The organism is Desulfuromonas sp. TF, assembly GCF_000472285.1.
Lineage (GTDB): Bacteria > Desulfobacterota > Desulfuromonadia > Desulfuromonadales > ATBO01 > ATBO01.
In genome coordinates, this window is sequence record NZ_KI421425.1 from 1145 (window position 1) to 50403 (window position 49259).

Below are 49259 nucleotides of genomic sequence, written 5' to 3' on the forward strand. Positions count from 1 at the left end.
CCTGCCCCGTAGAGCACCTTTCAGCGACGAGCGGTGTTTATACCCGATCACCACCCGACTGTCAAGAACCTTTTTCCTATCTTTCATCTTATTGCCGGGGGGGGATTTTGTCAAATCCGGCCCGTCGCAGCAAGATGCGGACTATAGCCAAAGGAGACCGTCCTGTCAACTCAAATCACAATTAATATTCAACTAAAAATCACGCGGACGAATCGCCTCTTTCCTGCCTGCATCACTACCTCCCCATGGGGACCGATTTCCCTGTCGGGATCGGCCACCTTTTCACCATTCAATTTCACCCCCCCCTGTTTGATGAGACGCCGGGCTTCACCATTGGAGGATACCAAGCCGGTGTCCGTCAACAGACGGCATATCCAGACCGGCTCGGAAGCCTGCATCTTAACCTCGGGAATATCTTCGGGAATCTCTTTCTGCTTGAACTGCTGCACGAAATCTTCTTCGGCCTGCCGGGCTAGGAAATCATCGTAAAACCGGGTCACGAGTTCCCGGGCAAGGGCTTTCTTGCTCTCCATGGGATGGGCACCGTCGGGCTTGCCGAGCACCCCGTCCTTGACGCTCTGCAACATCTCCAGATCGACGTCGGAGAGGAGTTCGTAATACCGGACCATCAGTTCATCGGAAATGCTCATCACCTTGCCGTAGATTTCCTTCGGCTGTTCGGTGATCCCAATATAATTATTCAGCGATTTGCTCATTTTGTTGAACCCGTCCAGCCCCTCGAGCAGGGGCATGGTAAGGACGGTCTGGGGCCGCTGTCCCTCTTGCTTCTGCAGCTCCCGACCAACCAGCAGATTGAACTTCTGGTCGGTCCCGCCGAGTTCCACGTCGGCCCTGAGAGCCACCGAATCATAGCCCTGAACGAGGGGATAGAGGAATTCGTGAATGGCAATGGGCTGCTGTGAAGTGAAGCGCTTGTGAAAATCGTCCCGCTCCAGCATACGGGCCACCGTATGGCGGGCGGCAAGGGCGATGAGATCGGCGGCGGCCATCGGACCCATCCAGGAACTGTTGAAGACAACCTTGGTCCTCTCCGGATCAAGGATCTTGAAAACCTGCTCCTTATAGGTCTGGGCATTCTGCAGAACCTGATCGCGGGTGAGGGGTTTGCGGGTCTCGTTTTTGCCCGTCGGATCCCCGATCATGCCGGTGAAATCGCCGATAAGGAAATAGATCTCATGCCCCAGGTCCTGAAACTGCTTGAGCTTCTGAATCAGGACCGTGTGTCCGACGTGAAGGTCCGGAGCGGTCGGGTCGAAGCCCGCCTTGATTTTCAACGGCACTCCGGTCCGCACCGATTCCCTGAGTTTCTCTTCCAGTTCCGACTCGACCAGAATTTCAACGGCGCCGCGCCGGATGACCTCCATCTGTTCCTGAACCGACCTCATTTCACCTACCCTCTTCCTCTTAGTCACTGTCGCTGATTTCTTCCAGGATCCGGCGCACCGCCTGCGCCCGCCCCGTATTCTCGTCTATGTCAAAGAGAACGCCGCAAAGCACGGCGTCTCTCTTCGCCACCTCGAAGCGAACCGGCAGCTGTGTCAGAAATCTTTCAACCGCCAATTCCTTGCGGATACCGATAACCGAGTCGCGGCTGCCGGTCATCCCGGCATCGGTGATGTATGCCGTCCCCCCCGGGAGAATGCGTTCATCTGCTGTCTGCACATGGGTGTGGGTCCCCACTACCGCCGAAACCCGCCCGTCCAGATAACACCCCATCGCCACCTTTTCACTGGTGGCCTCTGCGTGAAAATCGACCAGGATGACCGGAGTCTTCCGGCGCAGCTCTTCGACCAGTTCATCGGCGGCGCGAAAGGGGCATTCCAGGTTGTTCATGAATACTCGCCCCTCGAGGTTCAGCACTCCTACCTGGATACCGGCCGCGGTGGCGAATATACCGCTGCCCCGGCCGGGAGTGCCGGGTGGATAATTGGCGGGACGCAGCAGGGCCGGGAAACTGTCGAGACAAGGGATGATTTCCCGCTTGTCCCAGATATGGTTGCCGGTGGTGATGACATCCGCCCCAAGATCGAAGAGTTCCTTGGCGATATCCACGGTCAACCCGAAACCGGCGGCAGCGTTTTCCCCATTGACCACGACGAGGTCGACCGCATGCACATCCACGAGGCGGTCAAGCCGCCGGGAAAGGGCAAGTCGGCCGGGGCGGCCAACGACATCACCGACGAAAAGGATTTTCAAAGATTCGACTCCGTCACAAGAGGAGAAAGGAAAAAGGTGAAAGGGCCAAGGAAAAGCGGCAGGGCTTTTCCTTTACCCTTTATTCCTTTCCCTTTTGTTTATTTTGCATATTCGACCGCCCGGGTTTCCCGGATAACATTGACCTTGATCTGTCCGGGATAAGTCATCTCCCCCTCGATCTTTCGGGCGATTTCTCTGGCCAGCACATGAGAATGGGCGTCGGAAACGTCCTCGCTGGAGACCATGACCCGGATCTCCCGGCCAGCCTGAATGGCGAAGCAACTGGTCACTCCACTGAAGGAGGTGCCTATGCGCTCCAGATCCTGCAGACGCTTGACATAGGTTTCGAGCATCTCACGGCGGGCGCCGGGGCGGGCGCCGGAAAGTGCATCGGCGGCCTGCACCAGCACCGCCAGCATCGTCTCGGGCTTTTCGTCCTCGTGGTGGGCTGCCAGGGCATGGACGATTTTGGGTGACTCTCCGTACTTGCGCGCCAGATCGGCGCCGATTACGGCATGGGAGCCCTCGATCTCATGGTCCACCGCCTTGCCGATATCATGCAGAAGACCCGCGCGCTTAGCCTGCTTGATGTTCAGCCCTAGTTCGGCGGCCATGATTCCGCAGAGGAAGGCGACTTCCAGAGAATGCTGGAGAACGTTCTGCCCATAGGAAGTCCGATATTTCAGGCGGCCGATCAGTTTGATGATTTCGGGGTTGATGCCATGCACCCCGACATCGAAGGTCGCCTGCTCGCCGGCCTCGCGGATGGACTCATCCACCTCCTGAGCAGCCTTGTTGACCACCTCTTCGATGCGGGCGGGGTGAATGCGCCCGTCGGCGATGAGCCGTTCCAGCGCCAGACGGGCAACTTCCCTGCGGACGGGATTAAAGCCGGAGATGATCACCGCCTCCGGCGTATCGTCGATGATCAGGTCGATGCCGGTCGCTGCCTCGATAGCGCGGATATTGCGTCCTTCCCGACCAATGATCCTCCCTTTCATTTCGTCCGTGGGAAGCGGCACCACACTAACAGTCTTTTCGGCAACATAGTCACCGGCATATCGCTGAATGGCCAGCGCGAGAATTTCCTTGGCCTTTTTGTCGGCCGTCTCCCTGGCTTCATCCTCGATCTGCTTGATGCGCTTGGCGGCATCATGGCGAGCTTCGCTCTCCATGGTCTGGATGAGTTGCTCCTTGGCCTCTTCCGAGCTCATCCCCGAGAGACGCTCGAGCCGCTCTTTCTGTTCAAGAATGAGGGCTTCGACATCCTGTTCCCGGCTGCGCAGACGCTCTTCCTCCTGGGCCAGATACTTCTCCCCTTTGCCGATTTCCTCCTCACGACTTTCCAGCTGCGAGACCTTGCGGTCCAAGTGCTCCTCTTTCTGAAGCAGCCGTTTTTCCTGGCTCTGGATTTCCCGACGCAGTTCCCGGGATTCTTTCTCCCAGTCGGTCTTGGCCTCGAGGACCGTGTCCTTGGCCTGAATGACCGCTTCCTTGCGGATGGTATCCGCTTCTTTTTTTGCGTCCTCAATGATCTGGGCCGAAGCCCTTTCAGCATTGGCGATTTGCGATTCGGCCAGCTTCCGGCGCAGGAAAATGCCTAAAAAGATCCCGGCGGCCAATGCTGCACCGATCCAGACGAGAGCGATTTCTATTTGCACAATTCGGGTCCTCCTCCACGTGTATTTATGAGCTTGGGTTTAGCGACGGCAGGTCGCCAAATCCGAGAGTATGTTCCTCGGTAATAATCATATCCATACGGACATCGTGAGTTTCCACCGGCAAAGAACTGATCAGCTGCTGTTCGAAACAGAGACCGACCAGCAGGGCGTGAGCTGCGCGCCGATGCAGAATGCGATCGTAAAATCCTTTTCCGTAGCCGAGTCGGTGCCCGGCCATATCAAAGGCAACCCCGGGCACGAGCAGAAGATCGAGCGAGTCCAGGGACATGATCCGGGAACCCTTCGGCTCCGGAATTCCATAGATACCCGGGCAGAGTTCACTCCGGTCCGACACTTCGACAAACTCCAAAGTCGTTCCGCACACACGGGGATAGGCCACCCTCTTGCCGAGACGACGGGATACCGAAAAGATCTCCTCCGTAAAAACCTCGTTCAGGACAGGGCTATAGAGGGCCAGACGATCGGCGGCAGCGAATTCTGGCGAAGCCAGCAGTCGCTCCTGTATCCTGAGGCTCAGTCCCAGACAGGTGGTCGCAGCGAGACCCTTGCGGCGGAGCAACATTTCGTCCCGGATGGATTTTTTCGGCATGGGCAGAGATCCCCGAGTCGGGAAAATCTCTGTAAGGAGGGATCAGATGTGGACAGGATAGTGAACAACGGATCCGAGTTATTCAGCAGACCGACACGCCAGATTAAAGCTCCCTGCGGTGCCCTGGTAAAGAAGCAGGCGCCGAAAAGGGGTTCTCCGTAGTTTCAAGAGCGTCTTCCCAAGTGTGAGATCGGGATAGGGACAGAGCGTCATTACGGAAAAGCTGAAGCATGCCAGAACTCATCTTTTTATGCAAAACGAGGCTTTTGTAACCGGACCACAAAGCGCCGCGAAACCCTTGACGCGATAACCATCTGTCAAACAATCTATCTTTAAATCTCCGAACAGAGATCAGTTTTTCTCAAGCCGGACGGAAGATCATGCCCGATATCCTCTTGAGAATTTTTTTTAGTCCCATCAGCCGCTGGCTCGGGGCACGCCTGTTCAAGGCGAACCAGCAGGTGGCGAATGCGTTCCTCAATTTGCTGATCCGTCGGACTTTGTTCGCTTAATCGAAGGTAGGATCCCGACACGTTCAACAAGGCAAGAACCGCAGCATTCAAGCTATCGACTGTTTTGCTTGCCTTCGCCACTTCCTCGAGCCGGTCATTGACGAAATCTGCAACTTTCCGGATCTCTTCGGGAGGGGCGGCACTCTTAACCATGTACTGTTGACCAAGTATGGTAACCTGGACGGCTTGTTTCAAGGGCTCTCCTGCTCCAGACGATCCAGCTTGGCAAGAATCCTGTCCAGCTCCCTGCGAAAGCGCGCCCGCTCCTCCAGAAGGGCCGATTTTTCCGCGTGAAGGCGCCGACACTCCTCCTCCAGCTCGTCCTTTCTGTTCAGAAGCTGATCGAACTTTTTTTCCAGCCGCAGAACCAGCTCAAAATCCACATGTATATCCTTCCCCAGCTAAGAGGAAATTCTAGGTAAGCAGGCAACGAAAGTCAAGGATTTTCAATCCCTTTGGAAAAGAGCCGCAACGAACAGGTCCGGGTCGAAGGGGCGCAGATCGTCCAGCCCTTCGCCAATCCCCACATATCGCACGGGCAGACCGAGTTCGGCACCAATGGCCACGACCATACCTCCTCGGGCGGTCCCGTCGAGCTTGGTCAGGGCAATCCCCGAAACTGCCACCGCTTCCTGGAACAGCCGCGCCTGGACCAAAGCGTTCTGTCCGGTGGTGGCATCGAGTACCAGCAATGTCTCATGAGGTCCCCCCGGAATTTCCCGGGAGATGACCCGGCGGATCTTTTTCAATTCCTCCATGAGGTTGACCTTGGTGTGCAGACGTCCGGCGGTATCCAGTATGAGAACGTCGGCTTTCCGGGCCACGGCCGCCTTGGCGGCATCGAAGGCCACGGCTGCGGGGTCGGCTCCTTCGGCATGCCGGACGACATCGACACCGGCGCGTTCGCCCCAGATCGCGAGTTGCTCGGCGGCAGCCGCGCGGAAGGTGTCGCCGGCCCCGAGAAGCACTCTTTTTCCCTCTCCGGAAAACTGGTGAGCAAGCTTGCCGATGGTGGTCGTTTTGCCGACGCCGTTCACCCCCACCACCACGATGACAAAGGGGGAGGCGGAATTCAGATCGAGAGGGGCGGCTTCCAGCCGGAGCCGCGTTGCGATCTCGTCCTTGAGGGCATCCCGCAAGGCTTCCGGATCGCCGCCCGCAACCCGTTTCTTCAGGGCCTGGATCAGATCCTGGGTGGTCTTCATGCCGAAATCGGCGGTGATGAGAATCTCCTCGAGCTCTTCCAGAAGGTCGGCATCGACTCCCCTGCTGCCACTGAGCAGGGCATCGATGCGGCCGACCAGGGAAGCCTGTGTCTTGGCCAGACCGGACCGCATCCGTTCGAACAGGCTGACGGCCGGTGGAATCGGCGGCGCTTCGGACTCGACAACGGCCTCGGGCGCCTCCGCCGGCTCCTCCAGTGCTATTTTTTTTCCAGGGGCAGCGGCCTCTTCAATCTCTTCAGCCTCTTCCTTCGCAGCCTCTTCGGGAGGCGCCTCTTCCGATGGAGCGGCTCCCTTCCGGCGTCTGCCGGCACGCAGAAGAACGAAAACGAACAGAAAGACGATCAGAGTGACCAGAATAAAGAAGAGTCCAAGGGCTCCCGGGGTCTGGTAAACTTCCGGGACCCCCATTTCAGCCAGAACACTTGCAACCATCTCTATCCAACGGGAAAACCATTCCATCAGGATACAAACTCCTCTTCAGGACTGAAGGCCTCGCTAAAGACCTTGTTCTCATAACAGAAGACCCGTGCAGTGTTCGGGAAATCAATCCCTCCATTCATGCCCGGGTATACTCTATAACTACCTATGGAAAAGACAGAGGATCAGTCGATTTCCTTCTTCAGAAGAGCAACGCAGCGCCTGGCCTCGAACAGCGCACGGCCGAGAACGTCGTCCCGATTGAGTGTGAGGACCAGAAAATAATCGGGAGTCACCGGCATGATGACAGTCTGAACCTTTTCGGTGGTCACCACAATTTCGCGCACCTGATCATCCTCCAGCCTTCCCACGACCTCCCTCAGATTCTGAAGGATGACCCCCTTGTGGGCTCCGATGACCTTGAGCTCATAGTCGGCGAGATGTCCGGACTGATCAACAGCCTCGCCTTCCCAGTCGGCGAGGATGGCGCCCAGAGCTCCTGGGACCTTGAAGACCAGTTCGCCCAAAAGAGTCTTGAATGACATATCGGCTCCTAGAATTAGTTGATCCGAACCGAAACCAGCTTGGAGACCCCCGGCTCCTCCATTGTGACGCCGTAGAGAGTGTCGGCGATTTCCATCGTGTACTTGTTATGAGTGATGATGATAAATTGCGAAAGCTCCGACATCTCCCGGACTATTTCGTTGAAGCGCCCGATATTGGCATCATCCAGAGGCGCATCGACTTCGTCCAGCATACAAAATGGCGAGGGTTTAACAAGAAAGATGGAGAAAATCAGGGCCACGGCGGTCAGGGCCTTTTCTCCCCCGGAAAGGAGATTAACGCTTTGCAGCTTTTTACCCGGGGGCTGGGCCACAATCTCTATTCCTGTTTCCAGGAGGTCGCTCTCGTCCGTCATCTTAAGCTCCGCCTTGCCGCCGCGGAAAAGACGGGGGAAAACCTCTTGAAATTTAATATTGACTTGATCAAAAGTTTCCCGGAACCGTTTGCGTGTAGTCCGGTTGATTTTGCCGATGGCCGTCTGCAATCCCTCCAGGGACTGTCTAAGATCCTCCTGCTGTGAGGTGAGAAACTCCCAGCGCTCTTCCAACCCCCGGAATTCCTCAATGGCGGTGAGATTCACTTCGCCGATATCATCGATCAGCCTTTGCAGCTCCTGCAGTCTCCGCCGCCCTTTTTCGGCATCGAAGTCCTCGGCCGCTTCTCCCAGCCCCTCGGCGAGATCAACCCGGAAGCGCTCCAGGATGTTCTGTCGCAGGTGATCGGCCTCCATGCCGACTTCCCTGGTTTTCAGCAGCAGGGCACCCAATCCGTCACGGGCCTGGTTGAGGCGGCCGCGAAACTCCTTGAGCACGGTTTCCTGCTCCTCGATCCGCCGGCTCCCGTCCTCGAATCGATCCCGGACGCGATCGAAGCGGACCTTTTCCTCTTCCCTTCGGGCGAAGAGCAGATCGAGCTCGGTGTGCAGTCTTTCCTGTTCTGCCTGCAGCCGTTCCGTCTCCCGACCGCCTTCCTCGACTTGGCCGTGCAGCAAAGCGGTTCGACCTCGAAGTTCCCCGCGCATCGTCGCCAGCCGCTCGAGGCTTCGGCGCCCGCTCTCCTCCCGTTCGCGGATGCTGGCAACGGCCACCTTGAGGGTTGTCACCTGCTCCCGAAGCACTTCCATTTCCCGCCTCTGCACCTGCAGTTCTTCCTGAAGGCGAGTCACGCTCTCCTCCTGCTCCTTCTTGAGCCGCTCCCTCTCATCACGCCCCCGGGAGGCCTCCCCGAGCTGCCGCTCCAAGTCCTCCCTCTCTTCGTGCAGCTGGTCCTCCTCGAGGCTGAGAACTTCCAGACGCTCCTGCAGGCGGGAGGACTCCTCTTCCATCCGGGTGAGGTCTTTTTCGATGTCGGCCTGCTTGAGTTCCACGCGATGCAGTGCGGCTTCCATCTCCTGCACCCCCTCCTCTGTCCCGGTCAGGTTCTCACGAAGACTCAGCCGCTCCTGCTGCAATTTCTCGACATCCCCCGAGAGCTGCTCCACCCGGGCGGTCAGCTCCTTGATTTCGCGTTTCTTGTGCAAAAGCCCCTGATCCAGGGTTTCCCGCCCGCCTCCGGTCAACTCTCCGCGGGGGCTCAGCACCGCACCGGCCGTCGTCACCAGCGTGACTCCCGGCGGCGATCCGCCATCGAGGAAAGGTCTCAGGCTTTCCACAACGAATACGCCGGAGAGAAGCGCCGACACTTCCTTCCCTGCTTCCTCGGCAACCATCACCAGAGCGCTCAGGGGGGTCCCTCCTTCCACCGGGAGAGAGGACGAGGGAGGAAACCCGGGCAGCAAAAAAGTGCATCGTCCACTCTTATCGGAGAGAAAGTTCAGGGCCTCCACGGCGTCCGCGGAGCAGGGAGCGAGCAGCGACTGCAGCCGATCGCCCAGAACCGCCTCCACTGCCGCTTCATAGGGAGCAGGCACTTCCAGCACATCGGCAATCATGCGGCCGAAGCGCTTTCGAAACGCGTCCTCACCCAGCAGGGTTCTCACCCCGCCGCCGTATCCTTCAAGATCCCTTTCCAGTTGCCGCAGAGAGTCGAGGCGGGACCGGTGGCGATGATGCTCCTCCCGTCGTACAAGGAGGGCGTTTTCGGCCTCTTCCAGGCGGTGGCGCAGCATCCGCAATGTTTCCCGCCCCTCTTCCAGTTCCGTCTGCAGAAAAGTTCGGCGTTCCCTGACTTCCTGCTGCAATCTCTTCAGCTCGTCGGTTCGTGCCTCGACTTCCGCCTGCTGTTCACGGATGCCTACGGCTTCGCTGCGATTGCGCGCCGCTCGTTCTTCAAGCCCCTGCAATCGCCTTCGCGCCTCTTCGTGAACGGCGCCCATTCGGGACAGATCGGTCAGCAGATTGTAGAGATCGGTGCGCGCCCCCTCGAGACGATCGGCCAGGGTCTGTTCCTGACAGGCAAGTTCGTCAACAAGAGACTCGCCTTCGGAAAGACGCCGGATCTCCCGGTCGAGCCCGGACCCCAGCTCAACCTGAGTTTGCCTCAGGGCGGCTTCCTCCCGATCCAACTCGTCAAGGCGCCGGGCGACCTCTTCACCCTCGGCGGCCAGACGCTCCTTCTGCCGGTCCAGATTGCTCAGTTCCCTGGCACCCAGCTCTATCCGGCTCTCGACCTTCTGAATCTCGCTGGTGAGATGAAAAACTCGCTCCTGCCCAAGGGTGACTTCCTTTTCCATCCCGATCTGAAGCAGGCGCAGTTCCTCCAGCCTCAGTTCGCCCTCCTCCGACTGTCCCCCCACCCTGTCGAGCTCCTGCCGGGCGGTCTTCTCCTCGCCGGAAAGACGGGCGAGATCATCCTGAAGAAACCGGTACCGCTCCAGGGCGAACCGCGTTTCGATCTTTTTGAGTTCCTCCCGGTAGGCTCGGTATCTTTCGGCCTTCTGGGCCTGTCGCTTGAGATTGTTCATCTGGCGACGAACCTCGGAAACGATGTCTCCGAGCCGCAGCAGATTCTGTTTGGTGGCGTCGATCTTGCGCAGCGCCGATTTTTTTCGGGATTTGTACTTGGTGATCCCGGCTGCCTCCTCGATGAGGAAGCGGCGATCCTCGGGCTTGGCACTGAGGATCATGCCGATCTTTCCCTGTTCGATAATAGAGTAGGCTCGAGCGCCGACCCCCGTATCCATGAACAACTCGGTAATATCCAGAAGACGACAGGGGGTTTTATTGAGGTGGTATTCGCTCTCACCGTTGCGATACAATCGCCGGGTGACCATGATTTCCGCATAGTCGCTGAACCGGGGGGGCGACGAGCCGTCGTCGTTGACAAAGGTCAGCGACACCTCGGCCATCCCCAGGGGCTTGCGGGACTCGCTGCCGCCGAATATGACATCCTCCATGGAGCGGCCGCGCAGATTCTTGGCATTCTGTTCCCCCATGGCCCAGCGGATGGCGTCCACAATGTTGCTTTTACCGCAGCCGTTGGGCCCCACCACGGCGGTGGTGCCTTCCTGAAAGTCGAGAGATACCCGATCAACGAAGGATTTGAAGCCGATGATGTCTACGCGCTTGATTCGCATCTGGAATACAGTGACCGCCCGGGGAAAAGGTCTTTCTCGAGAATTTCGGCGCCTCATGTTAACAAGGTCCAAATACCATGTAAAGAACTAAGCGGCTTCGCATCATGGACCGAAGGCGCAGCGCAGACACTCAGTCCTTGCCTGTCGGACGGGACAGGTTTAAGATGGGGCCCATGATGACGACGGAATGGAGCTTGACCGACAAAGAAGACGGACTGACCGCTCTCGATGTGCTGCGGGAAAGGATCCCCGCCGCGCCGGTCTCCTACCTGCGGCAGCTTCTGCGCCGCGGCAAGGTGCGCAGGGAGGGGCTGGCCCTGACCGAAACCACCGCCCTTCGGGCCGGAGAGCGGATCACCCTTCCCGGCAGCCGGCGGTTTGAGGAACTGCTTGCGAGCCCTCCCGCCGGAGAAGTGGAGATACTTTTCGAAAGCCGTGAACTTCTGGTGGTCTTCAAGGCGGCCGGGCTGGCGACGCATCGGGGTGAGGGGCACGAGGAGGACAACCTTCTGGACCGGGTTCAGGAAATGATTAAAAAACGCCGGGCGCCCTTCATGGTGGCTCCGGCCCACCGCCTCGATGCGGGAACCTCGGGGCCGGTCCTCTTCGGCAAGGGCCGCAGGGCCGCCGGTCTGCTGGGAAAACTCTTCATGGAAGACGGGGTGGAAAAGATCTACCTTGGGCTGGCCGCCGGAAAGATTTCCGGCGCCGGACTGCTCTGCTCGCCCGTGCCGGCCAAGGGAAAAGAGAAAGAGGCGCAGACCGCCTTTTCCGTCCTTGCCTCCGGAAGCGGTTTTTCCCTTCTGGAGCTGCGCCTGCACAGCGGCCGCACCCACCAGATCCGCCATCAGCTTGCCGAAGCGGGCCACCCCCTGGCCGGTGACCGGCGCTACGGCGGCCCCCTTCTGCCCGGACTCGACCATCCGTTCCTCCATTGCCGGCGCCTGGCCCTGCAGGATCCCTTCAGCGGTCAACCCCTGGCTATCGAGTCGCCCCTCCCGGAAGATCTCGGGGACGTCCTCCGTACACTCGGCGTGGAGTTCCCTTTCCGGGACCACGAATCGGGGTAAAATGACGCCTTTCATCCATCCCTTCGCCCTTGGATCGTCATGACCCTCCGCCGCCCCCTGCTTATTACCCTTGGTTTGCTGGCTCTATCGGCATCGATTGCGATTGGGGTTTTCGTCTATACCTTCGATCTCAACCGTTACCGAGGCGAAATTGCCCACAATCTTGCGACGGCCCTCGACCGCCCCGTCCTTTTGGGAGAAGCGCGCCTTTCCTTGCGCCCCGGCCTCGCCCTCTCCTTTGCCGATCTGCGGGTCGGCTCTATCGACTCGGGAACGGACGAACTCTCAGCCGACCACATGGCTCTCCTCATCGATCCATGGCCCTTGCTGAAGGGAGAGCTCATCTTCCGTGAAGTTGCCCTGGACGCTCCCCGACTCACCCTGACCCTAGGTCCTCCCAAGGCAGACGGCCCGCCGGGACCATCCGGAAGGGAGCACGGCCTGCTCAAAACCACCCTGATCCACACCCTCAAAATCGAAAACGGCGGCCTTCTTCTTCAGGACCGCCGGAACCCCGACCGCCCGGTGGTTTACGAAATGCAGGATATCCGGGGACAGCTCACCGACCTCTCCCTCGAACGTCCCTGGCGCATGGACCTTCTCGCCGCTCTGGTCCAGGGGCAAAAAACCGCCGCCCTGACCCTTGCGGGCGAAGTCACTCCGCCGGCAGACCTTGCCCGGTGGAGCGAAGCCCGCCTCGATGTTCAACTGGGGGCGCAGGGGCTGGATCCCATGTCCTTGCTGCCGCGCCATGCGGCCTCAGACACCTTTAAAACCGAAGGCAGCCTTTCCCTGCAGATCAACCTGACCGGCGCCCCGGCTTCGGGCCTGCGGGTTGAGGGCGCACTGAAGTCGACGGACTTCTCACTGCATCTTCCCCGCCTTTACCGCTCCCCTCTGCCTCTTCACCAGGCGTCGATAAAATCCACCTGGACGGCGGCAGCCGACACCCACGAATTCACTGATCTGACCTTCACAGCGGATGAGATCGCCCTTGCGGGCAACCTGTCGCTGCGCCGCCAGGAGGAAAAATTCTGGCTGGAGGGGGAGCTGTCGAGTCCCGTGCTTTCCCTGGATAGGATCCGCCGTTTTCTTCCTGACCGCAAATCTCCACTGGCGGCCCTGATCAAGAAGGACCTGACCGGCGGCACATTGCGTCTCGAAGGCGTTCGTTTAGCCGGCTATCCCGATCAGGTCCTGCAATACGCGCGATTTCCCCTGCAGGAGGGGAACCTTTCGGTGCAGAATGCCGCCTTCCGCCTCGATCAAGGAGAGGCCGTCACGGGCATCTCCATTGACGCCGCATGGAATGAGCGTCGCCTCATCATGAAGGAAGGCCGAGGAGTTGCTTACGAGTCTCCCTTCGACTTCTCCGGCTCTCTGACATTCTCCGGACAGGGGTCTCCCGAAGTGGATATCTCTGCCATGGGTACCGCTTCTTCGGAAAAGCTGCTGTCTCTTGTCCCGATGGAAAAACAATCAGGCATTCTGCTCCACGGACCCGTTTCCGTTGCCTTAAAGCTCGGCGGAACTTTCGAGCGGCTGGTGGTGGATCTGCAGGCGGATCTGAAACACCTCAGCGGCCGCATGGCTGACAAAATCACCAAGCCTGCCGGTTTGTCCGGAAATCTCTTCGTTACCGGCGAGATCAGCGCCGGCCGCCTGGAGCTGAGCCACAGCCGCTTATCCATTCCGCCATTGGAATTGCGGGCGCGGGGCTCCCTGGAAAGGTCTGAGGCCAGAGGCTTTTCCCTGGTACTGGACATCGCGCCCCTTGATCTTCAGAAGGCCCCCTTCCGCACCCCCCTGCTGGAGAAATTCTCTCCCAGAGGGGAAATTGCCGCCCATTACGAAATGGAAGGGAGGGCAGGAAAAATAGACCGGCGAGGAGGAACGGTATCCCTGCGGGACTTCGGCATCCACCTCCCCGGCCCGGTGGGCGATATAAGCCAGGCCAACGGGGAAATACTCCTCCGGAAAGACCGGGCGGAAACGTCCCGCATCACCGCACTGCTCGGCTCCTCTCTGGTGGAGGCCGAGGGGAGCCTGGAGGATTTTTCCGACCCCCGTCTCGAATTATGGGTGCGAAGCCAGGCGATCAGGGCGAACGATCTGATCTTTCCTTCCGACCGGGCGGTGCTCCGTGACGTCGACGGACACCTGGTCATCACCAGGAAAGGTATTGATTTCGCGCCGGTCAAAGTCCGCCTCGATGGAGGAACCCGGGCCACGGTGAGTGGGACCCTGCGCAACTTCAAGGCCCCGGAAACCACGCTGGAAATCACGGCGGATTATGGAAACATCGATGAGGTCATAGCTCTCTGGAGTCAAACTCGGGACAAGGTGCCGTCAGGACCTAAAAAGCGGAGAAAAGTTGGGCTGTACATCGATGCCCGGGTTAGGGAAGGGGTTCTGGGTCCGCTGCACTTTCAGGACGCTCGGGGGGAAATCACTTTGAATGAGGGGGTTCTGAACATTTTTCCCCTTCGATTCTCCGCCGGGTCGGGCTCCTGCATGGGGCAGGTCGTCGTCGACGGCAGTAGCGGTCCGCCATCGCTGCTGAAAATATCCGGACACATGGAAAACATCGATGCCGCCGCGCTGCATCATGAGCTTCTAAAAAAAAGAGGCCTGATCACCGGCACCATGAGCAGCGACTTCTATCTTGAGGGGCGAGCCGGCAAGGACTTTCTGGCCACCTCGCTCGGCGGCTTCGACCTCAAGGTCAGGGACGGGGTTTTGCTCAAATTCAGGTCCCTCTCCAGGGTCTTTTCTCTTCTGAACGTATCGCAGATCCTCTCCCTTCAGCTTCCGGACCTGGACCAGAAAGGGATGCCCTTCGAGCGACTGACCGGGACCTTCGGCCTGCGAGGAGGAATCCTTTCCACCGAAGATCTTTTCGTTAAAAGCAATGCCATGAATCTCTCACTGGTGGGAGATGCCGACTTGGGGAAGGGTACCGTCGACTTGGTCCTGGGAGTCAAACCGCTCCGGACAGTTGACAAAATCATCACCCAGATCCCCATCGCAGGCTGGCTGCTGGCCGGAGAGGAAAAAGCCCTCATCACGGCTCATTTCCATATCAAAGGCAGAAGCGACGATCCCGAAGTCATACCTGTTCCCATCACGTCGGTCTCGGAAAAAGTCCGGGGTATTTTCAGGAGAGTCCTGGAACTGCCGGGAAAAGTAATTACGGATATGGAGAATGTTCTCGGAGGCGAGAAGGAACAGAAGGAATAGAAGGCGCTGTGGCAGATGGCTGATGAGCTCTCGAGGGAGCGAACTTACCGGCCCGCTCTCAGCCTTTCTCACCGACGTAAACCGTGGCGATGCCGCAGGTCAGATCGTGGTGCCGCAGGTTGACAAAGCCCGCTTGGCCCATCAGCGCCTTAAAGGACTGCTGGTCGGGAAATTCCAGGACCGAATCGGGAAGATACTGGTAGGCGCTGCGTTTTGAGAGAAGGCCTCCGACACAGGGGAGGATACGGCGGAAATAGAAGTAGTACAGGGATTTGAAAAGACGGCTTTTCGGATTCGAGAACTCCAGGATGACCGCCCGACCGCCGGGTTTCAGCACCCGATGCATCTCCCTGAGCCCCTCCAGGCGATCGACCACGTTGCGGATTCCGAAGGCGATGGTGACGCCGTCGAAAATGGCGGAAGGGTGGGGCATGGCTTCACAGGGAGCATTGACAAGGGCGATGCGCCGCCTGTAGGGAGATTTTGCGATCTTCTCCATCCCCTGAACCAGCATTCCCTGGGTGAAATCCTCACCCACTATCGTGACGGAATCGGGGGTCCGGGAGGCGATCTCCAGTGCCACATCCCCCGTGCCGGTAGCCACGTCCAGCACTTTTCCACCATTGGGAATCTGCAGCTGGCCCACGGCAAATCTCCGCCAACGCCGGTCGATGCCGAGGGAAAGCAGGCGATTGAGAAGATCGTAACGGGGTGCGATGGCATCGAACATGTCGCGAATGCCACGCCCTTTTTCGGAAAGGTTGAACATGGCGGAACTCCGGTTGTCTGCGAATACCAAGAAGGTTCAGCGGGGGCCATCTTTTACCATATCGCTGCCGTTCTGTCAGCAAAAAAGCCTTTCGTCTGACCGGCTCCCGCCCCTATACTGACCATTATTCCGCCATCCGACACCCCCGTGAATAACACTTCTATCCAGGAGCCCCATGATACCCCTCATTGTCACCGCCGCCGTCATCCGTGACGGCGATGCCATACTCATCACCCGCCGGCCGCAGGAGAGTCGGCACGGAGGGATGTGGGAATTCCCCGGGGGCAAGCTCGATGCCGGCGAATCCCCGCAAGAGTGCCTGAGCCGCGAGATACTCGAAGAACTCGGTCTGGAGGTGGCCGTGGAATCGATCTTCGAAATCGCCTACCATCGCTACGAGTGGGGGCCGGTTCTGATTCTGGCTTTTGAATGCCGCGTTTTGAACGGTGAGATCCGGCACATCGGAATCTCTGATCACCGCTGGGTTTCCCCGGAAGAAATGCGCCTTTATGATATCCTTCCCGCTGATCGCCCGATCATCGCCAAACTTCTAAAATCGGTTTAGCTCCCCCTCTCCAACGCTCGGCCGCCTTAGAGGCGAGAGGCCCCTTCATAAAACATAATTATTTATACCTCTGCCAAATCGCATTTCGGCTCCCAGTTCATGGACGGTTAAACAGGATGTTTTATGGCAAAATAAAATGGCTTTATGCTCTGCAAAAAATAAATTGCCGCAAGAAATATGCTACACTTTGTCCCTGGTCGCAGACCTGCTAATGGATAAAAATATAAGTTGACACAAATAAAACGGTGTATTACTTGTTTAAGGTGCCAGGTTTTTGACCGCCTGCAATAAACCATCCGGAAGCCTCGGAAGGACTGTCTCGACACAGTCGGCACCGAGTGGCAGTCCGCGTTTCCCCAAGGAGCCTCCCATTGCCCGCCAGAGGTAAAGATTCATACTCCATCCAGTCAGTTGAAAACGCCTTAGACGTTCTTGAAGCCCTCTGCGACGAAGGAGACGAAGTCCGGATAAGCCGCTTGAGCGAACGACTCAACATGAACAAAACAAGCGTATTCCGCCTGCTTGCCACCTTCGAGAACCGGGGGTATGTTGAGCGGGAAGCAGATTCGGGTACGTATCGTCTGGGGCTTTCGGCTTATGAGATCGGACAGAAATTCCTATCCCGCATGGCACTCCTGCGCAAGGCCAAGCCGGTCATGGAACGTCTGGTCCGGGAATGCAATGAGGCGGCATATCTCGCGGTGCGGCGAGAAGAAGAAGTGCTTTTCTTCGACATGGTGGATACCACTCATCAGGTCAAGATCGTTTCCCTGGTGGGAAGACGCTATCCCCTTGCGGCCACCTCGGCAGGCAAGGTAATCCTTGCCAACGCCGCCGTCCGGGATGAGGGAACCGGGAAACAGGACGATTATGACGGCCTGGCGGACGAATATTCCGCCATCCGCAAGGAAGGGGCCTTTCTCGACCGGGGAGCTCTCGGCGAGGGGATTGCCAGCGTAGCGGTTCCGCTCTACCGGGCAGGAGGGGAGATTCCCGGCAGCCTTTGTTTCGTCGGGCCTGATTTCCGGATGTCCCCCGAGAAAATCGAGAAAGAATTTCTTCCGCAGCTGAAGGAGGCGGGAGAAGTCATTTCCTCAATGCTCGGCCACCTTGGAAGTTACATTGGAAACTAACTTAATGGCTTCTCAATAACTCAGAGGATGGCGACGCCATCCATCTTCCCAGACGAAAAAAATCCGGCTCCACCCGGCCGGACGGGGAAAAATGCAAAAAAGGGCTTCAATTGTCCAGAATTTTAATTGAATTTTCCAGTGCCGGAGCTTACCCTCAGGATACGGAATGGCATGGGAGATTTCATAGGGAGGTTCCATATGGCAGCGGACAGGGGAAGAGTTTATGTCAACTTTTTCAAGCCCTCGACGGACAGCATGAAGGCTGAAGTCGGCGTTGCTTCCATGGTCATGATCGGCTGGGCCCTGCTCAGCTACGGAATACCGACCATCATCTGGATTGCCGGCCTGGGGGATCCCACGGGACTGGGGCAGTCATTCATCACCGAGGCCCGCTTCCTCGGCTTCCCATTGCATTACTGGCTGATTGCTCAGGGCTGCACTATAGGGTACGTCCTGCTCTGCAAACTCTATTGCGCCCTGTGGGACGCAAAAGTCAACCGATAGGACGAATTCGCTATGAATAAAACATTCATGAGCATGGGATTTGCCCTGGCAGCAGTTATTCTCTCCGCCAGCGGCGCCGCGGCCGCCGGCGAGGAGATCTATCAGATCGAACAGGGCTTCAAGCTCATCCCTGCCATCATCATGGTGGCCCTGCTGTGCGTCTATGTCGGGGTCGGCTTCATTTCCATGGTTTCCGAAACCTCGGGCTACTGGGTGGCCGGACGCGCCATCGGCAAGTACGGAAACGGCGCCGCCATCGCTTCGGACTGGATGTCGGCGGCCTCTTTCATGGGTGTGGCCGGTCTGCTCTACCTCAAGGGGTGGTTTGGTCTTGGCTACATCATCGGCTGGACAGGCGGATACGTTCTGCTGCTCTGCCTGATCGCCGCTCAGCTCCGCCGCTTCGGCAAATACACCATCCCCGAGTTCCTTGGCGACCGCTATGACTGCCATGCGGTGCGTCTGATCGCCGCCACCGTCACGGTTATCATCGCCATTACCTACTCCACCGCCCAGTTCAAGGGGATAGGTCTGATCTGCGGCTGGATTTTCGGGTTCACCTACACCAGCAGCGTCTTCTTTGCCGCCGGAGTCGTCTGCACCTACATGCTCCTCTCAGGAATGGCCGGGGTCACCCGCAACCAGCAGATTCAGTATATCGTTCTGATCTCCGCCTTCATGATTCCCCTGTGGATCCTGATCAAGAAAGCCGGCGGCGCGGGAATCCTGCCCCAGCTCGAGTACGGCGCCATACTCTCCAATCTCATCGAGGGCAAGACCGCCATCGGCCAGCTCGACGCGGAAACCACCGCGAACCTGAAAAACGCCTACATGCCTTGGGGAATGGGTGATTTCTATCATTTCGTGGCCCTGGTCTTCACTCTCATGGTCGGCACCGCCGGCCTGCCCCATATCATGATCCGCTTCTACACCGTCAAGAATGAAGACGTCGCCCGCAAGTCCGTTCTCTGGGGGCTGTTTTTTATCGGCCTGCTCTACTGGTCCTCCCCCGTTTACGCCGCCATGGGTCAATTCTGGAATCCCACCGGAGGCAAACCGGTGGCGGACGTCATCATTCTTTCGGCCCCCGAACGTGCAGGCCTCGGCATCGCCTTTATCGGCTATCTCGCCGCGGGAGCTATGGCCGCCGGCCTTTCCACCGTCGCCGGCCTGCTTGTGGCCGGGGCGTCCGCCATGGCCCACGACTGGTACGCCACCGTGTTCATGCCCGACTGCACCGACAGGCAGGCTCTCACCGTAGGCCGCATCTTCACCGCGGTTCTGTGCGGCGTGGTCATTCTCACCGCCCTGAATCCCCCGGCGCTGATCGCTCAGATCGTCGCCATGGCCTTCGCCATCGCCGGCAACACCATCTTTCCGGTAGTCGTCCTCGGCATCTGGTATTCCAGATCGAACAAATATGGAGCACTGGCCGGAATGACCTGGGGGCTGGTCATGACCCTGCTGGCCATGGTCGGCTGGGTCGCCAAAATCCCGATGTTCGGTGCCGAAGGCCTTCTGCCGGCGACATCCTCGGCCCTCATCGTCTGTCCTCTGGCTTTCCTCATCAACATCGTCGTCTCAAACCTGACGGCCAACAGACTGAGCGACGATTCGGCCGACAAGGGCGACAAAATACTGCGCAAGCTGCACAACCTTCCCGGCTGCAAGATGGAGTAAGAAAACCCTTTCCCGCGAATTTCCTTCTCTTCCCATCTGGAATTTTGACCGGCAAAGGAAATCTGAGAGATGAAAAGGCTCCTCACACGCAAACGCTTCGCCATGTTTTTCGCAGTGCTCGGCATCGGCCTCATGGGGGTCGACCTGATGATAACCCGCAATTTCTTTACGCATGTGGGCGAACTGATGGTCGCCAGCATTCTCTGTTTCGTCATCGGAATCGTTCTAGACCGCGACTCCCGGAGAAAACCAGAAAGAGAGAAGAAGGGAATCCCCCGCAAGAACGGCAAAGGGTTCAAAGCCACCTGAAAAATGATTGCTATTTGAAGGGCAGATGGTTAAAATTAGAGAGTTTTCAATTTCTTTCCGCGGGTTTATCTTTGCGTGTCGCAGGATGATTTGCCCCAGGTCCTCTCCAGGTAGCCTCGATGCCGCTGACAAAGCACCTCAAGGATAGCGAACCGTTCAACGGCCTTCCCGATGACCTGTTCCAGGAAATCCGTTCCTCTGCAACCCTCGCGAAATACCCTCCCCAGACATACATCTTCAGACAGGGCGATCCGCCCACTGGCTATCTCTACGTCATAAAAGCGGGGCTGGTGGAGATGACGGCGCTGACGCCCGGAGGCGGCGACATGGTCCTTGATTACCGCAAGGAAGGCGCTTTCTTCGGCGGCACTCCTCTTTTTACCGGCGAACCGTATACCGGTGGAGCACGTACGGTCAAGGAGACCGAATGCTATCTGATCCCCCAGGAGATTCTCAGGCGGGCTGAACGCAATCATCCCAACCTGAGTCAATATTTCCTCCGGATGGTCCATTCCCGGGTACGGCGGCTCTATTCGGACATCGTGGCGGATCACAACCGCAAAGTCCTCACCCAGATCGAGGCGTATCCCTTTAAGAAGCGCCTGTCGGAAATCATGGTTACGCCCGTGGAATCCTGTCTCGCCTCCGAATCCGCGCAGCAGGTGGCTCGTCGACTGAGTGAAAAAAACGTCAGTTCCATCCTGGTTCTGGGCAAGAGCGGTGATCCGGTCGGCATCATCACCGAGAAAGACATCGTTGCAAAGGTTCTCGCTCCGGAAGACGCCGACCCCAAAATTCTGACCGCCGGGGAGATCATGACCCCCCATCCCCATGCTCTGCCGCCGGAAACCTACATGTACGAGGCCATGGCCTACATGAACGGTCATCGCATCAAGCATCTCCCGGTGATCGACCGGACCGAGGTGGTGGGAATAGTGACGCTGCGGGACCTGATGCGCTACCGCAGTCAAAAAGCCATGTTTCTGGTTGGCAACATACAGGAGGAACAAAGACTGGAAGGGTTGGCGGCCATTCGCAAGGAACTGCTCACCGTCGCACGCAGTCTCCTCTCCGAAACCCGCAGCACCCCGGAAGTGATGGAAATTCTTTCTTACATCCATCACAGCATCATCAAACGGGCTTATGAGCTCTGCCTCGAAGAGATGAAATCCGAGGGGCTGGAGCCGCCTGCCATTCGACACTGTTTTCTGGTGATGGGCAGCGGCGGACGCCGGGAAATGCTTCTGGGTCCCGATCAGGACAACGGCTTCATCTTCGAGAATGTACCGGACGAGCGGATGCCGGAAATCGAAGCCTTCTTCGGCCCGTTTTCAGAAAGGCTCGTCCAGGCGCTCGCCCGGATCGGCTACCCTCTCTGTCACGGCAAGGTCATGGCCAACAACCCGGCATGGCGCGGCCGCATCAGCGACTGGAAGTCGCGCATCCGTGGGTGGGTCAACGATCCCGAGCCGCAGAATGTGCGCTATTCATCCATATTTTTCGACTTCATTCCCCTGATGGGCGATCCGAACCTGGCCCAGACACTTCGTGCCGTCGTCAACACAGAAATCAGGGAATTCCAGGGATTCCTGTACCACATGATGTCCCTGGATCTGCGTTTCAGAGTTCCCGTGGGTATTCTGGGAAGATTCGCCCTGGAGAAAAACGGCGAACACAAGGGCGAAATCTCACTGAAGCAAGGTGGAAGCATCTACATCGTCGACTGCATACGCATGTTTGCGCTGGAAAAAGAACTTACGTCCATAACCACCCAGGAGCGGCTGAAGGCCCTCGTGGACCGAAATGTCTTCGACCCGGAAACCGCCGAACATATCCGCGCCGCCTTCGAAGCGCTCACCTTTTTCCGGCTGCGCAACGAGATCGCGCTCATCGAAAAGGGGAAAGAGCCGAGCCATTACATCAATCCCTATGCCCTGTCCAAAAACGAACAGGATCTGCTCAAAGAAGCCTTCCACGCAGTCAGCAAACTTCAGGACGCGACCAAGCGCCACTTCGGCCGTACACCTTTCTGATTTGTCCATATTCAATCCCAATCTTTCAGATCCCGCATTTCTCCACGGGATTACCGATCGCAGCCCGGTCCGGAGCAAACGGGCCGGATCATTTGCTTTTCAGGCCTTTTCAACGTAAACTTAAAACAATGCAAGTATGGATTCACGTTCATGGTTCCCGACCATGTTCATTTTAATGGCTGACAAAAACACACCTTAGAAGTGTCCCCTCTGCGAAATCAGCTTCCGGGATTCCGGCTGTCCCGGAAAAGTCAAGGTACAGAAATGGAAGAGGAAGGCAGATCCGAAAATCCCCCTCACGAGCAGGAATCCCTATCATTTTCTGAAATCGCATCCATTGACGGAAAGTTCCTGGACCGAATCCGGATCCTTCAGGATCGGGGGAACCCGGGGCTGCTGAAGAAAGTCATTGGACTCTATTTCCAGGAGGCCCCGAAACTGTTGCAGCGTCTGCGAGACGCCTCCGATCGGGACGACAGCAAGGGGATGCAGCAGGCGGCTCATGCCCTGAAGTCGAGCAGCGCGAGCCTCGGGGCCAGCCGGTTGGCGAGGATATGTGAAGAGATGGAAGCCCTGGCCCGTTCGGAAGAAACTGCGAAAGCGCGGCCCCTGATAACACTGCTCGAAAATGAATATTCCCAGGTTCATGCCGCACTGGATGGGAAGAGATGACCAGCAGTTTTCAGCCGGCGTAACCAACGGAATGGAACCATCAGCCTGCATCTCCATCAGGCAATTCCGCGAAATCCAAAAAAAGGTAAGCTAGCATGTATGTCACTCTCGAAGAGGCAAAAAGAACTGTTTGGGAACGCTGGCACGACCCCGCCATCCGGCAGAAGGTAAAAGACTATGTCGGAGAGATCCCGGAATTTTTGCTCCACGAGCCAAGGGCTGCATTGATAAGGCATCTGCCTACCCCGAATTTTGAACAGCCCTGTTTTGTCGAGGGGGCAAAGAAACTGGGCTTGAAACCGTATTGCTCAGCCTTTACAGGCGACAAAATCTGCACCATGAATCCGGATAAGGTTGCGCTGGGCAAAATGAGTTTTTTCTATGGCAAAGGCCGAAAAGGGGGGGACAGAGTCATTTCTCATCGGGTGATCGATTTCAACAAATATGACGGGAAGTCTTTTGCCGAAGCTAAAACTCTATGGAAAACTGACTTTGTCGATTTTCACCGCCAACTTCTTGCCGAAACAATGCCTGATGTTGAACTGACTGATATTACGGAGTGGCTGATAAAGATGGGCGGCAAACCCAAGCTGTTCTGGCATCGCCTTCTCTCTCTTTTTATCTGCCACGGTATTCTTTTTGAGAATTTTCACTCCCAGGGCCCTGAAGAGAATTTCACAAATGAAATCATCCTGCCCGCGCTGGAGAAAGTAAAGACCTACTTCGGCCTTAAACCGCTGATCGTTCCCATTGTACCCATTGAGAAAGAACGGGAACCGTATTGGTCGTGGTATCCGGGACACCTGGAACAACGGGTCAAACATTGTCTGGCCCGAACCGGCTGACAGGTCGCAGGGTGGACATTCTGCCGTCGAGCGGATGATGGCCGATGACGATTAAAGTGATGGGGCTTTTGCATGAGCAGTATAAAAATCGAAATAATCACGGGATACGATGAAAGACTCATCGCCCAACTGGTTGAATTGCAAAAGAAAGCTTTGCCTCCGCATATGCAGATCACCGAGCCCGCCACATATTACAAAGAAGGATTGCAAGATCGGAATAATATCAATGTCATAATGAGGGACCGGCATAAGGTGATCGGCTACCTTTTAGGCATACCGCAGAGCAATGTCTATGAGGAACTTCGGCACTGGGACCCGGAAATGGGAGATGATCCCGAGAGATTGTATCTGGACATGATCCAGGTCCTGCCTGAAGAAAGAAGGAACAAACGAGGTCTGGCCCTGATCCAAACGGTATGTGCGGAAGCTGAAAAGCGGAATCTCTTCAAACTTTCGATGCATGCCAGAACAACCACAGGCTGGAGCCAATATCTCCAGAACCTGTTCGCAGACATCAGGTTTCTGCGCCAGATCGAAAACTGGTACGATTTCGGCGAGCCATGTGATTACCTTGAGGCCACAACCTCCTTGGATACGGTTTGAGGCGACCACTCTCCGGCCTGTTGATGGTGAAATGCGCTTTATCTTATATTGGGGGAAATAATGAAATCCAGAATCCTTTACGTTGCAGCCATCACCTTCGCCCTCCTTCTTCCCGGTGGATCTTTTTGCAGTGCAGCGGACTTCTCCGATATCGACCTGAACATGACCACCGTGGGAGATGAACTCCTCCTGTTCCAGGATATCCCCTCCGTCTTCAGCGCCTCCAAGTACGAGCAAAAGATCACCGAGGCCCCATCCTCGGTCAGCATCGTTACTGCCGAAGAGATTAAAAGATACGGCTATCGCACCCTGGCTGACATTCTGAGGGGTCTTCGAGGTTTTTACATAACCAGCGACCGCGTCAACCAATACCAGGGTGTCCGTGGTTTCAATCGACCTGGCGACTCAAACAGCCGCTTCCTGTTGCTTGTCGACGGTCTGCGTCTCAATGACAGCATCTTCGGTGCCGCCTACATCGATACCTTCTTTATCATCGATGTAGATCTCATTGACCGGGTTGAGGTCATCCGGGGCCCAAGCTCCTCCCTTTACGGGACCAATGCCTTTTTCGGGGTCATCAATGTCATCACCAAGCGGGGGAGGGATCTGCAATCGTTGGAAGTCTCCGGCGAGGGGGGCACTCACGACACCTACAAGGGCCGACTCAGCTACGGCAACCGCTATGGAACCGGCCTGGAGATGCTCCTTTCCGCCACCAAGTACGAGAGCGAAGGAGACGACCGGCTGTACTACCCGGAGTTCGATACGATCGACACCAACCACGGCGTTGCCAGAAACGGGGACGACGATGAAGTTTACAGATTCTTCGGCAAGTTTGCTTTCGGCGACTTTACCTTGGAGGGAGCCTATGTCGACCGGGAGAAGAGATTCCCCACCGCCGCTTACGGCACCGAGTTCAACGATCCGCGCAACCGGGTCATCAGCGAGCAGGGCGTCGGACAGCTGGTCTACGAGCACCACTTCGCCGATCATTTCGATCTTCTGGCCCGGGGCAGCTATAATTACTACTCCTCCGACGGCAATTACGTCTATGACTATTCACCAACCCCTGATCCCTTCATCGTAATCAACAAAGACGAGTTCCGCGGCGCCTGGTGGGGGGGAGAAATCCAGGCCACCAAGAGACTGCAAAAACATACCCTGATCTTCGGCGGCGAATACCAGAACCACTACCAGCAGGACCAGAAGAATTTCGATCTGGCGGTTTACCTGGATGAGCAGCACGATTCCGAAAACTGGGGAGTGTACATTCAGGACGAATACCAGATCTTCGACGCGCTGATCCTCAATGCCGGAGTGCGGCACGACGAATACAGCACCTTCGGAAGCACCACCAATCCGCGGCTTGCCCTGATCTACAGCCCTCTGGAGAAAACCACGCTGAAATTCCTTTACGGCGAAGCCTTCCGGGCTCCGAACGCCTTCGAATTCTTTTATCACGACGGGCTGGAAACACAGAAACCGAACCCGGATCTCGAACCGGAAAGAATCACCACCTATGAACTGGTCCTTGAGCAGTATCTCGGCAGCCATCTGCACGGCATCATAAATGGTTTTTATTATGAAACAGAGGACCTGATCAATCTGATGCTCGACCCGGACGACGGATTGCTGGTTTTCGATAATGTGGACGAGGTCGAAGCCATGGGGGTGGAACTGGAACTGGAGGGGAAATGGAATTCGGGTTTTGAAGGACGGGCCAGCTACTCTTTTCAGGAGGCCAAAAACAGGAAGACCGATCAACTCCTCACCAATTCGCCCAAGCATCTGGCCAAGCTCAATCTGATTGTCCCGCTCTACAAGGACAAATTTCTGCTCGGCATCGAGGAACAATATGTGGGGAAGAGGAAAACGCGCACCGATGACGAAGCCGGGTCCTTTGCTGTGACCAACCTGACTCTTTTCAGCCAGCACATGGCGGAAGGGCTGGAGTTCTCCGCGTCCGTCTACAACCTGTTCGACAAAAAGTTCAGCGACCCCGCGTCGGCTGCGCATCGCCAGGACACCATTGAGCAGGACGGGCAGATTTTACGCCTCAAAATTACCTATATTTTCTGAGATCGGTCCCGGAGAATACGCTTGACGAGAAGACTTCCCATTTTCTATCTGGTCCTTGTAATCGCCTGGATTGGTCTCGGCTGGCGCCTGCCCTCCGAAGCCGCCGGGCCGGAGAGGGTTGCGGTGCTGCTCAGCACCGAATCGCCCCCATTCGACAAGGTTCTGGAAGGTTTCCGGGATTCTCTCGAACAGAAGAAGATTCCGGTCCTTATAAAAATCCTGCCCGACGGCCTGTCAAGTGAGGACACGAAAAATGTCGAATTGATATTCGCCGTGGGTTCCGAGGCGCTGGTTCAAGCCAGAGTGCAGAACCCGGACATTCCCATCGTCGCGGGGATGATTCTGAGAGAAGAAGATCTCGTAAACTTTCCCCATACCACAGGTGTTTATCTGGAACACCCGCCGGAGATCCAGTTAGGATGGATGCGGCGCATCCTGCCCGACGCCCGCAAAATAGGAGTGGTCTACAACGGGACAGAAAACATGGGTCGCATCGAAAATGCGAAAAAGATCCTGGATCAAATGGGTTTCCAGCTCGTTGCCCAGGAAGTGTCCGGTCCCCGCGAATTGCCGGCGGCACTGGAGAACCTGGCCAACACGGCCGATGTCCTTTGGGGAGTGAGCGACCATGTCGTCCTGACGCCGCAGACGGCCAGACACATTCTGCTTTTTTCTTTCCGCAACCGCATCCCCTTCGTGGGGCTCTCCCATGCCTGGACCAAGGCCGGGGCGCTTTATTCCCTGGACAGGGATTATCATGACATCGGACGCCAATGCGGGGAACTGGCCTATCGAATTCTACAGGGCGAGCCCGCCGGATCGATAGCGCCGGTCGCACCGCGCAAGGTGACGTACTCCTTGAACCTCAAGGCGGCCAATCGCATGAAACTGAACATCTCCTCATCAGTTCGCAAGGATGCCGAACAGGTTTATTGAGAGGTGCTGAAGTGACAATCGGTAAAAAACTGAAACTGGCCACCAAGTTCAACCTATCGGCCATACTCCTGATCGTGGTCACGGCCATGGGCATCGCCTTCTACGCCGCCTACAATCAGAAGGCTCTCTCCTATGAAGAGCTGAAAAACGACGGCTACCACATGCTTGCACTTCTGGCCCAGAGCAGTGAGTACGCCATCTATACCGAAGACGATTCCTCTTTGCAGCAGCTGCTCGACAGCGTCTTTGCGGAAGAGGATGCCGCCTATGTCGTCATCGCTACCGCCGAAGGGAAAAAGCTGGCGTCAAGAACAGTGGACGCCTCGGTTCACATCCCAAGGAGCTTTTCCTTTCCCGGCTTCGACCCCGCCGATCCGATCCAGACCAGCAGATTGACCGATCCAGTCACCGGAGATGTCTTTATCGATATGATCACTCCCGTGCTCACTTCCTCTCTCGACGACCCGGCCGGACTGTTCCCGGAACAGAAAAGGCTCCCTCCCGATACCATCGGCTATGTCCGGTTGGGCCTGAGTCCAAAAAATCTGGAGCGGAACATTCACCAGTTCTTTCTCTCCACCCTGGTCTTCACCGTCGTGCTGGTGCTGCTCGGCAGCGCCCTCGTCATGCTGCTGGCCCAGAGAATCACCTCTCCGCTCAAGAGACTTGCTCTGGTCGCGAACGAGATCGCCGGTGGAAAACTCGATCACCGGATCGAAATCAGAAACTCGGATGAAATCTCCGATCTCGGTCGAGCCTTCAACGTCATGATTGCCCGGCTTCAGGATTACAGAACGCGTGTTGAAAAGCACCGGCAGGAATTGGAAGAGGAGGTTGTGTCCAGGACTCACGATCTGCAGCGTGCCATGGACGAAGCCATTACCCAGGCTCATCGGGCCGAAGAGGCCAATCGGGCCAAATCCCAGTTTCTGGCGAATATGAGTCACGAAATCAGGACTCCGATGAATGGAGTCCTGGGGATGACAGAACTCCTCCTGCATACGGATCTGACGCAGAACCAGCGGGGGCTTGCAGAAACCGTATACAACTCCGGCGAGTTCCTGATGAACATCCTCAATGATATTCTCGACATTTCGAAGATCGAAGCCGGGAAGCTGGAACTGAAGGAAATCGATTTCGACCTGCACCAGGCGATCGACACGATTCTGGAAGTCATGTCCAGGCGGGCTCACAAGAAGGGGCTGGAGCTTACCTGTGATATCCCGTCCCACATCCCGAGGGCCTTGAGAGGCGATCCCGATCGTCTTCGCCAGATTCTCAACAACCTGATCGACAACGCCGTAAAATTCACCGATCATGGGAAGATTGGAATAGAGGTCATACTCGTCGAAGCAGATGCACGGCAGGTCACGCTCCGCTTTTCGGTCAGAGACAGCGGCATCGGCATACCCCTTGAATTACAGGAGCATATTTTCGATTCCTTCTCCCAGGTGGACGCTTCAAACACCCGCAGATATGGAGGCACAGGGCTGGGACTGGCCATCGTCAGGGAGCTTACGGACATGATGGGTGGACAGGTCAGCTGCGAAAGCGAACCGGACAAGGGATCGATCTTCAGCGTCACGATTCCCCTAAAGAGGCAGGAGATCGGCAAAGCGCCCCTTGCGGATGAAACAAAGGCCAAAAGAACTCTCCCAAAGCAGAAAAGAAGGGGACTCGTTCTTCTTGCCGAGGACAATCCCGTCAATCTGGAAGTAACCCGGGCCATGCTGAAAGATCTCGGCATGAGGGTGGAAACCGCTCTGAACGGACACAAAGCGGTGGAAGCCTGCAAACTCAATTCCTATGACCTGATCTTCATGGATTGTCAGATGCCGGTGATGGACGGTTTCGAGGCTGCTCGGCTCATCCGGGATGAAGAAAAATCCAGGGGCGAGGGTGAGCATATTCCCATAATCGCCCTGACGGCCCATGTCCTCAAGAGTGATCAGGACCGCTGCCTGGGCGCGGGTATGGACGATTTTCTCGGAAAGCCCTTCGACCAGGAGCAGTTGAGCGCCATCCTTGAGCGGTGGCTTCCCACGGCCCTTCGGCGGAAGCGGCAAAAAGAGGACATGCGAGGGCCCGAGTAAGACACTTGTCGAAATTGATATTACCTGCTAAGTATGATCCAGACGCCACCTCCCGGCCGGCTCTATTCAGTCGCTTGAGATCTCAAAGGACGCAGAGTTGAGCGAAGCGGACGGGGAGAGGAAGATTGATGCTATCCAGACAAATCTCATCAGAAGGAGGAAAAAATGCCGCCGGAGACTTTTACCGCCTTGCTCGTGGAGGAGACCGAGCCGAAAAAATTCACCCGCAGGATCATCGAAAGGAAGATCGACGAACTGCCGCCGGGGGAACTGCTGGTGAAGGTTCATTATTCGTCCCTCAACTACAAGGACGCCCTCTCCGCCACCGGCCGTCCCGGAGTGACGAGAAAATACCCCCACACCCCCGGCATCGACGCCGCGGGAGAAGTCGTGACCAGCGACAGCGATGCATTCGCGCCCGGAGACCGGGTCATCGTCACCGGGCATGATCTGGGGATGAATACCGCCGGCGGTTTCGGCCAGTACATCCGCATCCCCGCAGCATGGGCGATACCCCTGCCCGAGGGGCTCTCCCTGCGCGAAAGCATGGTTCTGGGAACCGCCGGATTCACCGCGGCCCTTTCCGTCTACAAGCTGGAGAAGTCCGGAGTGCGGCCCGGGGATGGCGACATCCTGGTCACCGGAGCGACGGGCGGAGTGGGGAGCATTGCCGTGGCGGTCCTCGCCAGGGCCGGGTACCGGGTGACGGCATCGACCGGGAAAACCGATGAGTCCGAATTTCTGGCCACCCTCGGCGCCGCCGAGGTGATCAGCCGCGAAGCCGTGCTGGAAGGGGCGGAAAGGCCCCTGATGAAGGAGCGCTGGGCCGGAGCCGTCGACTGCGTCGGCGGCGACACGCTGGCCGCCGCTCTCAAGGCCACCCGCTATGGAGGGACGGTCACCTGCTGCGGCCTGGTCGGCTCCCCTGAGCTCCCCGTGAACGTCTTCCCCTTCATCCTGCGCGGCGTCAGCCTTCTTGGGATCGACTCGGTCGAGTGCCCCCGCGAACCTCGGCAGCAGATCTGGAACAATCTGGCCGGAAAATGGAAGCCGCGGCATCTCGAAGAGGCGGCCAGCGAATGCACTCTCCAAGAACTCGAAGAGCCGATCCAGGCCATCCTGCAGGGGAAACTGAAGGGGCGCACCGTGGTCAATCTGCTGGAGAGCTAGAAGAGCATTCTCACAAAATTATTTTCAATCCACTTTAAGGAGGATCATTCCATGCAATTCGAAAACCTGCTGGTGGAGCGGGCCGGTCCCGTGGCCACCGTAACCGTCAACCGTCCCCGGGCCATGAACTCCCTCTCCTTCGACACCTTGCGGGAGATGGAGGAGGCCTTCGCATCGCTGGAGAAAAACACCGACATCAAGGTGATCATCCTCACCGGAGCGGGTCAGAAATCCTTCGTGGCCGGCGGAGACATCTCGGCCATGGAGAAAATGCCGCCCATGGACGCCCGCAATTTCGCCCTGCTGGCGCAGAATCTGCTCAACCGCATCGAACGCTGCCGCAAGCCGGTGATCGCGGCCATCAACGGCTATGCCCTCGGCGGCGGCTGCGAACTGGCCATGAGCTGCGATCTTCGCATCGCCAGCGAGACGGCCCGCTTCGGACAGCCGGAGGTCAACCTGGGGATCATCCCGGGATGGGCCGGCACCCAGCGCCTCCCCCGTCTTATCGGCAAGGGCAGGGCTCTGGAACTTCTCTTCACCGGCGACATGATCGACGCCGGTGAAGCCCATCGTATCGGGCTGGTCAACCGGGTCGTTCCGGCCGACCAGCTGCTCGAAGAGGCCCGGAAGCTCGCGGAAAAGATCGCCTCAAAAGGGCAGGTCGCCATCGGCTTGATCAAGGATGCCGTCAACAACGGGCTGGAGATGGACAGCGCCAGGGCCATCGGGTACGAAGCCGAACTTTTCGGCCTGTGCTTCTCCACCGAGGACCAGAAGGAGGGGATGAACGCCTTCCTGAACAAACGGAAGGCGGAATTCCGCGACCGGTGAGAAATATTACTCAAGGCGCAAAGAACGCAAAGAAATCCATGAACAAGGTTTTCTTTGCGTTCTTTGCGCCTTTGCGGTGAGTTATTCGCCCTACCCCGCCGGCAAAAAGTCGATCGGGTACAGGATGGTCGTCTTCGGCACGCCTTCTTTCGGGCCAAAGTTGAACCTCTCGACGCGCTCGACGATCTGGGCCACCAGCTCGGCCGAGGCCAGGTCCGTAGACTCCACCCTGCACAGGGACACTTCGCCGCCCGGCTCAATGATGAGTCGCAGCAACATCTTCCCGCGCAACGTCGGATCCCTGCGGAGTTCCTTGTTGTAAATTCGATAGAGGGTCGCCTTGTAGCGATCGAATACGATCTGGATTTCCTCGTCCGTCCGGCCCGGACCGGGCCCATCGCTCAGCGGCCGTCCCGCCTCTTCCGCCAGACCCGCCACGGCGCTTTCCACCCGCGCGAAGCCCACTTTGCCGATGCCGTTTCCACCCTTTCCGCCGCCCCCGGCTCCGATGTTGCGGCTGACCGCGGCGCCTCCGATGCCGCCGCTGGAGCCCTTCGCCTGCATTGCCACCAGAGAGCGCTGGGCGCGGGCCTGCCCTGCCGCCTGCATGTTCTTGTCGTTCAGACGGGCCTCGGCGCCGAGCTTCGCCACGGGAGTTTCGTCCATGAGATCGGCAAAGGAGCTCTTGAACGCCAGCACGCCGGTGTTTTCAGCTTTTTTACGCGCCTCCTGCGTTCCGGCCGGTTTCGAGGCTTCTTTCGCCACCTTCACCTGCTTTTCCTTTGCCGGGCTTTTCTGCGGTTTTTCCGGTTTCTCAGGCTTCTCCGGTTCGGGCTCGGGCTTTTTCTCTTCCCTGGGCCGCTCCGGAATCGGCTCCGGTCGGGGTGGTTCCTTCTTGACCAGCATGGCCAGCCGGTCAGGAATTTCGACCACGACGGCCGAACGGTCCGGGATCGGCAGGTTCACCAGGGGGATGAGAGAGCCGACAACTGCGCTCCAGAAGAGGGCAACCATCAGGAACCGGCGGAATCGCCTTTCGCTCTCGCCCTCGCCGGTCCAGGGCATGATCATCTGCCGGAATGGAACGGCAGAGATCTCCCGCTCGATGACGAATTCGTCCAGGCGCCGCTCTTCACGGGCGTACGCCTGGCGAACCTCTTCGTACAGGCACTCCATTTCCTCGTAAACCCGGCCGGCCTGCGCCTGGAGGGATTCATGTCTTTCCCGGGCACCCCGGATCTCACCCTCAAAGCGGACAATGCGTTCCCGAAGCCTCTCACGGTGCCCGGCGGTATCGGCGACCTGCGGGACGCCTTCCCAGAAGAGCTCAGCCGCTCCCATCTCTTCCAGCGCGTCGAGAGCGGTGCAGACATCCTGCAAGGCATCGAACCGCAGCCGGTCGGCGGAAAACGTTTCGAGCTCTGCCTCTGCAACGCGCAGCTCACCTTCGAGCACATCGAGTTTTTCCCGAACTTGCCCGATCTGCGCGTTCAGCGGCTCCAATTCCTGTGTCAATATAGATGTATTCACGGCGTCCACGCTAACCCTGCGTTGCCTTCTGAATGACGGCGAGAGAAATCCTGCCGTAACCGAAATGTGTACAGGTCGACATGACTTTCTTGAGGGCGCTGAAGGGAATCGACCTGTCCGCAAGAAGAGTGATCTCCTTGGCTTCCACGGCCGCCTTCGTACTTATCCCGATCACGTTCCGTTCCAGCCGCTCGAGCCGTTCGGTAATCGCCCCGATCGTCTCCTGTTCCGATGCAAGGAGTTCGGCCGTACCGATCACGACTTCTCCCTGGACCAGCACCTCCTCGGGACCGACCATGACCACCACCGTTTCCCGAGGCTTGGCCTCGACCACCGAATCGGGAAGCTTGATCTGCTTGGGGGTGGTCAGAACCTCGCTCGATGACGAGTTGGCGAGCAGGAAGAACACCAGGATGGTGAAGACGTCCATCAGCGAGGTCAGGTTCAGGCCCGTCACCTTTTTCCTGTTGCGCCCCATTCGTTTGATGCGTCTGGAATTCCTCATGGCGCGTCTCCGATCGATATATTGGGGAAGAGCACGGTCTTCTGAACTTCTTCGCTCTTCGCATCCCTTACCTCGACCCCGCGCACCGTATCCATGACCTGAATCAGATGGTCATACTCGATCTGGGGTTCCATCAGGACCGTCGCGTCGTCCTTCTGCGGGTAATCGGCTTTGAGGCGGCTGAGCATTTCGGAGAGCTTCTTCAGATCGTACTGATCGTCTTTTTTCGGAATCGCAGCCACCACGCTTGCCCCGTTGGCCAGCTCCAGTCCGGCCTTGCGGACAATCACCTCGATACTGAAGTCCGGCTGGGCCGAAGCCGCACCTCCCGCAGCCGTCGGTACGCTCAACTCCAGGATCGTCACACGCGAGAACACGGCGCTGATGAGAAGAAATGGGACGAGCACCACCATCAGATTCAGGAAGGTGGTGATGTCGAGTTCAGGTGCCTCTCTCGTCCGCCTTTTGGAGTGATGTCGTCTGGCCATGGTCAACTCGCCGGAAACTGGCGTTTGGCGAAATTGGAGATGGTGTTCAGCACCTTGACCGAGGCCATCTCAAGGCTGTCCACGACCTGACCGGTGGTCGAAGTCAGCTTGGCGTGAAGGATCAGCAGAGGGATCGCGGCCATCAGACCGAAAGCCGTGGTGTTCATGGCCACCGAGATACTGGCGGAGAGCAGGTCGGCCTTCTCGGCGGGGTTCGCATTGGCCACCGCGGTGAACGCCTCGATCAGGCCCATGATGGTGCCGAGCAGCCCGAGCAGGGTGGCGATATTCGAGAGCAGAGCCACGTAGGGAGTGCGCCGTTCGAGCTGAGGGATGATCTCCATCATGCTCTCCTCCATGGCGATCTCGATGTCTTCGCGGCGCCGGACCGCTCCCTGACGCGCCAGTCCCATGCTCAGCATCTGTGCGATGGTGGATTTGTCCTCGTCGACCATCTCCCGCGCCTTGTCGAACTGACCCTCGGCCAGCAGCGGGTGCACCTCGCCCCACATCCTGCGGTTGGCATTGCGGACGCGATTCAACTGGATCCATCGCTCGATGGCGATGGCCATGCCGAATGCGAATACGAGAAGAATGGGGTACATGAACAGCCCGCCCTTCTGAAAAAACGCCACAATAGAATAGATGCCCATGGTTTTCCTCCTGCGTGTTGAAGTTGGTTTATTTACGGTGTCGCATCCCCGCGGTCAACGGTCCTGGAGTCCGTCGCGCGGGGCGTCTCTACCGGTTTACTAAGTCAATCCGATGTTCCAGCGCGTGCGGCGACGCGGTCGATTTTGCAATGCTGACCTCATAGAAATCGAGCTGCCGCCTGAAGACGTCCCGATCCACCGGAGCGGCCCCTTCGCTCAGCATCATTTTCAGACTGGTCTCCACGCCGACCTCGGAGCTTTTCCAGGGAACGATATACAGCGATTTCGGAGCTTCGTCGTTTCCGACAATGGACATCCCGGAAAGTTCCTTGGGTTCCGATCCGCTTACCCCGGCCATGGCGATGAAGGGCGACAGCAGGATCAGACACAGCGTGAGAAACATTACTCGGTACATAGTCACCTCCTTGTAGGGGCGGCGCTTGCGGCCGCCCTTGGGAACCTGCCTTTTTCTCGACTTGAGCTGCTCCACACATAGCTCCTGCAGAATCTGCAGAATAGATGGGTCCTATGCCATTCCGCTGATCAGCCCCCACCTCCGAGCCGCATGCGCAGGTCGGCAATCCACAGTTTCATCTGCTCATCTTCAGACGCGGCCTCGCTGAAGATCTCGTACTGTTCAAGGGCGCAAGCCGGGTCGTTGAGATACAGGTCGCAGAGAATCCCGAGATTTCTGCGCGCCGGGAGGTACTCCGGAAAACGGGCGAGCGCCTTTTCGTAGATTTCCCGGGCCTCGGCAAAGCGGCCGCTTTTTCGCAGCAGCAAACCGTATTCATTGCTCGCCGCCGGGTGCTCGGGGACCAGCCTCAGGGCCGTCTTCAGATGCTGCTCGGCCGGCTCCAGCCTGTCGATCGCGGCATAGGCCATCGCGATGTTGATATAGGGGGCCGTGACCTCCGGTGTACTCTCGATCACTTTTTCAAGAAGTTCGACGGCCTCCTCGAATTTCCGCTCTTTCATCATGGCGACGGCACGGTCGAAATCCCTGCGCGACTCCGCATCCAGACTCGGTGTTTCCCTGATGACGAATCCTTCCCGGCCGTCCTGCAGCCGCGTCACGGCGGGTCCCTCCACCGCGGTGGGAACCTGCTCAACAGGCTCCTGTTTGACCTTTTTCCCGCCGCTTGCGCATCCGGCAAGGAGCAAAAACAGCATCAAAAGTGCCGCGCATCCGGCGGGGGTTCGTGCTCCTGACAGCCGCTTATCAATGATCCGCATTGCCTTGCTCCTCGTTTTTGGATTGTTCGGCCGAATCTGCCTGATCAGTCAGATCGGTCGGATCCGGGACAGGTTGTCCCGCCGGCACCTCTTCCTCCACCGGCACCTCTTCTTCACCCTGAGGCGGTTCCAGGATCTGCGCCGACTCGGCAGGCAAGTCCGTCGCACCCGCAGCCTCCTCTTCGGCGACCGGGGGAGCGAGCGGCTCCGGCCTGTCGATGGCGAAGGTGTAGATCTCGAGAGAAGCGATGATGCCGCTCTCCGCTTCCGGTTTGTCATAGCGGGCGGGTATGAACCTGGCCAGTTCCACCAGGCTCTTTTCGATCCACCCGTTGTAGATGCCGAGGGAAATCAGCTCCAGGTTGCTCTCGTGGACGGCGATGGCCTTCTCCTCGAAGGGATAGGCCTGCTCCTCGATGGCCAGTTCGTACTGCTCCATCTCCAACGGGCTCAGTCCCTCGGGGCGCTCGGACTGCATCAGGGCCTTGCTGAAATGGGCGTAAATCTCGGCCAGATAGAAGGTCGCCGCGGAGGTGACATCCCCGACTTCATAATCAATGAGCCGGCTGAAATCCTGCGTCGCCGTCTTCATCAGGTCCTGTTTCCTGCGCAGGTTGACCTCGAAGGGTTTCACCAGCCGGACCCCGGCGAAGCGCTCATAACTCAGCTCGGCCAGTACCAGAGCGGCATTCGCGGCGAGATAGCGGGTCCGCGGCGTGCGCTCGTCAACGGCAGCCGTCTCGATGGCGACGATCCGGCGGAGTTCATCCAGATAAGGTTCCCTCTCCCCCTGTCCCTTGAGGATTTTGGCGATTTTGCTGCGCGTCTCCAGGTTGATTTCCACCGGCTGCGGGAAATAGTCCACGTAGCGCCGGTAAACCTCCAGGGTGCTCGCCCTGTCCCCCGCCTCCTCGTGCAACTGCGCCGCGATCAGCAGGGCCTCCCGGCGAAGCTCCTCGTCCCCGGACTCCCTCTCGATCCGTTCGTACTCCCTGGCCGCCTGGGCAAGCTTGCCGTCCTCCCGGTAGACGAAGGCGATCTTCTTGGTCACCTCGGGCTGCAGCTCGTGTCCGGGGAAGGTGGCGCGAAATCCAGACAGCACGGCGGCCGCCTCTTTCCACGCCTTGAGCTGGATCAGGGCCGCGGCCGCATCGTATTCGGCGGTCGGCCTGATCTTCGAAGTCGGCGCCATGAGCCCCACTCGCAGGAAATGATCCGCCGCCACGCGGTAGTCCTCGATGGCGTTCGCCTCTTCCCCCTGCTTGTAGATCGCTGCGGCGAGATTGTCGATCAGAGCGCTGCGCGCCTTGTCGCCTTCGGGGAGCAGGTCCAGCACCTTCACATAGGCGCCTTCGGCTTCGCCGTAAAGAAGCAGGTCGTAGGAAGAGTGGGCGACGACCAGCCAGGCAGCTCGCAGGATATCCGTCTCGGCGCCGGGAAAGGCTTCGATGAGCTTTTGCGCGGCGGCCAGCGCCTGCTCATGGTCGCCCATGTCGTAGAGATCGTCCGCCGCCGCTCCGAGGACGATTGCCGCCTTCTCGTGCTCCGGAAAGGCTTCGGTGAACTTCAGCGAACTGCGGACAATCTCTAGCCTGAGCGGCTTGCGCTCCTCCGGCGAAACGGCGCCGAGATGCTCCCGGTAGGCGTAAACCGCCGCGTAGCCCGCCGTGGAGGATTTCTCGTGGCGAGGATAGCCGTAGGCCGTCTTCTCGTATTCAACGGCAGCCTGCCCGAATGAGCGATTCTCCAGAAGAATGTCCGCCAGCTGGTAGTTGATGCCCGGCGATTCGACATCCTGCGGGAAGGAGCCGAGGAACTCCCGGTACCAGCGCAGCGCCTCGGCGAAGTTCGCCGCCTTCTCTTCGACGCGCTGCGGGTTCTGATAGAGCGCGTGGTAATGATTCGCCAGGTCCGTCAGGTTGGTCTTCAGAAAGCCGAGGACTTCCGGACGGGCCTCCGGTTCGAAATGCCGCCAGTATTCGGCCTTAAGACCGTAGTTGGTGGCGAAGGCCTTTTTCGAGTCGATGACGAGCGTGGGGAAGCCCCCTGCGATATTGATCTCGATCACCCGCATGTGAAAGTTCGGCGACTTTCTGTGGAAAGGATTGTCGCCTGCAAAGGCCTCGTATGTGGCGACGGCGTCGCTGTAGCGGCGCTTAGCGACGTAATATTCGGCAAGATTGCCGTAGATGCTGTCCTCGTAGCCGCGTTTGCCGTAACGGGAGAAGTATTCGACCACGAAATCGGCGCCGCCGAGATTGGAAAAACCCAGGCTGATGACCCGGAAGGTGTCATCCATGCGTTTGCGTTCGGGCTCGTCTTCGGTCTGATCGAAGTCGTATCCCGCGGACACCTTGGTGTCGAGGAGAGCGATGAACTGGTGCAGGGCGTCTTCGTAGAGTTCCTGCTTGTAGAAGGTCCAGCCGAGCTTGTACAGGGCCAGTTGAAAGAAGGACGAACCGGCGCCGATGCCGACGATGCTCCTGTAGGCGTCCTCGGCATCCAGGTATTGCCGGCGGGTGAAGAAGTATTCGGCGCGGCGGAACTGCACCTCATCAAGGTACCGGGAGCGCGGGAAGTCGCTCACCAGCCGGTCCATGACCTCCATCGCCTCATCGATCCGCCCCAGCTCCTCGTAGGCGCGGGACATCTGATACAGCACCTGATCGTTGCGCTCGTAGTACGGATACTCCTCGAGGAGCTTCCTATAGAGTGCAATGGCCTCGAGGGCTCCCGCCCTTTCCAGATCGTCCTCCCCTGCCCCGGGGACTGGCCCCTCCCCTGCAGTGCCGGTCGTTTTTGGGCTGCGGGTCGCCCGGCCTTCAAAAGCCGCCTCGGACTCTTCCTGCGCCGAAGTGGATGCCAAGGCCTGCTCCCAAGGCGCGACCTCCGGCCGCGGCGCGGATTCCGGGGCGGGCAAGGACGCTGCTGCAGGGTCCGTCTCCTCGCCTTCCCCCGTGATGAGCCCGTATTCCTTCTCGACCTTCAGGTCCGCAAGGCGGCGGATCGCCTCTGGCGCCAGAGGGGAGTCCGGCGTTTCGTTCAGAAAGCGCTGATAGCTCTCCATCGCCTTCTCGAGCCCGCCGTCGAGTCTCTCCTCCTTGATTTCGATCTGACGGTTACGCAGCTGGGCGATCGTTCCCCTGTCGTCGAGCGACGAGCAGGCGGACAATATCACCGGAAGCGCCAGGATGAAGTATCGCGACGCGTTCATTGCTCCACCCCTTCCGCCCCTTCTACCCGGTTCTCGCCCTGCGCCCGCGCGGCGCGGTCGTAGCTGTCCGCCAGGGCGAAACGCGCCTTGATCTGGAACTCTGCGAGCCGGTCGCGGCGTATGGTGAGTTCATTCACGGCCATCACTTCGAGCATATGCCCCTGGCGGGCCTTCAGCACCGTCACGTTCTCCCTGGCCTCCTCGATGCGGATCCGCTGACGGCCGATCGACTGGCTGTAACCCTGATAGCTTTGCGTGGCGGCCTGGCGGGTGCGCACAAAGGCGGTGTACTGTCTGTTCAACCGATCGATGACGTGATTCAGTTCCCGAAGGTTCTTCCAGGCTTCGGTCAGGCGTCGGTCGTAATCGGTATGAATGTTCCAGTCCAGCACCCCCCGCAGACGACGGATCCGTGCCTCGGCCTCGCCGGGGATCTCGCCTCCGACGGCGGCCAGGGGCTGCTCCATCCCCGCAATCCGTTCCCTGAAGATCCGCTCCTCCGCCGTCGCCAGGTAATCAGGCCTGGGTGCGGTCAACATGGCCTGGAGACGCTGTTCGATACGGTCCCGCTGCTCCAGGCGCAGGCGCATCTGCGAGTCGAGCCGCCGGAATTCCCGATCGGTCTCAGGGAGCAGGGGCTGGTAATACGCCCGGCGTTTTTCGATGATCTCCTCGAAAGCGTTCAGATCCTCCTCCCAGACATCCAGCTTCCTGTGCAGCTGCTCAAGATCGAGATAGTTTTTCAAGGATTCCTGGAAATCGTGGGAGGCCATCAGTTCGAGCAGGTAGTAAGTCTCGGGCGCCTCCGGCAGCTCACGGAGCCTGACCACCCAGTTGGAATCCTGTTTCAGTTCCTCACGCACCAGGGCGCGGAGAAATTTGCCTTCGCGGATGCTCCTGATCGAAGCGCCGAGCTTGTCGACCTCCGTGCCGAACGCCTCCAGGGCGCTGCCGTACATCCGTGCGGCCTTGCTGTGCACCCCCAGCTTTCCATAGGCATAGGGGACGGCGAGCATGGCTTCCTGCACCGCCGCGTCCGTCACCTCACGCTCGGCGAGGATGCTCCAGGGCACCAGCGCTCTGTCGAATTTTCCCCGGAAGGCGTCGGCCCATCCCGAGCCGAGCAGCGCCCGGTTGGAGAACGGTCCGCTCAGGCGCACCCGGTCGAGCACCCCTTTGCCTCCCTCGAAGTTGTCTTCCTCCAGCAGCTTGTTGCCAAGGACGAGGTTCGATTTGTCCTTGATCGCCAGGGTGGCGGGGCTGTCGCTGTCGATGAGGCCGGTGCGGTCGAGAAACCGCCGCCCCTCATCCTCTTTTCCCTCCCTCAGCAGCGCGATACCGAGGTTGTAGGAGGTAAAGCCTTCCAGGCTCTTCGCATCCTGAAGCTCTCTCAGAATATCCGCGGCCTCGGCGAAGCGGCCGTTCGCCATGAAGATCTGTGCCCGCAGGAATGAGAGATCGTCGCGAATGGTTGCGGGCACGCTCCCCCTGATGCGCTCCACAGCATGCAGGGCATTGAGCGGCTGGTCTTTCTGGAAGTAGATCCGGGCCAGACGGAAAATGGCCTCGTTGCGCACCGGCTCCTCTACGTTTCCCTCGATGACCGCCTTGATTGCTCGGCCGGCCCGGTGATGCATCCGGTAGGCCAGTTCAAAATCCCCCACGGCGAATTCGGCCTGGCCGATGTGGCGGAAAAGGGAGTCGAGTTCCGGCTCGTCGAGTCCATGGTGCTGCTCCAGCTCGGTGTCGAGCCGGGCGACGGCATCGAACCACTCCCCCTGGAAGGCGTGATACAGAGCCTCTCCGAAATAGAGGTCCTTCAGCTCCTCGGGCGCGGTGGTGCTGGCGGCCAGTGAAGGAGAAGCGAGCAGCAGAATTGTCAGGAGAATCAAAAATCTCATCATGACTGTCTCTAGGTTTTGGCCGCTTCTATAAGACCCATAGGTCCTATAGGAGTTATCTGACCTATGGGGGCGGCCTGAAGGTGCGGTCACCCTCAAGTCCTACCAATCCTTCAGCGTGATGACATGGTTCGCCAGCGTGATTTCGACGATCTCGGGGCCGACGTCCTTGTGAATCGTGAAGCTCTCCGTCTTCTGGATATCGCTGCCCCCTTTCGATTTGCCGGTGAGGGTCACCTGCATCTCATGTTCACCGGTGCGGATATTGCCGGTGTGGATGCGCTGCACGCCTCCCTTCCGCAAGGCTTCGAGTTCCTTGAAGGTGTAGAGGTGATGCGCCACAGGCTTGCCGCCCAGCTGGATCTCGACCGAATCGAGGCGGAACGTCTCGCCGTCGGCCAGGGATACGAACACCGCGAGCTGGGTATGGGACGGATAGAGCAGCTTCTCTTCCAGCCGGCTCAGTTCCGCCGCAATGCCGAGAACGTCGCTCTTGATCTCCTGAACCTGTTCGTCCAGCCCCTTGATCTGCTCCCTTGAGACTTCCTCGGCATGAAGAGGGGAGGTCAGCAGGAGCATCGAAACCGTTAAAATGATTAGTCGTGAGAATTTGAGCATGATTGCCACCTGTAATTAGTTGTGCGGTTTTTGAAAAAACCAAGATCTTGTCGAACGCAGATAAAGGCGGATGCACGCAGATAAAATCTCAATAACTTGGAATTGTTTTTTCTGGTTTTATCCGCATTTATCCGATTTTATCGGCGTTCGATTAATGGCTTTCGTTTTAGATCACATCTTCCCGATAATATTGATGAACAGCCCCTGGTGGTCGTAGTCCAGATCGGTCAGGTCATCCGAAAACTTGCTGAAGTTGTACCCGGCGCCTACCTTGACGTGATTGCCGATGTGCCGGTAGATGGTCACGAGCGCCCCGCCCAGCCGGTCTTCGGCATCGGGAAGGTCGAGCATGCGCCCCTCGAGGAGGGCATCCCAGCGGTGGAGGAAGTGCCAGTCGGCACGCAGCACAACAAGATGGGCCCGGCTTTCGAAGAATTCCCGATCGACACGGTCCTGGCTCACCTCGCCCTGGCGGTAGGCATACTTTCCCCCCACGGTCCAGCGGGGCGTCACGTCGTACATGACATCGACGGCTCCGATGTGGCTGCGCTGGATGACGGTGGAGCCCGAACCGGAGGCGGTCAGCTGATCGGCGGCCGGGACGTTGTAGAAATAGGTGTATTTGAACAGCGCATTCAGGCGGTCGTGATGGACGGGGCGATAAGCGTAGCCCAGGACCGCCTCCGTGAAGTCGCCGTCGTAGAACTGCCCCTGCGAACTCTCGCTGTGGGCGTAGTTGAGTTTTCCGATGAGACGCCAATCCGGTGACAACTGGTATTTGAGGCCGTTTTTCAGCAGCCAGGTGGTGCGCCTCGTGCTCGTGGCGTCCGGCTGTTCCGAGTCGTCCACGCGGTATTCGACGGCACTGGCGATCTTCAGCCGGTCGAAGCCGTAGCCGACGCTCACCCCCGCCGCCGTTCTCTCGAGCTCGGCCCCCGTCTGATTATCCGTGAGGGTTCCGAAGTCGACATTCGCACCGAGGTGGAGGCGGTCGGTGGGGGCGAGATCCACGCCGGTCGAATGCATCAGCCCTGTCGGGATGTCGCCATGGGTGTAGCGCTCCTCCAGGTAGACGCTGGCGCTGTCCGAATACCGCGTGCGGAAACCGGAAGCCATGTTCCCCTTCCTGGCCCGCAGACCGTTGTCGGTGCGCTCGTTCTCCAGGGCGTAGTTGAGATAGAGCGTGGTGCGGTCGGAGTAGAGGTATTCCGTCCCCAGCCGTCCGGCCGCCCCGAGATCCCCCTCCGACACTTCGCCGTTCACCTTGAACCTGTCGGTCACCCGGTAACTGCCGCCGGTACCGATCCGGCCGTTATCGTCACGGTTGCCGGTCGTCTTCAAGGACTCCTGTACAAAGCCGTAGGCGCTCCAGCGCGCGCGGGAATCGTACAGCAGCTGAAGCACCGCATCCGTCCGATCTCCCTCTTCCTGGGTCAGGGGGATCTGCGCGGATTTGTCCTTGCGGCTGTCCTGGCGCACGCCCGAGCTCACTGTCCAGTGCTCGTCCAGCTGGACATCGAGATTCAGCTCGCCGGCCACGGTCTCGAGCCCTTCGCTCTGAATCAGTTTGTCGCCCTTGATCCTCAGGCCCACCCGGTCGGAGAACGGCAGCTCCGCGGTGCCGCCGTATTGAGTCGTGTCCCGGTCGGTGAGCAGGCCCGGCGCCGAATAACCGGCTTCGAGGTCCTGGTGGTAGAGGGTGATCCTCCCCCGCCCCTTTTCAAAGAAGTCCCTGAATCCGATGCTGGCATCGGTGCGATAGGCCCGGGCGTCGATCTCCGAGCCGTCCAGGGGATCGGGCGCACCGAAATTGAAACCGCCGTCGCTGGAGGCCGTCTCGAGCAGCCCCGGCCCTTCGCTGCGGCCGGCTTCGAGCCTCAGCCAAGACTCGGCCGATTTGCGCAGGGTCACGTCCGCCCCGCCCAGGGTATTTTCGTCCCCGGCTTCTTCACTCCGGCTGGCGGTCACTCCGATTTTGAGGTAGTCGTTGAACCAGTAGTGAACCCGGCCCCCCGTCGTCAGGTTGTCCGGGTCGTCGAGGCCGGGGGTGAATTCGTAGCGGACCACCAGGAAGGCGGGGTGGCCGCTGATCGAGCCGCTGTGCACCAGCAGATCGTCGTCCGCCGTCGATGCCAGGGGCTGGGTCAGCAGCAGGCGCCCCTGCAGGTAATCGATATCGTAATCGAGCACCGGGGTCAGGTTCTTCACGCCGAGCACCAGGCCGGAGTCCTTGTCGCGGATTTCGATGCGCACCCGCTCGGAACCCTCGAGGACGTCCTGGCGGCGCAGGAAATAGAGAGAACCGCCGGTTCCCCTCAACTCGTCGCGTCCCGCCACCGTGCCGGGCTCGGCGGCGAACCCGTCGGCCATGAAACGCTCCTCGCCGAAGCTCGTGGCGTCAGCGCTCTGGGTATGCAGGTTCGCGCCGTAGAGCCCACGGTCGACGTGCGCCAGGGTGTTGTCGGTATAACCGATCTTGAAGTTGCCCCAGAGTCCGTAGTTCGCGCCGTTTTTCAATTTGACGTAGAATTTGCCGCGGGTCGGAGCGTCCTCCTCGACGGTGCCGTCATCGCCGTAGGTCGGGAAATGGTAATCCGGGTCAATGCGCCTGAACAGCGCCTCGGGCGACTTGTCGAGGAAGTTGCTGAAGATCTCGTCCAGCGGACCTTCGCGCGTATCGGCGCTCGCCGTCAGCCCCCAGCCGGCGCCGAATTTGCCTCTGGTGTAAAACGCGAGCCGCCCCTGAATGTCCACATCGTCGTCGTACTGGGGTTTTTCCGGGGCGAGGAGCTTGGCCGGGCCGTGGGTCTTGTTGGCGGATAGGGTCAGATCGGCGATCCCCACCGTGAACCAATCGCTCTTGTTCAGCGCCAGGTCGCGCAGGAACAGCTCTCCATTCCCTGATTTGTCGAGAACGGCCACCTCGACGGTATGCATGCCGTCCGGAAGGATTTCCTCGGCGACGAAACGACCTTCCCCGTCCACCGGTACGGCAAAGCCGGCCAGCCACACCCCGTGTTCGGCAGGGATCGCGGTACCGTGGGCCTGCACCGTACCGCCGCGAAGCTCTATGTTCCGGCTGCCGATACGGCTCTCGCCATATCCGACCAGCAGTTCCTCACGGGGATTCGCCGTCGTCACGGACGGGTCGATCCGGTCGACCACCCACAGTGGCTGGGCCAGCGTTTCGTCGAAGCGCCCCTTCTCGTCATAAACCCGAACCAGGTATTTCAGCTGGCGCCCAGGCGCGGAGTAGGAATCGAAGTCGGGCTGCCACTGCGCCATGCCGTCGCCGTCCATCTCGATGACGGCGAGGGGCGTATCGCGGTCGGACTGTTCCTCTTCGAAAATCCTGACCTCAGCCCGCTCGATGAAGCTGCGATAGTTGGTGTAGAGGCGGAATTGGACCAGGTTCTCGGCAAATTCGGTATCCTCCAGGTCCTGATAACGGATGGTCCGCGGCCAGGCCGTCACGTTGAGCCGCGGCTCCAGCTTCAGGGTGTCGTGCTTGAACTCGACCTGGGCCTTTTCGAGGGCTACGTCGATGCAGCGCTGCACATCGGGGATACTCTTCCCGGGATCATCGATCGGTTTTCCGTCGACCGTGATGCGCATGAGATTCAGGCCGAAGGGATTGGCCGGGTTGACCTCACGGGTCAGACGGGTGATGTCTACCCCTTCATAGTCATCGAGAATGGCCAGCTCGTCGTAGACCACCTGCACCATGACCCGCGAAGTATCCGACTCGATGAAGCCGGCGTTGACCACGTCATCGGACTGGACGTAACCGCGCCCTTCGAATTCCGCCTGCGGCTCCGTCAGCGTCATCCGGTCGCTTACGGTCGCCATGGCCCGGCGGGCCCGTGCCGTGGACCAGCCGATGTCGTCCCCATAGACCGCGGCAGTCCGGCGGTCCAGTCTTTCGTTGCGGGTATAGCCGACGAACCGCAGGCGCACATTGGTCTTGTCCTTGATCTCATCCATGATCCTGCGCAAACGCTCGGTGGTGCCGGCGGGGAGAACCGGCTTGCCGTCTTCGAACAGGATCGGATCGATGCCGCCCGACGGCGAATCGTAGACACGGGTGACCATTTCGGCGCCGGCGGCGTCCGGGCACAGCTGCGGCTCATCGGGCAGGTCCTGCAGCGGATCGTCATGCCAGAATTCCACTTCGATGCGGCGATTGAGCGCCCGACCCTGTTCCGTATCGTTGGAGGCGGCAGGCTGCGCCGCCCCCTTCCCCTCGCCTTCAACGGCGCCGTTGGGCAGGCCCAGACCTTCCTGAACAGCGAGGGCGACACGACGGGCCACCGCCTTCGACAACCCGACATGGTTACCGTAGATGCGCTCGTCACGCCCAGCCAGAGGGCTGTTATCAGTGTAGGCGGTGAACTTGACGACCACGTTCTGCTTGCCGCCGAGGTTCCTCAAGGCATATCTGACCTGCTGCTGAAATTCTTCCGGCACCGCCAGCATCCCTTCGTCGTAATGCAGAGGCGCAATCAGGTTCTTGACGCGGGCGCGATGGGAGTGCCCCTCCTTGTATCGCAATTTACAGACAGTTTCGGTACGGCAGATCTTGAGGCGGTTTACCTCGCGAGGGACGATTACTTCCTTTTCGGCCAGCTTTTCACCGATCTCGTCATACCAGACCTGAACTTCCACCCGGCGGTTGAGCCGCCGTCCTTCCTCGGTCGCGTTGCTGGCAACCGGCCGGCTCTCGCCAAGCCCTTCATAGGAGATCGCTTCGGGGGGAAGATCGAGCGCCCGCTGGAAATATTCGGCGGTGGTCCCCGCCCGCTCTCGCGACAGGCCGGTGTTGTCGCCGTAGAGCTCCTTCAGGGGTCCGCTGAGCGACAGGGAGTCGGCGTGACCGACAAAGTGGAGGCGCACGTTGTTGCGGCCGCGCATGCTCTCGAGGACCGTGCGAAGCCGCTCAAGATAATCCTCGGGGATCTCCGCCTCGCCGAGACGGAAGTGGATGGGGGGTACCATGTTCTCAAGCTTGATCGTCCGGACGTCCGGCTCGACGACCTGCCGAATTTCCGTGCGATCGCCCTGGTCCTCATCGAAAATGGAGGGATCGAGCAGCCAGGGCGTGAAGACCTGGTCGGAAGGCAGATGCATTTCGGACGCCTCGCCGCACGAGGCCGTTTCCCAGACACCGGCATGCGAGTCCGCGGCAACGGCAGTAGCGGCAACTGCCGAGAAAGCACTGAACATAAATAAGATGGCGATACCGCGCTTCAACATCAATTCCGTCTTTAAAAAGAGGCTTTCAGAGGTCCTGTAGGACCCATAAGACCTATGGGACCTATTGAACCGGCCCGCCTTTGCGCCAGAAGACCTCGGTCTCAACCGTCAGCCGATAGCCGCGGTCCGAGCGGCCCCAGAGATCGGCGATCTCCTTCTTCAGAGCCTTGAGACGCTGAGTTACCAGCCCTTCACGCTCCACATCCGCAAGGTAGGACAAGCGCAGCACGGACGGCGCTTTCTTCAATTCTTCCAGCAGTTGCCCGATCTTCGGCCGCCACTGCAGGCGCAGCTCCGTGGTCTCCGGCTCGAATACCCCGTCGGCGATATCGATGGAAACCACGTGGTGGATCGTCGCGCCGAAGTTGAACTTCATCATCTTGCCTCGCGTGGCGCGCTGTACCCGCGGATTTTCTGTGGTCAGGCGATATCCGGTAGGCAGGCTGCGATCGTCCAGCTTCAGGATGAAGTTGCTCCCCCGATCCTCGTCGGGAACCACCGCACAGGTGATATGGAAGCGGCCGTGTTCGTCGGCGGTTCCGATCAAGCCGCGGGCCGTCACCACGCGGACCCCGGCCAGCCCCTGCTCGCCCTCGTCCTGGTATCCGTTGAGGTTGCGGTCGTCGAATACCTTGCCGATGACGTCGGTGCAGTCGAAGGTCGGGTCGGGAATGACCCGCACGGTCGCCGTCGCTTCGCCGGAGACGCTCCCTCCGGTGGCGGTATTGAGCACCTGCGCGCGATTGACGTATTCACCTTCGGAGACGCCGGCGCCGACGATCAGCAGCAGCTGGAGCGTACGGCTGCCGTTGACCGGCAGTTCGAGGCCGTCCCAGAGCAGCTCCCGGCCGCTGGCAGCCGGCTCCAGCGGATCGCCGTCCAGGCGGGCGGAGCCTTCCACGTATTTGAAACCCGCCGGGAAGCGGTCGACGATTCCGACGTCCTGGAGCGGCACGCCGAACACGTTGTTTACGGTGATCGTGTACGGCACCAGCTGTCCCTTGGTCACGTTGATCAGCGATGAGGTCTTGGTGATCGCCACGGCCCCATCCAGTGCCGGATCGATGGGGATGGCGTTGTTGAACACCTGGCTTTCACCGGGAATGCTGCCGTTGCTGAGGGTGAGGTGGAGGTGATAGGTGGTGCCGTCCGTGCGCGGCGCCATCGACGGCGGCGGCACCGAAGCGGAAGCCGTCACCTCGCAGTATTCGGCGGTGGCCGGCACCGCGTCGGCCGCGCTGCCGGGGCAGGCGGGGACGGAGAAGGGCGCCGTCGTTCCGTCGCTCGCCGGGGGAATGATCCCGGACGGCATCGCCATGTAACCGCTCGCCGGAGGGATCACCTGGAGGAGATAGCCGCCGCCGGGCGGGCAGGACGGATCGCTGAAATTGACGTCGAGCTTGTAGAACCCGTTCTGTGCGGTGACCTGGTTCTGCTGAACCGGGTCGTCGAAGCACCGGTCCGGCAGCGGCGTCCCGGTCGCGGCGCTCACCACCGCAAGCCTCGCGCCGGAAACGGATGACCGCCGAACGGAGTCGTAAACCGCGCCGTTGGGGGTGATCGGCAGATTCAGGTCCTGGAGATTGCCGCCGGAAGCGACCGTCACGCCGCTGATGCGCTGCGGACCGTTGATGAAGGGCGAATCGGCAGTGCCGAGCGAGGCGGTGTTCGGGCCCGCCCCCGAGGCGCGGAAGCGAAGTTCATAGGAATCGGCCGTCGCCTCGTTGGGGGCGAGGCCGCTGAGACGGTAGACGCCCTCCCCGTCCGTCAGCACGGTGGCGAGAAGCCGGCTGCCGCGATAAAGCTCGACCGACCACCCATCGAGGCTCTGCTCGGCTCCGTCGTGGAGCTTGTCCAGATTCGCGTCGTGCCAGACCCGGCCGTTGAGGATACCGCTCCCCGGGATGCCTCCGATATTCACCGACGCACTGTCCGACGCGGTCTGATCCGTGCCCCAGGTCACCTCCGCCGTGTTGGTGATCGTCGTCCCCGTCGGAACGGACGGGCCGATGTTGGCGCGGAACCGAAGGACGGCCGTCGCGCCCGGCGGCAGGTCGCCACAGGTCGCCGTCAGCACCGGCGCCGCGTAGCCGATGCCGCCGGTCAGACCGTCGAGGGTCGCGGAGCCCGGCACCAGGGGATCGGGACCAAGCGGTCCCAGATCATCGATAATCACCACGTCCGTCGCCGTTACGGTGCCGATATTGGTAACGCGGATCGTGTACTCCAGCTGTCCGCCGGCCTGCGCCGCGCCGCCGATCGCGAAGGCTTCCTTGGTGATGGTCAGCTGCTGGGATCCGCCTACGACCACCTGCGTCGGCTGGTATCCGTTGGCGGGATCACCGTCCGCGTCGGTCGGCAGCGTCGGCAGCTCACTGAAGGTCACGTTCCCCTGGTTGATGATGATGGTCCCTGCGGGCACGCCGTCATTGACTCTGGCCTCGAAGGTGATCACTGCGCTGCCGCCCGCCGATACGGTCCCGGCGCCCGGTTGATCAGACGACTGAACCATCAGTCCGGAGATGAGGGGCGACAACCCGCCGTCGGCACCCAATGCCGCGCCGTTCAGACGAAGGGAATCCTCCACGTAGCCGGTATCGGCGGG

At 59.1% G+C, this 49259-nt stretch carries 36 protein-coding genes and 1 pseudogene; 16 read left to right on the forward strand and 21 right to left on the reverse strand.

All coding sequences use genetic code 11. From position 1 onward, the window contains the following. Positions 1–188 precede the first annotated feature (188 nt). From tyrS to smc, 9 genes are all read right to left on the reverse strand, one after another. A complete protein-coding gene (gene tyrS / locus DTF_RS0117740; protein WP_027716410.1) occupies positions 189–1406 on the reverse strand; it encodes a tyrosine--tRNA ligase in 1218 nt (405 codons plus the stop codon). 19 nt (positions 1407–1425) lie between these two features. Continuing rightward, positions 1426–2217 carry a TIGR00282 family metallophosphoesterase gene (locus DTF_RS0117745; protein ID WP_027716411.1) on the reverse strand — a complete coding sequence of 264 codons (792 nt, stop codon included), beginning with the start codon at positions 2215–2217 and terminating at the stop codon, positions 1426–1428. Between the two features lie 98 nt (positions 2218–2315). Next, complete coding sequence (gene rny, locus DTF_RS0117750) at positions 2316–3878, reverse strand: ribonuclease Y (RefSeq protein WP_027716412.1); 1563 nt, start codon at positions 3876–3878, stop codon at positions 2316–2318. A gap of 25 nt (positions 3879–3903) precedes the next feature. After that, positions 3904–4488 carry a 5-formyltetrahydrofolate cyclo-ligase gene (locus tag DTF_RS24310; protein WP_051361440.1) on the reverse strand — a complete coding sequence of 195 codons (585 nt, stop codon included), beginning with the start codon at positions 4486–4488 and terminating at the stop codon, positions 3904–3906. A 332-nt stretch (positions 4489–4820) separates the two neighbouring features. Continuing rightward, positions 4821–5195, reverse strand: a complete 375-nt coding sequence (locus DTF_RS0117760; RefSeq protein ID WP_027716413.1) for a cell division protein ZapA — start codon at positions 5193–5195, stop codon at positions 4821–4823. Further along, complete coding sequence (locus DTF_RS0117765) at positions 5192–5383, reverse strand: hypothetical protein (RefSeq protein WP_027716414.1); 192 nt, start codon at positions 5381–5383, stop codon at positions 5192–5194. The genes DTF_RS0117760 and DTF_RS0117765 overlap by 4 nt, the downstream gene beginning before the upstream one ends. Positions 5384–5446: 63 nt before the next feature. Further along, entirely contained in the window at positions 5447–6688 is a 1242-nt protein-coding gene (gene ftsY, locus DTF_RS0117770) for a signal recognition particle-docking protein FtsY (protein WP_027716415.1), read from the reverse strand. A 140-nt stretch (positions 6689–6828) separates the two neighbouring features. Continuing rightward, the gene (locus DTF_RS0117775; RefSeq protein WP_027716416.1) at positions 6829–7188 is read right to left on the reverse strand and encodes a roadblock/LC7 domain-containing protein; all 360 of its coding nucleotides are present in this window, start codon (positions 7186–7188) and stop codon (positions 6829–6831) included. Between the two features lie 14 nt (positions 7189–7202). Further along, positions 7203–10721, reverse strand: a complete 3519-nt coding sequence (gene smc / locus DTF_RS0117780; RefSeq protein ID WP_027716417.1) for a chromosome segregation protein SMC — start codon at positions 10719–10721, stop codon at positions 7203–7205. Positions 10722–10915: 194 nt separating this feature from the next. Between smc and DTF_RS0117785 the strand changes: the two genes are divergently transcribed. Both DTF_RS0117785 and DTF_RS0117790 read left to right on the forward strand, forming a co-directional pair. Then, positions 10916–11791, forward strand: coding sequence for an RluA family pseudouridine synthase (locus tag DTF_RS0117785; protein ID WP_027716418.1), 876 nt, complete (start codon positions 10916–10918; stop codon positions 11789–11791). A gap of 39 nt (positions 11792–11830) precedes the next feature. Further along, entirely contained in the window at positions 11831–15031 is a 3201-nt protein-coding gene (locus DTF_RS0117790) for a DUF3971 domain-containing protein (protein ID WP_027716419.1), read from the forward strand. A 58-nt stretch (positions 15032–15089) separates the two neighbouring features. Here DTF_RS0117790 and ubiE read toward each other — a convergent pair whose 3' ends face one another. Further along, positions 15090–15800 (reverse strand): bifunctional demethylmenaquinone methyltransferase/2-methoxy-6-polyprenyl-1,4-benzoquinol methylase UbiE, encoded by a 711-nt coding sequence (gene ubiE / locus DTF_RS0117795; protein ID WP_027716420.1) that lies wholly within the window; start codon positions 15798–15800, stop codon positions 15090–15092. Between the two features lie 175 nt (positions 15801–15975). On the opposite strand from ubiE, the gene DTF_RS0117800 reads away from it, so the two are divergent. The 14 genes from DTF_RS0117800 to DTF_RS0117865 all read left to right on the forward strand — a co-directional run bounded on the left by DTF_RS0117800 (position 15976) and on the right by DTF_RS0117865 (position 31256). After that, positions 15976–16365, forward strand: coding sequence for a (deoxy)nucleoside triphosphate pyrophosphohydrolase (locus tag DTF_RS0117800; protein ID WP_027716421.1), 390 nt, complete (start codon positions 15976–15978; stop codon positions 16363–16365). Between the two features lie 338 nt (positions 16366–16703). Beyond that, a complete protein-coding gene (locus DTF_RS0117805; RefSeq protein WP_081703070.1) occupies positions 16704–17498 on the forward strand; it encodes an IclR family transcriptional regulator in 795 nt (264 codons plus the stop codon). Positions 17499–17696: 198 nt separating this feature from the next. Beyond that, the gene (locus DTF_RS0117810) at positions 17697–18002 is read left to right on the forward strand and encodes a DUF4212 domain-containing protein (RefSeq protein ID WP_027716423.1); all 306 of its coding nucleotides are present in this window, start codon (positions 17697–17699) and stop codon (positions 18000–18002) included. Between the two features lie 12 nt (positions 18003–18014). Then, on the forward strand, positions 18015–19682 hold the full coding sequence (locus tag DTF_RS0117815) for a VC_2705 family sodium/solute symporter (protein WP_027716424.1): 1668 nt from the start codon (positions 18015–18017) through the stop codon (positions 19680–19682). Positions 19683–19751: 69 nt separating this feature from the next. Then, positions 19752–19991: a hypothetical protein gene (locus DTF_RS0117820; protein ID WP_027716425.1), complete on the forward strand. Its 240-nt coding sequence runs from the start codon at positions 19752–19754 to the stop codon at positions 19989–19991. A gap of 119 nt (positions 19992–20110) precedes the next feature. After that, on the forward strand, positions 20111–22024 hold the full coding sequence (locus DTF_RS0117825; protein WP_027716426.1) for a putative nucleotidyltransferase substrate binding domain-containing protein: 1914 nt from the start codon (positions 20111–20113) through the stop codon (positions 22022–22024). A 264-nt stretch (positions 22025–22288) separates the two neighbouring features. Further along, positions 22289–22696, forward strand: a complete 408-nt coding sequence (locus DTF_RS27405; RefSeq protein ID WP_027716427.1) for an Hpt domain-containing protein — start codon at positions 22289–22291, stop codon at positions 22694–22696. A 95-nt stretch (positions 22697–22791) separates the two neighbouring features. Then, a complete protein-coding gene (locus DTF_RS0117835; RefSeq protein WP_027716428.1) occupies positions 22792–23541 on the forward strand; it encodes a hypothetical protein in 750 nt (249 codons plus the stop codon). A 72-nt stretch (positions 23542–23613) separates the two neighbouring features. Further along, a complete protein-coding gene (locus DTF_RS0117840) occupies positions 23614–24144 on the forward strand; it encodes a GNAT family N-acetyltransferase (protein ID WP_027716429.1) in 531 nt (176 codons plus the stop codon). Positions 24145–24204: 60 nt separating this feature from the next. Further along, the gene (locus DTF_RS0117845) at positions 24205–26223 is read left to right on the forward strand and encodes a TonB-dependent siderophore receptor (protein ID WP_051361441.1); all 2019 of its coding nucleotides are present in this window, start codon (positions 24205–24207) and stop codon (positions 26221–26223) included. A 21-nt stretch (positions 26224–26244) separates the two neighbouring features. Further along, positions 26245–27159: an ABC transporter substrate-binding protein gene (locus tag DTF_RS0117850; protein WP_027716431.1), complete on the forward strand. Its 915-nt coding sequence runs from the start codon at positions 26245–26247 to the stop codon at positions 27157–27159. Between the two features lie 11 nt (positions 27160–27170). Further along, on the forward strand, positions 27171–29252 hold the full coding sequence (locus DTF_RS24315) for an ATP-binding protein (RefSeq protein ID WP_051361442.1): 2082 nt from the start codon (positions 27171–27173) through the stop codon (positions 29250–29252). Between the two features lie 165 nt (positions 29253–29417). Next, positions 29418–30422, forward strand: coding sequence for a YhdH/YhfP family quinone oxidoreductase (locus DTF_RS0117860; protein WP_027716432.1), 1005 nt, complete (start codon positions 29418–29420; stop codon positions 30420–30422). Between the two features lie 51 nt (positions 30423–30473). Beyond that, a complete protein-coding gene (locus tag DTF_RS0117865) occupies positions 30474–31256 on the forward strand; it encodes an enoyl-CoA hydratase-related protein (RefSeq protein ID WP_027716433.1) in 783 nt (260 codons plus the stop codon). A 90-nt stretch (positions 31257–31346) separates the two neighbouring features. On the opposite strand, the gene DTF_RS0117870 is transcribed toward DTF_RS0117865, so the two are convergent. From DTF_RS0117870 to DTF_RS25760, 11 genes and pseudogenes are all read right to left on the reverse strand, one after another. Further along, a complete protein-coding gene (locus DTF_RS0117870; RefSeq protein WP_226989412.1) occupies positions 31347–32771 on the reverse strand; it encodes an AgmX/PglI C-terminal domain-containing protein in 1425 nt (474 codons plus the stop codon). A gap of 25 nt (positions 32772–32796) precedes the next feature. Further along, positions 32797–33291, reverse strand: coding sequence for a biopolymer transporter ExbD (locus tag DTF_RS0117875; protein WP_035058016.1), 495 nt, complete (start codon positions 33289–33291; stop codon positions 32797–32799). Continuing rightward, positions 33288–33779, reverse strand: a complete 492-nt coding sequence (locus tag DTF_RS0117880) for a biopolymer transporter ExbD (protein ID WP_027716436.1) — start codon at positions 33777–33779, stop codon at positions 33288–33290. Before DTF_RS0117880 ends, DTF_RS0117875 begins: the two co-directional genes overlap by 4 nt. A gap of 2 nt (positions 33780–33781) precedes the next feature. Beyond that, a complete protein-coding gene (locus tag DTF_RS0117885; protein ID WP_027716437.1) occupies positions 33782–34426 on the reverse strand; it encodes a MotA/TolQ/ExbB proton channel family protein in 645 nt (214 codons plus the stop codon). Positions 34427–34520: 94 nt separating this feature from the next. Further along, complete coding sequence (locus tag DTF_RS24320; RefSeq protein ID WP_226989413.1) at positions 34521–34922, reverse strand: hypothetical protein; 402 nt, start codon at positions 34920–34922, stop codon at positions 34521–34523. 53 nt (positions 34923–34975) lie between these two features. Next, positions 34976–35668, reverse strand: coding sequence for a tetratricopeptide repeat protein (locus DTF_RS0117895; RefSeq protein ID WP_155890866.1), 693 nt, complete (start codon positions 35666–35668; stop codon positions 34976–34978). Beyond that, positions 35655–38882: a tetratricopeptide repeat protein gene (locus tag DTF_RS0117900; RefSeq protein ID WP_027716439.1), complete on the reverse strand. Its 3228-nt coding sequence runs from the start codon at positions 38880–38882 to the stop codon at positions 35655–35657. The genes DTF_RS0117895 and DTF_RS0117900 overlap by 14 nt, the downstream gene beginning before the upstream one ends. Then, entirely contained in the window at positions 38879–40786 is a 1908-nt protein-coding gene (locus DTF_RS0117905; RefSeq protein ID WP_027716440.1) for a lipopolysaccharide assembly protein LapB, read from the reverse strand. The genes DTF_RS0117900 and DTF_RS0117905 overlap by 4 nt, the downstream gene beginning before the upstream one ends. Positions 40787–40885: 99 nt before the next feature. After that, on the reverse strand, positions 40886–41401 hold the full coding sequence (locus DTF_RS0117910) for a hypothetical protein (RefSeq protein ID WP_027716441.1): 516 nt from the start codon (positions 41399–41401) through the stop codon (positions 40886–40888). 171 nt (positions 41402–41572) lie between these two features. Beyond that, positions 41573–46528, reverse strand: coding sequence for an OmpA family protein (locus DTF_RS0117915; protein ID WP_226989414.1), 4956 nt, complete (start codon positions 46526–46528; stop codon positions 41573–41575). A gap of 187 nt (positions 46529–46715) precedes the next feature. Further along, a pseudogene (locus DTF_RS25760) lies at positions 46716–49259 on the reverse strand (DUF11 domain-containing protein); the annotation flags it as partial.

What these genes read in the sequence shown, in the direction of transcription:
- DTF_RS0117875 (WP_035058016.1), bottom strand. Translation starts at nt 33,291, where the DNA reads ATGAGGAATTCCAGACGCATCAAACGAATGGGGCGCAACAGGAAAAAG.
- DTF_RS0117860 (WP_027716432.1), top strand. Translation starts at nt 29,418, where the DNA reads ATGCCGCCGGAGACTTTTACCGCCTTGCTCGTGGAGGAGACCGAGCCG.
- DTF_RS0117905 (WP_027716440.1), bottom strand. Translation starts at nt 40,786, where the DNA reads ATGATGAGATTTTTGATTCTCCTGACAATTCTGCTGCTCGCTTCTCCT.
- DTF_RS0117840 (WP_027716429.1), top strand. Translation starts at nt 23,614, where the DNA reads ATGAGCAGTATAAAAATCGAAATAATCACGGGATACGATGAAAGACTC.
- DTF_RS27405 (WP_027716427.1), top strand. Translation starts at nt 22,289, where the DNA reads ATGGAAGAGGAAGGCAGATCCGAAAATCCCCCTCACGAGCAGGAATCC.
- tyrS (WP_027716410.1), bottom strand. Translation starts at nt 1,406, where the DNA reads ATGAGGTCGGTTCAGGAACAGATGGAGGTCATCCGGCGCGGCGCCGTT.
- DTF_RS0117845 (WP_051361441.1), top strand. Translation starts at nt 24,205, where the DNA reads ATGAAATCCAGAATCCTTTACGTTGCAGCCATCACCTTCGCCCTCCTT.
- DTF_RS0117835 (WP_027716428.1), top strand. Translation starts at nt 22,792, where the DNA reads ATGTATGTCACTCTCGAAGAGGCAAAAAGAACTGTTTGGGAACGCTGG.
- DTF_RS24310 (WP_051361440.1), bottom strand. Translation starts at nt 4,488, where the DNA reads ATGCCGAAAAAATCCATCCGGGACGAAATGTTGCTCCGCCGCAAGGGT.
- DTF_RS0117865 (WP_027716433.1), top strand. Translation starts at nt 30,474, where the DNA reads ATGCAATTCGAAAACCTGCTGGTGGAGCGGGCCGGTCCCGTGGCCACC.
- DTF_RS0117775 (WP_027716416.1), bottom strand. Translation starts at nt 7,188, where the DNA reads ATGTCATTCAAGACTCTTTTGGGCGAACTGGTCTTCAAGGTCCCAGGA.
- DTF_RS0117880 (WP_027716436.1), bottom strand. Translation starts at nt 33,779, where the DNA reads ATGGCCAGACGACATCACTCCAAAAGGCGGACGAGAGAGGCACCTGAA.
- DTF_RS0117910 (WP_027716441.1), bottom strand. Translation starts at nt 41,401, where the DNA reads ATGCTCAAATTCTCACGACTAATCATTTTAACGGTTTCGATGCTCCTG.
- DTF_RS0117915 (WP_226989414.1), bottom strand. Translation starts at nt 46,528, where the DNA reads ATGCATCTGCCTTCCGACCAGGTCTTCACGCCCTGGCTGCTCGATCCC.
- ubiE (WP_027716420.1), bottom strand. Translation starts at nt 15,800, where the DNA reads ATGTTCAACCTTTCCGAAAAAGGGCGTGGCATTCGCGACATGTTCGAT.
- smc (WP_027716417.1), bottom strand. Translation starts at nt 10,721, where the DNA reads ATGCGAATCAAGCGCGTAGACATCATCGGCTTCAAATCCTTCGTTGAT.
- DTF_RS0117825 (WP_027716426.1), top strand. Translation starts at nt 20,111, where the DNA reads ATGCCGCTGACAAAGCACCTCAAGGATAGCGAACCGTTCAACGGCCTT.
- DTF_RS0117820 (WP_027716425.1), top strand. Translation starts at nt 19,752, where the DNA reads ATGAAAAGGCTCCTCACACGCAAACGCTTCGCCATGTTTTTCGCAGTG.
- DTF_RS0117790 (WP_027716419.1), top strand. Translation starts at nt 11,831, where the DNA reads ATGACCCTCCGCCGCCCCCTGCTTATTACCCTTGGTTTGCTGGCTCTA.
- DTF_RS0117800 (WP_027716421.1), top strand. Translation starts at nt 15,976, where the DNA reads ATGATACCCCTCATTGTCACCGCCGCCGTCATCCGTGACGGCGATGCC.
- DTF_RS0117895 (WP_155890866.1), bottom strand. Translation starts at nt 35,668, where the DNA reads ATGCGGATCATTGATAAGCGGCTGTCAGGAGCACGAACCCCCGCCGGA.
- DTF_RS0117900 (WP_027716439.1), bottom strand. Translation starts at nt 38,882, where the DNA reads ATGAACGCGTCGCGATACTTCATCCTGGCGCTTCCGGTGATATTGTCC.
- DTF_RS0117810 (WP_027716423.1), top strand. Translation starts at nt 17,697, where the DNA reads ATGGCAGCGGACAGGGGAAGAGTTTATGTCAACTTTTTCAAGCCCTCG.
- DTF_RS0117815 (WP_027716424.1), top strand. Translation starts at nt 18,015, where the DNA reads ATGAATAAAACATTCATGAGCATGGGATTTGCCCTGGCAGCAGTTATT.